This window comes from Streptomyces sp. SID10853, assembly GCF_010548145.1.
GTDB lineage: Bacteria > Actinomycetota > Actinomycetes > Streptomycetales > Streptomycetaceae > Streptomyces.
Map to the genome: position 1 here is coordinate 1 of NZ_JAAGLN010000006.1, position 56,696 is coordinate 56,696.

The window sequence follows — 56,696 nt, forward strand, 5'->3', positions numbered from 1 at the left end:
CCGCGTGCAGGCGGTCGTGGTCGCGGGTCATGCCGGCGACCACGCCGAGGCGGTGGACGAGCCGCTCACGGGCAGAGATGTAGCCCCACTCGAAGTCCTCGACGGGCACCCGGGCGAGCTGTCGGTGTCCTGGCAGGAGTCCGCCGCCGCCGCCCGCGCCGCGGCCGCCGAGCCACGGTTCGGCCCGGTCGCGGAGTGGGCCTCGATCGGCCCGTACCGCCTGCTGACCGCACTGCCCCCGGGGCGCGCGCACGACACGGTGCTACGGAATCTCCTGGCGCCGGTCCATGCCGAACTGGCCCACACCGCCGAGGTGTTCCTCGACTGCGCCGGCCAGGCAGGCCGTACGGCTTCGGCGCTCGGCATCCACCGGCAGACCCTCTACTACCGGCTCTCCCGTATCGAGCAGCTGACCGGCCTCGACCTGGACGAGGGCGAGGACCGGCTGCTGCTGCACATGGCTCTGAAGGGGGCCCGGCTGTAGCGCCGGCGCGGCCCGGCCGCCCGGCCGTCTGTCCGCCCGCCCGTCTGTCCACCCGTCCACCCACCGCCGGGGCGCTCGCGCGGCACCGTCAGGCGGGCGCGTAGCCGCGGGCCCTGAGCAGGTGCTGGACGACGTCCGTGAAGGCGCGGGACGCGGCGCTCCGGTAGGCGCTCTCACGCCGGAGAAGCGCGACGGTGCGCTGCGGAAGGGGCGGTTCCAGCGGGACGGGGTGCAGATGCGGATGGTCGTGCGTGATGGCGTCGGGCAGGACGGTGGCCAGCGGGGTACGCCGGACGATCTCGGTGAGCGCCTGGATGGAGTTGGCCTCCACCATGATGCGGGGGCTGACCCGCTGCTGGGTGAAGTAGGCGTCGATATGACCGCGGGTGGCGAAGTCATCGCTGAGCAGGGCGAGATGACGCTCGGCGAGGCCGCTCACGGGCAGTGGCGCCCCGAGGCCGGCGTCCGGCCGCCCGGCTCCGACGACGAGGCTGAGCGTTTCGGTGAACAGGGCGGTCGCGGCGATACCGGGCAGATGGGGGCCGTCGAAGGCGATCCCGAGGTCGAGGCCGTCGGCGAGCAGCGCCGACTCGATCCGGTCCTGCGTCATTTCCCTGACGTCCAGGGCGATACCGGGGTGACGGGTGTGCAGTTCGGCGATCAGCGGGCCGATCAGATACGCGGTGAAGGTCGGGGTCACCGCGAGGCGCAGGCTGCCCCGGGAGAGGTCCTGGACATCGGCGACGGCCCGTTCACCGGCCGCCAGGTCTCGCAGCGCGCGGCGGGCGTAGTGCACGTACGCCTCACCGGCATCGGTGAGGCGTACGGCGCGGCCGGTACGGTCCAGCAGCTGCACCCCGACCCCGCGCTCCAACTGCTTGATCTGCTGGGACAGCGTGGGCTGGGAGATCCGCAGGTCTTCGGCCGCGCGGGTGAAGCTGCCGTGCTCGGCCACGGCGAGCAGATAGCGCAGGTGACGCAGTTCCAGGGCCATGCCCACCACTATAGATGCGAGCAATAGGACTTATGGATATTACGTCTTGGACGCTATAGCACCAGGTCATGCACAGTGGATCCAGTCGGCCCACCGGCTCGGCATCCATCGAAGGGAGTGGCCATGGACGACCTCACCGAGGGAGTACGGCGCTTCAAGCAGCACCTCTTTCCACCGAGGGCGGAGCTCTTCGCCCGTCTCGCCGGCCACCACAGGCCGACGACGCTGTTCATCGGCTGCTCCGACGCGCGGGTCGTGCCGGAGCTGATCTGCGCCAGCGAACCGGGTGAACTGTTCGTGATCCGTACCGCGGGCAACTTCGTCCCGGCCCACTCCCCCGGCGCCGCTGCCGGCACCGACACGATCGCCGGCGCGGACGGAATCGCGGCGAGCGTCGAGTACGCCGTCGCCGTACTGGGCGTGTCCGCCGTCGTGGTGTGCGGGCACTCCGCCTGCGGTGCGATGACCGCCGTGGCCGACGGCCACGACCTGACCGGCGCCCCCGCGGTGGCCGGCTGGCTGCGGCACACGGACATCTCCCCGGACGCCGCGGCCGGGACGTACACCGTGGACGCGCTGATACGCCGGAACGTGCTCACGCAGTTGGCGAACCTGGCCGGACACCCCTCGGTGGCCCGCGCCCTCGCCGCGGGCACGATCACCCTGCACGGCTGGGTCTACGACATCGCCACGGGCACCGTCGAAGAGCTCGACCCCATGACCGGCCGCGGCACCGCCCTCGCGGCCTGACCCGCACCCCTGATCCCCGCCGAAGCAGCACCTGCCCAAGCGATACGCGAGGGATACGCGAGAGATACGCGGGAGATCACCACCCACCGGAGAACAACCCGAGAGGAACCCTGCTCATGCCGCACGCCCAGCTGGACCCCACCGCCCGTCAGGACCTGGCCGTCGCCGCTGTCGACGCCAAGACCCGCAAGGACCTGTCCTGGCAGCAGATCGCCGATGCCGCCGGACTGTCGACGGCCTTCACCACAGCCGCCGTTCTCGGCCAGCACGCCCTGCCGGCCGAGGCCGCGCGGGCCGTCGCCGCCCTGCTCGGCCTGGACGACGACGCCGTGATGCTCCTGCAGACCATCCCGACCCGGGGCTCGATCCCCGGCGGCATCCCGGCCGATCCGACCATCTACCGCTTCCACGAGATGCTCCAGGTCTACGGCACCACGCTCAAAGCCCTGGTCCACGAGCAGTTCGGCGACGGCATCATCAGCGCGATCAACTTCCGGCTCGATGTACGGAAGGTCGCCGACCCGGAGGGCGGCGAGCGGGCCGTCATCACCCTCGACGGCAAGTACCTCCCCACCAAGCCCTTCTGACCTGCCCGCAGCCCCCATTCCGTAACCCGTAACCGCGTTCCGTACCCCGGAGGATCCTCATGGACTTCGCACAGCGCACCATCGACATCGCCCGGCAGAACGTCGCCGAGGGCGGGCGGCCGTTCGCCACCGTCATCGTCAAGGACGGCGCGATCCTGGCCGAGAGCCCGAACAAGGTCGCCCAGACGAACGACCCCACAGCCCACGCGGAAGTCCTCGCCATCCGCGAGGCATGCGTGAAGCTGGGCACCGAGCATCTCTCGGGCACCACCATCTACGTCCTGGCCCACCCCTGCCCGATGTGTCTGGGGGCGCTGTACTACTGCTCCCCCGACGAGGTCGTCTTCCTCACCACCCGCGACGCCTACGAGCCGCACTACGTCGACGACCGCAAGTACTTCGAACTCGACACCTTCTACGCCGAGTTCGCGAAGGACTACACCGAGCGCCGGCTGCCGATGCGCCACGAGACGCATGACGGCGCGGTCGACGTCTACCGCTTCTGGCAGGAGCTGAACGGCGGCGAGCGGCGCGTGGCCGGCGCCCCCACCGCGGGCTGACGCACCGGCACAGCCCCGCCGGGCGGGCGCAGTTCAGCAGTTTTCCCCCGGACAGGGCTGTGCCCGTCAGTCCGGCCGGTCGTCCCCGAGGATCGCCCTCAGGCCGTCCGTGAGGTCCCGCGCGGAGGGCGCCGTGGCCGGGTCCACCAGCCACTGGACCATCACCCCGGCGAGGAGTGCCTGGTAGACGAGACCCGCCGTCCGCGCCTTCTCGGGTTCGGCCTTCTCGTCGATGCCCTGGAAGTTCTGGGCGAGCCCGGTTCGGCCCTCCTGCTGCGGCCCGGCGATCGCCTTGCGCAGCTCCGGCTCGTCGTCGATGCGCGAGATCACCTCGAGCTGCAGCTTCCACAGCGCCCGGCTGACGTCGTAGGAGTCGATCACCTTCCCCCATACCGCCTCGAAGCGCTCGTACGGATCGGTGAAGGCCGTGGGATCCACGCCCGACTCCTCGCCGACCGTGTCGCCCCACTCCTCGGTCACCTTGAGGAAGGCCAGGTTGAGCAGGGCCTCCTTGGAACCGTAGTGGTAGCCGATGGAGGCCAGATTCGTGCCGGAGGCGGCGACGATGTCGCGGGCCGTCGTCCGCGCGTACCCCTTCTCCAGCAGGCAGCGCTTGGCGCCTTCGAGCAGATCCTCACGATGTCCCATGACAGCAGCGTACCCGGCTCGCAGACGCCTGTGTAAGACGTGTGTCTACGAGCCGGGTACGGCGCTGACATGCGGAGATCAGCCGGTGATGAGTGAGCGGTCAGCGGCCGGTCGGGCGGCGGTCAGTCGGTCAGGTCGACCGAACGGGCCGAGGCCGCACCGATCTCCTCGGAGATCTCGGCCAGCACAACCGGCGGCACGTTGTCATCGACGGTCAGGACGACCAGCGCCTCGCCGCCCACGGCAGCCCGCGAGACCTGCATGCCCGCGATGTTCAGCCCGGCCTCGCCGAGGATCTTGCCGACGGCGCCGACCACACCGGGGCGGTCCGCGTAACGCAGCACGACCATGTGGTCGGAGAGCGCCACGTCCACGTCGTACCCACCGACGGCGACGATCTTCTGGAGGTTCTTCGGACCGGCCAGCGTGCCGGAGACCGAGACCTCCTCGCCGTCCGCGAGGGTTCCGCGGACGGTGACGACATTGCGGTGGTCGGGCGACTCCGAGCTGGTCGTCAGACGGACCTCGACGCCGCGCTCCTGCGCGAAGAGCGGAGCGTTGACGTAGCTGACCGTCTCGTCCACGACGTCCTCGAACACGCCCTTGAGCGCGGAGAGTTCGAGCACCTTGACGTCGTGCTGGGTGATCTCGCCGTACACCTCGACGTCGAGCCGGGCCGCGACCTCGCCCGCCAGCGCGGTGAAGATCCGGCCGAGCTTCTCCGCGAGCGGCAGCCCCGGGCGCACGTCCTCGGCGATCACACCGCCCTGGACGTTGACCGCGTCGGGGACGAGCTCACCGGCGAGCGCCAGGCGGACGGACTTGGCGACCGCGACGCCCGCCTTCTCCTGGGCCTCGTCCGTGGAGGCACCGAGGTGCGGGGTGCAGACGACCTGGTCGAACTGGAACAGCGGGGAGTCCGTGCAGGGCTCCTTCGAGTACACATCAAGACCGGCACCGGCGACGCGCCCCTCCTTGAGAGCCGAGGCGAGTGCCTCCTCGTCCACGATCCCGCCGCGCGCGGCGTTGACGATCCGGACGTGCGGCTGCACCTTGTGCAGCGCCTCGTCGCCGATCAGGCCGATCGTCTCGGGGGTCTTCGGGAGGTGGACCGTGATGAAGTCCGCGACCTCGAGCAGCTCGTCGAGCGAGAGCAGCTTGACGCCCATCTGGGCGGCACGCGCGGGCTGTACGTAGGGGTCGTAGGCGACGATCTTCATCCCGAAGGCCGACATGCGCTGCGCGACCAGGACGCCGATCCGGCCGAGGCCGACGACACCGAGGGTCTTCTCGCTCAGCTCGACGCCCGTGTACTTCGAGCGCTTCCACTCGCCGTTCTTGAGCGCGCTGTTGGCCTGCGGGATGTTGCGCGCGGTGGCGACCAGCAGACCGCAGGCGAGCTCGGCGGCGGTGACGATGTTGGAGGTCGGTGCGTTCACGACCATGACGCCGGCCTTGGTGGCGGCGGAGACGTCGACGTTGTCCAGGCCGACACCGGCGCGGGCGACGATCTTCAGCTTCTTGGCCGCGGCGACGGCCTCGGCGTCGACCTTGGTGGCCGAGCGCACCAGGATCGCGTCCACATCGGCGATGGCGGGCAACAGCTCCGCGCGGTCGGCGCCGTTGCAGTGCCGGACCTCGAAGTCGGGTCCCAGCGCGTCCACCGTGGCGGGCGACAGCTCTTCAGCGATGAGTACGACAGGTTTCGAGCTCACGTAGTCCTCACAAGTCCGTTGCGGAGGGCCGTCCCGACGGCCGCAGGCGGAGGGGCTGGGCGCGTGAAAGACGCACGACGCTGTGGGCCTGACGCGTATGTTCTGAGCAGTGTAGTGGCGTTGCGGCCCACATATTCCGCCAGTACGGAAGGATCACCCGTACGGGGTTGGCCACGGTGGACAGGGGGCCGTCCGTGCGGACGGCCCCCTGCCTCAAGGCTTACGCCTCGTCGTTGTCGACCCAGCTCATGAGCTTGCGGAGCTCCTTGCCCGTGGTCTCCAGGAGGTGGTTCTCGTCGGCCTTCTTGTACTCGTTGTACTTCTTCAGACCGCCGTGGTACTCGTCCATCCAGTTCTTGGCGAACGTACCGTCCTGGATCTCACCGAGGATCTTCTTCATCTCGACCTTGGTCTGGTCGGTGATGATGCGCGGCCCGCTGACGTAGTCGCCCCACTCAGCGGTCTCCGAGATCGACCAGCGCATCTTCTCCAGACCGCCCTCGTACATGAGGTCCACGATCAGCTTCAGCTCGTGGAGGCACTCGAAGTACGCGATCTCCGGCTGGTAACCGGCCTCGGTCAGCGTCTCGAAGCCCGCCTTGACCAGCGCAGCGGTACCACCGCAGAGCACAGCCTGCTCACCGAACAGGTCGGTCTCGGTCTCCTCGGTGAACGTCGTCTTGATGACGCCCGCGCGGGTGCCGCCGATGCCCTTCGCGTACGAGAGCGCCAGCGCCAGGCCCTTGCCCGAGGCGTCCTGCTCGACGGCCACGATGCACGGAACGCCGCGGCCCTCCTCGTACTGACGGCGGACCAGGTGGCCCGGGCCCTTCGGGGCGACCATGCAGACGTCGACACCGGCCGGCGGCTTGATGAAGTCGAAGCGGATGTTCAGGCCGTGGCCGAAGAACAGCGCGTCGCCGTCCTTCAGGTTGTCCTTGATGGACTCCTCGTAGACCTGGGCCTGGATCGGGTCCGGGACGAGGATCATGATGACGTCTGCCTCGGCGGACGCCTCGGCGGGGGTCACCACGCGCAGGCCCTGCTCCTCGGCCTTGGCCTTGGACTTGGAGCCCTCGTGCAGACCGACACGGACGTCGACACCCGAGTCACGCAGCGACAGCGCGTGGGCGTGGCCCTGGCTGCCGTATCCGATGACTGCGACCTTGCGGCCCTGGATGATCGACAGGTCGGCATCGTCGTCGTAGAAAAGCTCGGCCACTGGGATATCTCCTTGGTGTGCAGGTGTTACGGCCCACCGTACGGCGGGCGGGGGAGGGAAGGTTCACGGGTCTCGCCATACGAGCGGCCGGGCACCGCGTGATCCGCGGAACGCGCGGTGCCCACCGGCTCGGACGGCCGCCCGAAGACCGCTCAGGCGCTGCGTTCGAGCGCCCGCAGGCTGCGGTCGGTGATGGAGCGCGCGCCCCGGCCTATGGCGATGGACCCGGACTGGACGAGCTCCTTGATGCCGTACGGCTCCAGCATCTTCAGCATCGCGTCCAGCTTGTCGGTCCCGCCGGTGGCCTCGATGGTCACGGCCTCCGGTGAGACGTCCACGGTCTTGGCGCGGAACAGCTGGACGATCTCGACGATCTGGGAGCGGGTCTCGTTGTCGGCGCGGACCTTCACCAGGACGAGCTCGCGCTGGATCGCAGCGCCGGGCTCGAGTTCGACGATCTTCAGGACGTTGACCAGCTTGTTGAGCTGCTTCGTCACCTGCTCCAGCGGCAGGTCTTCGACACTCACCACAATGGTGATGCGGGAGATGTCGGGGTGTTCGGTGACGCCCACGGCGAGCGAGTCGATATTGAAGCCGCGGCGGGAGAACAGGGCGGCGATCCGGGCGAGGATGCCCGGCGTGTTCTCGACCAGGACGGAGAGCGTGTGCTTGGTGGACATGTCGTCGGTCTCTCTCTGTCTCAGTTCTCTTCGCTGTCGCCGAAGTCGGGGCGGACGCCGCGAGCGGCCATGACCTCGTCGTTGGAGGTACCGGCGGCCACCATCGGCCAGACCATCGCGTCCTCGTGGACGATGAAGTCGACCACGACCGGGCGGTCGTTGATCGCGTTCGCCTCGGCGATGACCTTGTCCAGGTCCTCCGGGCGCTCGCAGCGCAGCGCGACACAGCCCATGGCCTCGGACAGCTTCACGAAGTCCGGGATCCGGGTACCGCCGCTGGCCTTGCCGTCCGCCGCGATGCCGTCGGCCCCGGGGCCCGAGTGCAGCACCGTGTTGGAGTAGCGCTGGTTGTAGAAGAGGGTCTGCCACTGGCGGACCATCCCGAGCGCACCGTTGTTGATGATCGCGACCTTGATCGGGATGTTGTTGAGCGCGCAGGTGGTCAGTTCCTGATTGGTCATCTGGAAGCAGCCGTCACCGTCGATCGCCCAGACCATCCGGTCGGGCATGCCGGCCTTGGCGCCCATCGCGGCCGGAACCGCGTAGCCCATCGTGCCGGCGCCGCCCGAGTTCAGCCAGGTCGCCGGGTGCTCGTAGTTGATGAAGTGCGAGGCCCACATCTGGTGCTGGCCCACGCCCGCCGCGAAGATCGCGTCCCCTTCGGCGGCCCGGCCGATGCGCTCGATGACCTGCTGCGGCGAGAGGCTGCCGTCCGCCGGCAGGTCGTAGCCCAGCGGGTAGGTGTCGCGCCAGCGGTTCAGGTCCGTCCACCAGTCCGCGTACCGCTTCTGGGCGGCGGGGCCCATGGTGCCCTCGGTGTGCTCGGCCTGGACGGCCTGGACCAGATCGGCGATGACCTCGCGGGCGTCCCCCACGATCGGCACGTCCACCAGGCGGTTCTTGCCGATCTCCGCGGGGTCGACGTCCGCGTGGATGACCTTGGCGTCCGGGGCGAAGCTGTCCAGCTTGCCGGTGACCCGGTCGTCGAAGCGGGTGCCGAGCGCGATCAGCAGGTCGGACTTCTGCAGTGCGGTCACCGCGGTCACCGCACCGTGCATCCCGGGCATGCCCACGTGCTGCGGGTGGCTGTCGGGGAACGCGCCGAGCGCCATCAGCGTGGTGGTGACCGGCGCACCGGTCAGCTCGGCGAGCACCTTGAGCTCCGCGGTGGCGTGTGCCTTGATGACACCGCCGCCGACGTACAGCACCGGGCGCTTGGCCTGGGCGATCAGCCGGGCGGCCTCCCGGATCTGCTTGGCGTGCGGCTTGGTGACCGGCCGGTAGCCGGGCAGCTCCTGCTGCGGCGGCCAGGAGAACGTGGTCTGCGCCTGCAGCGCGTCCTTGGCGATGTCCACCAGCACCGGGCCGGGGCGCCCGGTCGAGGCCACGTGGAACGCCTCGGCGATCACCCGCGGGATGTCGGCCGCGTCGGTGACCAGCCAGTTGTGCTTGGTGATCGGCATCGTGATGCCGCAGATGTCCGCCTCCTGGAAGGCGTCCGTACCGATGGAGGCCGCAGCCACCTGGCCGGTGATCGCGACCAGCGGCACGGAGTCCATGTGCGCGTCGGCGATCGGCGTGACCAGGTTGGTGGCACCCGGCCCGGACGTCGCCATGCACACCCCGACCTTCCCGGTCGCCTGTGCGTAACCGGTGGCCGCGTGACCCGCGCCCTGCTCGTGCCGGACCAGAATGTGACGCACCCGGGTCGAGTCCATCATCGGGTCGTACGCCGGGAGGATGGCACCGCCAGGAATGCCGAATACCGTATCGGCCCCGACTTCCTCAAGAGAACGGATGAGGGACTGCGCGCCCGTGACGTGCTCGACGGTGGTGGACGACGGTCCGCCGTTACGGGCCCGCGGCTGCGGGTGGTGGGCCCCGGTGGCCTGCTCGGTCATCGGCATTCTCTTCTCGAAGCTGAGGGTTTTTGCGGGGATTTTCGCGGTTTTCGGGTGGTGCTGGTGCAACAAAAAACCCCCCGTGCCGTGAGGCAAGCGAGGGGAGCGCGTCGGGGCGTTGAGCGGAGCTGGTGAGGAGCTCTGCTTCAGCCGACGCGCTTTCCAAGTACGAGAATTCGGGTGGTCATGGCACTGACCTTCCTCCCGGCCCCCGGTGACTGTCAAGTGGGTGGGACTGACGTCTCATTATTTGAACCGGCGAAGGAGCGCGTACCGAGCAGTACGGGCCTGGCCGCACTCCCCGGCAGCGGGAAGCGGGAACGGCTCAGCGAGCGGCGCAGCCGGTATTCGTCCAGCGGCCCGGAGAACGCCATGCCCTGTCCGTGCGTACACCCCATCGCGCGCAGCGCGCTCACCTGTTCGGGTAAGTCGACCCCGTCCGCGACCGACTGCATACCCAGATCGCAGGCGATACGCAGCAGCCCGCTGGTGATTTTATGCAGCCGCGCCGATTCCACGACGCCCTCGACGAGTCCGCGGTCCAGTTTGAGTACGTCGACGGGCAGCCGCCGCAGGGCGTTTATCGCCGCATACCCCCGGCCGAACCCGTCCAGGGCGATCCGCACACCGTGCCGGCGCAGGACCATCAGCCGGCGCTCCAGCTCCTCGAAGGCGATCCGTGGGTCACTGTCGGCGATCTCGATGACCAGGGCGCCCGAGGGCAGCCCGTGCCGGCTGAGGAGCGCCTCGATGGAGCCGAGCGGCATGGACCTGTCCAGCAGCCTGCGGGCGGAGAGGCGCACGGCCACCGGCACCTGGTGTCCGGCGCCTCCACGGTCGGCGGCCTGCTCGACGGCCTCTTCGAGCAGCCAGCGGCCGAGCTCGCCGGTCCGGGCGCCCTCGGCCATGTCGCCGCTCTCCTGGACCTGGAGGAACTCGGCCGGGGTGAAGAGGATGCCCTGCGTGGAGCGCCAGCGGGCCTGCGCGGCGACCGCGGCGATCCGGCCGGTCGTGAGGTTCACCACCGGCTGGTGCAGCAGGGCGAACTCCCCGTCGTGCAGCGCGGTACGGAGCCGGGCGGTCAGCTCGGACCGGCGGACCACCTCGGCCTGCATCTGAGGCGCGTACAGCTCGACGCGGTTCTTGCCGCCGGCCTTGGCCCGGTACATGGCGAGGTCGGCGTTGCGCATCAGGTCGGTCGGGGTGATGGCCGACTCGGCGAAGGCGACCCCGATGGAGGCCGCGACCCGCACCTCGCTGCCCTCGATCCGGTACGGCTCGGAGAGCCGCAGCCGCAGCCGGTCGGCGATCTCGTGGACCTGGCACTCACGGGCGGGCTGGTCCTGGCCGCCGTTCCCGATGATCAGGGCCGCGAACTCGTCGCCACCGAGCCGGGCCGCCGTGTCCGCGGCCCGGACCGACTCCTGGAGGCGGCGGGCCGCCTGGACCAGCAGCTCGTCCCCGGCCTGGTGGCCGATGGTGTCGTTCACCGCCTTGAAGCCGTCCAGGTCGATGAAGAGCACCGCGGTGCCGTGGTCCGTCGCCCTGCGCCCGACCAGGGCCTTGCGGACCCGGTCGGTGAAGAGAGCGCGGTTGGGCAGGTCGGTGAGCGGGTCGTGCTCGGCGTTGTGCTGCAACTGGGCCTGGAGCCTGACCCGTTCGGTCACGTCCCTGCTGTTGAAGATCAGGCCGCCCTGGTGGCGGTTGACCGTGGACTCGACATTGAGCCAGTCACCCGTGCCGGATCTGAAGCGGCACTCGATCCGGGTGGTGGGTTCGGTGGCGGGTGAGGCGGCCAGGAACCGGCGTACCTCGTGGACGACGCGCCCCAGGTCCTCGGAGTGGATGAGGGAGGCGAGCTCCGAACCGATGAGCTCTTCGGCGTCCCGTCCGTAGACACCGGCGGCCGCGGGGCTGACGTAGCGCAGGATGCCGGTGGGTGCGGCGATCATGATGACATCGCTCGACCCCTGCACCAGGGACCGGAAGTGGTTCTCCTTCTGGGCCAGTTCATGGGTGAGCGCGATGTTGTCGACGAGCATGATGCCCTGCCGTACGACCAGGGCGAGCACGACCGTACAGCCCGTGAAGACGACCACCCGGTCCACTCTGCGGCCGTCGATCACGTTGTCGAGGATGCCGAGGGTGCAGACGGCGGCGGCGAGATACGGCGTGAGTGCGGCGAGCGAGCCCGCGATCGGGCGGCTCGGGCGGCCGGCGTGACGGATCCCGCGCGGCACGGGCAGCGGGTCGGCGCCGGTGAATCCGGTGGCCCCCAGCCGTGCGGCCCAGGGTGCGTAGGCCAGGAGCAGCGAGCCCGCGAACCAGCCCGCGTCGAGCAGCTGGCCCGAGTGGTAGCTCGCGCGCAGCAGGGGCGAGGTGAACAGGGCGTCGGACAGGACGGTCAGGGCGAGCCCGGCGATGGCGGTGTTGATCGCCGAACGGTTGGCGTTGGACCTGCGGAAGTGCAGGGCGAGCACCATGGACACCAGCACGATGTCGAGGAGCGGATAGGCGAGCGAGAGGGCCGCGTGGGCCACGCTCTCGTGTCTGCCTTCCAGCCGTGCGGTGTGTGCGAGGGCGAGGCTCCAGGAGAGCGTCAGCAGTGAGCCGCCGATGAGCCAGGCGTCCAGCGCCAGGCAGACCCAGCCGGCCCTGGTGACGGGCCGCTTGGCGAGCACCAGGAGTCCCACGATGGCGGGCGGTGCGAAGCAGAGGAAGAAGAGGTCGGCAAGGGACGGGTTGGGCACCGGGACCCGCAGCACGACCTCGTACCAGCCCCATACCGCGTTTCCGCAGGAGGCCATCGCGGAGGAGACCGAGAAGAGCAGCCAGGCGGGCCGAAACCTGATCTCCCTGGTACGCGCGTAGAAGAAGCAGGAGACGGCTGCCAGCGCCGCGGCGAAGCTGAGACCGAAGTCACCCATGACGAGTGCCAGTTGCTCCGAGCCCCAGTCGAAAGCCGAGCCGACCGCGTATCCCCCGCACACGACGGCGAGGAGGAGCTGGGAGAGCAGGCCCCCCGGTCCGCCGGAGACCGGCCGCCGGGCGAGCAGCGCTCCCGACACACTCACCGCTCCTCCCCCGGGGCCTCCGGCCGCGGCATCGCCCCGCGGGCACCGGATCTGCACACAGCGGGCCGCCGGAAACGCCGTCGATGGCCCCGCTGCGTCAGCTGGTTCGTCCATTGGCCGTGCATCGCCCGTCGCCCCCTCGGTTTCTGTACGCTCCCCCGCACCGTGACCTTGCACGGCGGAGCCCCCAACCGGACGATACACCAGTACCGTCACTCAGGGACATAGTATCTCTACGCTCCGTTACGAGCAGGAGAGTTGTGGACACACAGCGCATTCAAATGCGTACAGAACGTGCCTATTCGGTCGTCAGAACGACATTGTCGAGTGGCTCATCCGCGGCGAACCGGGTCAGCTGCGAGGCCAGCAGCCGCTTGGCGCGCGGCATGAACGCCGAGGTGGGGCCGCCTGCGTGGGGGCTGATGAGACAGCCGGGCGCATGCCACAGCGGGTGCCCGGTGGGCAGCGGTTCGGGGTCGGTGACGTCGAGGGCCGCGTGCAGCCGCTCCGACTCCAGCTCGGCGAGGAGCGCCTTGGTGTCGACGACAGGGCCCCGCGCCACGTTCACCAGCAGCGCACCGTCCTTCATCGACGCCAGGAACTCCGCGCCGGCCAGTCCCCTGGTCTGCTCGGTGAGCGGGGTGGAGAGGACGACGACGTCCGCTTCGGGGAGCAGTTCGGGCAGATCGGTGAATGCGTGCACTCGACCGCGCTCCGTAGTGCGAGAGGAGCGCGCGACGCGCGCCACCCGCGCACACTCGAAGGGAACGAGCCGGTCCTCGATGGCGGCGCCGATCGACCCGTAGCCGACGATCAGGACGGTCTTGTCGGCGAGCGCCGGGCGGAAACCGGACTGCCATTCCTCACGCTGCTGACCGCGCACGAACTCGGGTATGCCGCGCAGCGATGCCAGGATCAGGGTGAGGGTGAGTTCGGCGGTCGACGCCTCGTGCACACCGCGTGCGTTGCAGAGCCGGACGCCCGCGTGGAGTCCGTCAAGTCCCGGACGTACGTGGTCCACACCTGCCGAGAGGGTCTGCACGACGCGCAGATTCGTCATCGCGCCGAGGGGGCGCAGGGCGACGTCCATGCCCTGCATGTAGGGGACCACGTAGTAGGCGCAGTCCGCGGGGTCGGCGGGGTAGTCGGGGCCGCCGTTCCAGAAGCGGTAGCGGAGGCCGCCGGGCAGCCCGTCGATCTTGTCGGGCGGGAAGGGGAGCCACACATCAGCAGTCATGACCTGGAGGTTAGTTTGAGGGACGGAAGAGGGAGGACGCGGCCAAGTGGAGCGCAGGACAATCGGGGCGGCAGCGCTCGAAGTGGGCGCCATCGGGCTCGGCTGCATGCCGATGAGCTGGGCTTACACCGGATCTCAGCAGCGCGGGGACCGTTCGTTGCGTACCGTGCACGCCGCACTCGACGCCGGCTCGACCCTGCTCGACACGGCGGATATGTACGGTCCCTTCACCAATGAACTGCTGCTCGGGCGGATCCTGAAGGAGCGCAGGGCCGATGCCTTTCTCTCCACCAAGTGTGGCCTCCTGGCGGGCGAACAGCACATCGTGGCCAACGGCAGGCCGGGGTACATACGCCGGGCGTGCGACGCGTCACTGCGGCGGCTGCAGACCGATGTGATCGACCTCTACCAGCTGCACAGGGCCGACCCCGAGGTGCCGGTCGAGGAGACCTGGGGGGCGATGGCCGAGCTGGTCGCGGCGGGGAAGGTGCGGGCGCTCGGGTTCTGCGCGGTGGGCGCGCGCGCCTCCAGGCGCTCCGGCGCGCGCCTGCATGACGCGACGGTCGGGCAACTGGAGCGGGTGCAGCAGGTCTTCCCGGTGAGCGCGGTACAGGCCGAGCTCTCGGTCTGGTCCCGGGACGCCCTCGATTCGCTGCTGCCGTGGTGCGAGTCCCGCGGGGTCGGCTTTCTGGCCGCGATGCCGCTGGGGAACGGTTTCCTCACGGGCACGCTCACCCCGGGGCAGGGCTTCGAGCCCGACGATGTGCGGGCCAGGCATCCGCGGTTCACGGCCGAGATGATGGCGGCGAACCAGCCGGTGGTGGCGGGGCTGCGACGGGTCGCGGAACGGCACGGGGCGACGCCGGCCCAGGTGGCGCTGGCGTGGGTGCTGCGGCAGGGACCCCACGTGGTGCCGGTGCCGGGCACCAAACAGGAGCGGTGGGCGGTGGAGAACGCCCGCGCTGCGGAAGTGGTGCCGACGGCGGAGGACCTCGGGGAGATCGCGGGGCTGCCGCCCGCACGGGGTTCCTGGGACTGAGCCGTCCTGGATCGTGTACTGCCGGGCGTGAACGGGAACCGGCGGCGGACCTGCGGTGTATGAACAGTAGCTGTGCCGTCGTCGAAGGGATCGGAACCGTGCAACGTCCAACTGCGCAACGTCCTGCTGTGACAGCCGTGTTGGCCTCGGCGCTGTTGCTGTCGGCCGTGGGGTGCTCGTCCGGGGACGGCGGCAGCCCCCTCGGCACGGCTCGCGCCCCCGGGCCGCACACGGCCGCCGCGGCCTCGCCCTCTCCCTCCCGGTCCGTGCCACCGGCCAAGGGGGCGATGAAGGTCGTCTCGACGCTCACCACGGGCCTCGATTCGCCGTGGGGGGTGGCGGCGCTCCCGGAGGGAGACCTGCTGGTCTCCTCACGCGACCGGGGGACGATCACCAAGGTCGACGCTGATACCGGCCGGAAGACCGTGCTCGGGAAGGTCGCGGGGGTCGCGCCGGCCGGTGAGGGCGGGCTGCTGGGGATAGCCGTCTCCCCCACGTACGCCTCCGACCACCTGGTCTACGCGTACTTCAGCACCACGTCGGACAACCGCATCGCCCGCATGTTCTACGACGAGAAGCAGCCGTCCGGGCAGCAGCTGGGGGCGCCGGACACCGTGTTCAAGGGCATCCCGAAGGGGACCCTGCACAATGGCGGCCGGATCGCGTTCGGGCCGGACAAGATGCTCTACGCGGGCACGGGGGAAACGGGCGACCGGGGCCTGGCCCAGGACAAGAAGTCACTGGGCGGCAAGATCCTCCGGATGACACCGGACGGTCAGCCGGTGCACGGGGACCCCTGGGCGGACTCCGTCGTCTACTCCTACGGCCACCGCAATGTGCAGGGGCTGGCCTGGGACAAGGACGGGCGGCTGTGGGCCGGCGAATTCGGCCAGGACACCTGGGACGAGCTGAATCTGATCGGCCCCGGCAAGAACTACGGCTGGCCCGAGGTGGAGGGCAAGGCGAAGAAAGCGGGCTTCACCGACCCCGTGGAGCAGTGGAAGCCGGCGGATTCCTCACCCAGCGGGATCGCCTTTGCCGAGGGATCCCTATGGATGGCTTCCCTGCGGGGTGAGCGGCTGTGGCGGATTCCGCTCGACGGGGACAAGCCGTTCGCCCAGCCGCAAGCCTTCCTGCAGGGCAAGTACGGGCGGCTGCGCACAGTGGTCTCCGCGGGCGGGGACAGGCTGTGGCTGGTCACCAGCAACACGGATTCCCGGGGCAAGCCCAAGCCCGGGGACGACCGGATCCTTCAGCTGGAGGTGAAGTAGCGAGGGTTACGCTGGGGTGGGCTCACCGCACGGGAGCCGAGCCGGGGCTCGTCACAGGGGGTCTGATGTTCAACCTGATAGAGCAGCTCTTCGCACCCGGGCGCAAACACACCGAGGACGAGAACAAGCGGCTGGAACTGTCCCGGGTCGATCTCAACGACGGCGATCCGGGCCGCGGCCCGATAGATCTGGACTCGGGCACAGTCATCATCCGGTCCCAGGACCAGAGCCCGCACCAGAACCAGAAGGACCAAGGCCGGATGGACCAAGGCCGGATGGATCAAGGCCAAGAGGACCGGGACCAGGGCCAAGGCCGGGACCGGGGCCAGGGCCGGGACCAGAGCCAGGACCAGGGTCGGGCTCAGACAGCCTCCTGAACGGCGGCTTCGCGAGTCTCCGTGGCTCCGGAGACATACCCAGCCGCGTCCGTGAAGAGATGCAGCCGATGGGCCAGCGCGGCCGCCTCGCCCCGGCCGGTGACACCGAGCTTGGCCAGGATGTTGGAGACATGCACGCTCGCCGTCTTGGGGGCGATGAACAGCGTCTCGGCTATCTGGCGGTTGGTACGGCCCGCGGCGACCAGGCGCAGGACATCCTGCTCACGGCTGGTAAGGCCGAAGTCGTCGACCGGGCTGCGTACGTCTTCCGGTGCGACGGCGCGGCGGGGCCCCGTGGTTTCCGCGAGCGGGAGCCGGGCGCGCTGTGCGAGCAGCCGGATCTCCTCGGCGAGCGGCCGGGCGCCCAGCCGGTCGGCCGTGGCGAGAGCGGCGCGGAGCAGTTCGGCCGCGTGTTCCCGGTCCGCGCCGTGTGTGAGCAGGGCGGCCGCCCAGTGCCGGTGTATCTGCGCCAGCTCGTAGGGGCGTTCCAGCGGCGCCAGCGCGTCGGCGGCAGCGCTCCAGTGCTCGGGCAGATCGAGGCCGTCGGCTCGGGCCAGCTCGGCGCTGACGTGCAGGGCATAGGCATGCCAGAGCGGTACGGGGGTGGCCAGCCGCTTGGCCACCGAGCGGATGAGGGTCAGGGCCTGTGCGCGGCCCGGTTCGGCGGCCGGCAGGCCGCGCGTATCGGCCTCGCCTGTGGCGGCCGCCAGTATCAGGGGCCAGGCATAGCGCTGGGTACCGGGAGGGAACCCGGCTTCCACGGCGCCGGCGAGGACCTCACGGGCCTCGTCCAGTCTGCCCCGGGCGGCCAGGGTCGCCAGGCTGAGCCTGGCCAGGGGGATGGAGTGCTGGGGCATGGGGTCGTGGGTGCCGAAGTGGGCATGGGCGGAGGCGAGGTGTCCGGCCGCCTCGTCCTGTTCCCCGCGGAGCAGCGCCATATCGACCAGCCGCAGGCAGACGTTCCCCAGGGGCTTGGCGCTCTGCCCGCACCGGAGCACCCACTGGGCGCAGGCCGACGCCTCGTCCCAGCGGCCCAGGGCGAAGAGCGAGTCGGCCATATTGCCGCGGACCCACGCCTCGTGGTCCCGCAGGGCGTACTTGCCCGCGAGGGCGGTCCCGGCGGCCCCCACGTCGACCGCCTCGGCGGAGCGGCCGATGGCCTCCAGGTTCGACATCAGATTGGTGTACGCGCGGCAGGCGTCGGCGACCAGGCCGAGTTCGGCCGTGCGCTCAAGGGCTGCCCGCATGGTGGTCAGCCCGGTATCGATGTCGCCGGAGTCGATCAGGAGGCCGCCGAGGGTGAGGCGGGCGCTCAGCTCGATCTCCTCCGCGCCCACCAGCCGGGCGTAGTCCACGGCGCATTCGGCCGCCAGCAGGCTGTCGGGCCCCGGTTCATGGAGCATCGCCCAGCCCGCAGCGGTGGCGAGCACCTGGGCGTGGACGGCCGACGGCGGCAGCCCGCGTACCAGCTCCTGGGCGGTGGCGATCTCCCGCCAGCCGTTGCCCCGGGCCAGGCTCTGCTCCAGCTTGGCCCGCTCGGTCCAGAACCACGCGGCGCGCAGGGCGTCGTCGGCGCCACCGTCGATGAGGCGCAGGGCCTTCTTGGCGATCTTCAGCGACCGTTCGCGCTCCCCACAGCAGCGCGCCGCCACCACCGCTTCGGCGAGCAGGTCGAGATAGCACAGCGCCGGAGGCTCGGCCTGCCCTGTTTCACATCCGCAGGCCGGGTAGGCATAGGCGGAATCCGTTGGCCGCAGCACGTCACGCACCTCGGCCGGGGCGCTGTCCCAGACCTCCATCGCCCGCTCCAGGAGCCGCAGTTGCTCGGAGTAGGCGTGGCGCCGGCGTGCCTCGGCCGATGCCAGCAGCACGGCGGGCAGGGTCTTCGCCGCGTCATGCGCGTAGTACCAGTAGCCGGCGAGCCGCGTGGTGCGCGCGTCGGCCCGTACGAGCGAGGGGTCGGCCTCCAGGGCTTCCGCGCAGCGGCGGTTGATCCGGGAGCGCTCGCCCGGCAGCAGATCGTCGCTGACGGCTTCGCGCACCAGCGAGTGGCGGAAGCGGTAGCCGGCACCGTCCGGCGCCGCGATCAGGATGTTGGCCCCGACCGCGGTCCGCAGCGCCTCGATCAGGTCGTCCTCGGAGAGCCGGGTCACGGCGGCGAGAAGGGGGTACTCGACGGTCGATCCCCCCTCGGCCGCGAACCGGACGACGCGCTGGGCGTGGTCGGACAGTGCCTCGACCCTGACCAGCAGGAGATCGCGCAGTGAGTCGCTGATCCCCGAGACCGAACAGGTGCCGCTGCAGACGGCCAGCTCCTCGACGAAGAAGGCGTTGCCGTCGGAGCGCGCGAAGATCTCGTCGGCCAGGGCGGCCTCCGGCTCGGCGGCGAGGATACCGGCCAGCTGGAGGCGCACCTCGGACCGGGTGAAGCGGGCCAGCTCGATCCGGCGGACGGTGCGCAGCCGGTCCAGTTCGGCCAGGAGGGGCCGCAGCGGGTGGCGCCGGTGGATGTCGTCGGCGCGGTAGGTGGCGACGACCACGAGGCGGCCCCTGCTCAGAGTCCGGAAGAGATACGCGAGCAGATGGCGCGTCGACGCGTCGGCCCAGTGCAGATCCTCCAGGACCAGCACCACCGTACGGTCGGCGGCTATCCGCTCGAGGAGCCGGGACGTCAGCTCGAAGAGCCGTGCCGTGCCGTCCTCGTGGTGCGCCTGCCGGCTGGTGTCGCCCAGTTCGGGCAGCAGCCTGGCCAGTTCGCCCTCCTGGCCCTCGACCGCCGCGTCGATCTCGTCGGGAAGCTGACGGCGCAGTGCGCGCAGCGCGGTCGAGAACGGGGCGTACGGCAGGCCGTCGGCGCCGATCTCGACACAGCCGCCGACGGTGACGACGGCCCCCGCGCGGCCGGCCGTCTCGATGAACTCCTCCACGAGCCGGGTCTTGCCGACGCCGGCCTCCCCGCCGATGAGCAGCGCCTGCGGCTCCCCTCCGGTCGCACGGGAGAGGGCTTCTCCGAGGGCGGCCAGCTCATCGGCTCGGCCGACGAACACGGGGCTGACTGAGGTGGACTCCACAGCGCCGAGCATCGCACAGGGGTCCGACAGCACGGCACCCGATTTACGGGCGCCGTCTGCCTCTGCCGCTTCCCGCACCCCGCCGCCTGTCCCTGCCCGTCCCCCGCCGCCTGCCGCTCTCCCTGCCCCGTTGCCTGTGCGCGACTGTGCGCCGGTCATCAGGCAGCGCGGACGAACCGGTCGCGGAGCGATCTCACCGCCCCCCGCGTATCGTGCCGCCCGGAACGGCGGGCGGCCCTGCGGACCCTGCGGGCCTGGCCGACGAGCCGCCCGGCCTCGGCTCTGCGGGCGAGTTCGGCCGCGTGGGCCTTCTGGAGATCGAGCTGGATCATCGTGTTCTCCCCTGTGACGGAAGCCGGTCGCGGCCTCCTGCGATCCCTTCACCTTGGTCTCCCAGGGGGGTCCGCCACATGGGGCGAGTGCCATATCCTCATGGCTGAGAGGGACTTAGCCCACGGCCAAGACGCCTTATCCGGAGCCGGCGGACAGTTGGTCACGTCGATTCCGTACTCACTTCACTGCCGCGCTACTTCACTGCCGCGCCCGCTTCGCTGCTGCCGCGCGCGCTTCGGTTCCCCTCACAGCAGACCGACGGCGGTGTCCACCGCGCCGGCCACGTCGTCGCCGGGCGGATACAGCAGGGCCCGGCCCGCCACCAGCCCCCGTACCGTGGGCAGTCGCAGTGCCTCCTGCCAGGCGGCGTAGGTCTCCTGCGGGGTTCCGGCCGGATCGCCGCCCAGCAGCAGCGCGGGAAGAGTGGACGCCTCCATGACCCGCTGCATGTCGGGCACGACCGGTACCTTCAGCCAGGAGTAGGCGGAGGTGCGGCCGAGGCCCTGCGCGACCGCCATCGCCCGGATCATCGCCTCCGGCCGCAGATCGTTGACGGTTCTGCCGTCGGAGAGGCGGCGCACCCAGAACGGCTCGATCATCGCCATCAGCCGGCGGGACGCCAGTTCCGACACGGCTTCGGCGCAGCCGCTCAGCGTGCTGACCGAGGCGGGGTCGGTGGGGTCGATGCGCAGGAGCATCTTGCCGGCGTTGAAGCCCATCGTGTCGATTGCCTGGGCGTCGTAGGCGGTGAACCGGTCGTCGATCTCGAACGCGGTGCCCGGAATGCCACCGCGGTTCATCGAACCGATGACGACCTTCTTTTCCAGGGCGCCGAGCAGCAGCAGGTCCTCCAGTACATCCGGGGTTCCGAGCACACCGTCCACGCCGGGCCGGTCCAGGGCCGTCATCAGCCGGTCCAGCAGATCCGCCCGGTTGGCCATGGCGTCCGCCCGGCCGCCGACGCTCAGCCCACCGCGCGCGGGGTGGTCCGCGGCGACCAGCATCAGCCGGCCGCGGTCGCCGAGGAGCGAGCGGCGCTGCCTGCCTCGTGCGGCGTCGAGCACCGCCTCGGGGTGGCGCGCCCTGGTCTCCACGAGGGATCGCAGGGCCGCGTCACGCATGCTGGACCGCCCCGGCCGGGTGGTGCTCGCCCACGCCGGTCATCGGGCGACCCGGGACAGATAGTCCAGACTGGTCCGCACATCGGTCAACGGACCCTGGCCCGCGGGTGGTTCCCCGTCCAGTACGGTGTCCTGCTCCAGCACGTACCAGCCCGCGTAGCCGGACGTGCTCAGGGCGTCCACGATGCCTTCGATGTCCACGTCGCCCGCCCCGAGAGGGCGGTACATCCCCTCGCGCACCGCGTCGGTGTAGGCCGTCCGCCCGGACCGTACCCGCCGGGCCAGACCGGCGTCCACGTCCTTGAGGTGTACGTGCGCGACCCGCTCAGGCGCCCGGCGGGCGATCCCGGCGGGATCTGCGCCGCCGACGAGCATGTGTCCGGTGTCCAGACAGAGCGGGACCTCGCACCCGTCCAGCACCCGGTCGATCTCGTCGGGGCCCTCCACCATGGTGCCGACGTGCGAGTGCAGCACCGTTTCCACCCCGGCCCGCGCGGCACGGGCGACGATCCGGTCGAGATTGGTCAGCAGGGTGTGCCAGCCGTCGCCGTCCAGGTGCGGCTTCGAGTCGTATCCGTCCGCGCCGGTGGCCGCGGCGATGACCAGGGTGCGGGCGTCCCCGAATCCGTTCAGCGCCCGCTCCACCCCGGGCAGCGGGTCGTGGCCGCTCTCGTGCAGTACGGCGGGTACGAAGCCGCCGACCGCGGAGAGCTGATGCCCCGCCAGCAGTGCGGCACGCTCCACGGGGTCGGCCGGGAGGAAGCCTTCCGGCCCGAACTCCGTTGCTGTCAGGCCCGCTTCCCGCATCTCGTCCAGCACCCGGGAGGCGGACATCTGGTGTCCCCAGCCCGGCACTTCGCACACACCCCACGAGATGGGCGCGCCGGCCACCCGCATCGTGCGGCCACCTCGTCTCATGCGGCCACCTCATCGGTACGCACGACGGCACTGGTCAGGGTGGGAAGACCGGCGAGCGGACCGGCGCGAAACGCGCCGGTCCGGCCGGTACCGATAACTGCGATTCGCATGTGCGGCACACCTTCCGTGCTGGAGTCAGGGTGGCCCGTGAGTTCACTCCTGCTTCTGTGGCCCGGTCAAGAGTCTGTGCTGACACAGAGTCTGTGCTGACATCACGGGGTAGGCCCGCTGCCATCACGGGGTACGCCCGCTGCGTGGCACGTCATGTGGTGCGTCATATTACGAGGAAGTACTGCCCCAGGGTGCTCTCCGCCACCTGCCGCAGCGGCCGGGCCGAACCTGCGGGGAACCGGCCGAGCCCCCACAACGACCAGATGCCCGACGGGCGGCGGCCTGCACACCGGCAGGTCCACCGTCCATCGGGCACCAGGTCGTTCAGTCCTACTGGGTCGGGGCGGGCGCGGTGGCCGGAGCGGTCGGCAGCGCGGCGAACAGGTCGAAGTACATACCGACGGCGACGATCAGGCCGATGACGGCGACACCGACGGCGCCCCAGGCCACGGCACGGACCCAGACCGCCTGCGGGCGGACGGGCGAGCTGAAGAAGGGGCGGGCCAGTACGAGGGCGCCGACGACCAGCGCCAGCAGCGCGAATACGCCGTTGACCAGGGCGGTGGTGTGCCAGGAGTCGGCGTAGACCTCGTGGATCTGCTGGGAGGCGCTGGCGCTCTGGGAGAGCTTCAGCTGGCCGGTCAGGGTCTCGCGCTCGGAGAGCACCTTGCCCATCCAGGTGCCGGAGAGCCCGACGAAGCCCAGCGCGGCGGCGACGACGGCCGCCGCGCCCGCGCCGATCCCGGAGCGGGCTGCAGCGGGGCTGCCGCCGGCCAGTTCGGCCTCCTCGGCTTCTTCCTCGGCTGCGGCTTCCGCCGTGGCGTCGTCCGCGTCGATGTCGGTGTCCTCAGCGGTCGCCTCCGCCGCGGCCTCATCGGCCTCGGCGTCCTGCACCTTGGCGGCGGAGTCGTCGGTCGTGTCGGTCTTGGTGGTGGCGTTCATACGGCGCACGCTAGGGGGGCTTTCTGAGAGTCGGCTTAATGCTCTCTGTGCGCCTTCCACTCGTCGGCCAGGACCGACCAGACCTCGGTGTCGTGCCGGGTCCCGCGATGGGGGTGGTTCTGCCGCAGGACGCCTTCGCGCACCATTCCCAGCCGCTTCGCGACGTTGATGCTGCCGGTGTTCTCCGGGTCGACATGCCACTCGACGCGGTGCATGCCGCGCTCGTCCACGGCCCAGTCGATCAGCAGCCCTGCGGCGCGTGTGACCAGCCCACGGCCCGCCGCTGCGGGCTCCAGCCAGCAGCCGACCTCGCAGCAGCCGGTCGCGGCGTTGAAGTGCGGGAACAGCACCCCGCCGACCAGCGTGCCGTCCAGCCGGATGCCGAAGATCCGGCCGCTGTCCGCCGCCTGCTTGTCCGCGTACGACTGGAGGAACGCACGCGCCTCAGCGAGATCCTCGGCTGCGTCGGCGAGCCCGATGTACTGGCCGATGAACTCGCGCCCCCGGTCGATGTGGGCCAGATAGTCCCCGGCCTGCCAAGGCTCCAGCGGTCCCAGCTCCGCTCCGTCACCGAGCGATATCGCGAACATGCTCCTCCTCAAGATGCTTCATCTGCTCAAACTGCTTCATCTGCTTCATCTGCTTCATCACGGGTGTGCGCCCCGGCTCCACCACGGATGTGCGCTCCGGAGGGATTTTCGCACGGGCTCCCGGGGCGGGCGCCTCGATGCTGATGCGGGGCAGCCGCCGGTCCAGCCAGCCGGGCAGCCACCAGTTCGCCCGGCCCAGCAGGTGCATCAGTGCGGGGACCAGGAGCGTGCGGAGCACGAAGGCGTCGAGCGCGACAGCCGCGGCGAGCGCGATCCCGAACATCGCGATGACCCGGTCGCCGCTGAGGACGAAGGCGAGGAAGACCGAGATCATGATGACGGCGGCGGAGTTGATCACACGGCTGGTCTCGGCGAGGCCCACCCGGACGGCACGCCGGTTGTCGCCGGTCTCGCGCCACTCCTCGTACATCCGGCTGACCAGGAAGACCTGGTAGTCCATGGAGAGGCCGAAGAGCACCGAGACCATGATCACCGGCAGGAAGGGCTCGATCGGCCCCGCGCTGCCGAGCCCGAGCAGCTCGCTCCCCCAGCCCCACTGGAAGACCGCGACGACGACGCCGAAGGCGGACGCCACCGCGGCCACGTTCATCACCGCGGCCTTCAGCGGAATGCCGATCGAGCGGAACGCCAGCAGCAGGAGCAGACAGCCCAGTGCGATGACCACGCCGACGAACAGGGGGAGTTTGCCGATGATCACCTCCGCGAAGTCGTCGTAGCTCGCGGTGACACCGCCGACCTCGACGGCGAGCGAGGTCCGGCTCTCGGCCCGGGGCAGGACGTCCGTACGCAGCCGGTCGACGAGGTCGCTGGTCTTCTGCGACTGCGGGGCCGAGTCGGGGACGACCGTCACGAAGGCCGTGTCGCCGCTGCCGTTGTAGCTGACCGGACTCACGGACGCGACACCCGCGGTCGTACGCAGCCGGGCCGGCAGTTCGTCCAGCGCCACCCGGTCTCCCGCCCCGTCCAGCTTCGCGACCAGGGTGAGCGGGCCGTTGGCGCCCGGCCCGAACCCCTCGCCGATCAGGTCGTACGCCTTGCGGGTGGTCGAGCCCGCCGGGCTGTTGCCCTGGTCGGATGTGCCCAGGTGGAGGCCGAGGGTCGGCAGCGCGAGGACCAGCATCACCGCGGCGGCGAGTGAGCCGAGCGCTCTGGGGTGCCGCTCCACGAAGGCCGACCAGCGGGCGGCGAAGCCGGTGGGCGGGTCGGGCTGCGGCCCGCGCTCGGCGAGCCGTCGCCGTTCCCGGCCGCTCAGCGCCCGCATGCCGATGTACGAGAGGAGCGCCGGCAGCAGCGTCACCGAGGCGACCACGGTCAGGACGACCGTGAGGGAGGCCGCGATGGCGACGCCGTTGAGGAAGTCCAGCCGCAGGATGAGCATGCCGAGCAGGGCGATACAGACCGTCGCCCCGGCGAAGACGACCGCGCGGCCTGTCGTGCTCACCGCGTGGGTCACCGCGTCCGCGACGGGCAGGCCGCGGCGCAACGCCTTGCGGTGTCTGGTCACGATGAACAGCGCGTAGTCGATACCGACGCCGAGCCCTATCAGCATCCCGAGCATCGGCGCGAAGTCGGCGACGGTCATCACATGGCCGAGCAGTTCGATGCCCGCGTACGCGGTGCCGACGCTGACGAGGGCGGTGGCGATGGGCAGCAGGCTCGCGGCGAAGGCGCCGAAGGCGAGGAAGAGCACCAGCGCGGCGACGGCGACCCCGATGGCCTCGCTGAGATGCACGCCGGTGGTCTGCGTGAGCGCGATGGCGCTGCCGCCCAGCTCCACCTGGAGCCCGTCGGCCTCGGCCGCCTTCGCGGTGTCGACCACGGTCCTGACCTGCGGCTCGGGGATCTCGTCGGACTGCGCGGCGAAGGTGAACTCGGCGTAGGCGGTGTGTCCGTCGGCGCTGGTGCGCGGCGCCCCGACGGAGGAGATCCCGGGGAGGTCGTCGATCTTGTTGAGGGTCTGCGACATCCGCTGCTCGACGCCCGACGCGCGGACGCTGCCGTGCCCGGTGTGCCAGACGATGGTGTCGCTGTCGCCGCCCTGGCCGTGGAACCCCTGGTCGAGCAGGGCGGTGGCCCGCCCGGACTCCGTACCCGGCACTTCGTAGTCGTTGGAGTACGCGGACCCGGCGAAGCCCGCGGCCGCTGCGGTCCCGCCGAGGGCCAGGAGCCAGAGCAGAACAGTCGGAAGGCGGTGCCTGATGCACCATCGCGCGATGGCTGCCAACGGACTGCTCCCTCGGGGTCGACCTGCGTGGTTCATCAGTCTTTATCCGGAATAGACCGTAAAGAGCGCAGCCCTTTGGCGCATCACTCTGGCATCGAAACGTGATCTTTTGACTGTTTCGTGGGGTTAGTCACAGGGGTGCGCGCCGCCGTAAAGTCGGGGTATGGCTGCTGAACAGGGGACCGTACGGCTCGACACCTGGATCTGGTCGGTTCGGCTCACCAAGACACGTGCGCAGGCGGCCGCCGCCTGCCGCGCCGGTCATGCCCGCCTCAACGGCGAGCGCGTCAAGCCGGCCCACGCCGTGCAGGCGGGCGACGAGGTGCGGCTGTTCCACGCGGGACGCGAGCGGATCGTCGAGGTGTCACGGCTGGTGCGCAAGCGGGTGGGGCCGCCGGTCGCGGCCGAGTGCTATGTGGACAACAGCCCGCCGCCCCCGCCCCGGGAGGCCGTGCTCGACATCCCGGTCCGCGACCGCGGCACGGGGCGGCCGACGAAGCGGGACCGGCGGGAACTGGAGCAGCTGCGCGGCGACATCGGGCTGCGCTGACCGGCGCCGGCCCGTCTGTCCGGAGGCGGCACCTCCGCACCAGGCGGGCGGCGCCGACTCACGCTCCGACGACCCGCAGGGCCCCCCACAGCGCGACGGTCGACACGGCCAGCGTCGCCGGTACGGTCAGCAGGCCGAGCCGGGAGAAGGTGCCGAGCCTGGGGTCCTGCCCGTAGTCGTTCATGATGCGGCGCCACAGCAGGGTCGCCAGCGAGCCGACGTATGTCAGGTTCGGGCCGAGGTTCACACCGATCAGTGCGGCGAGTACCGGCCCGGGTCCCGCGGGGCCGACGACCGGCAGCAGCGCCAGGATCGCCGGCAGGTTGTTGATGGCGTTGGACAGGACCGCGGCGACCCCGGCCACCGCCAGGAGCGCGGGCAGTCCGGCGCCGCCGGGCAGCAACTGCCCGATCCCGTCGCCGAGTCCGTTGTCGACGACCGCCCGCACGACGACCCCGAGGGCGAGCACGAACAGGCAGAAGAACGGGTTGGCGTCACGCACCAGACCCATGGCGGTGGTCCGCCTGCGGCGCAGCGCGCGTACGCCGAGCACCAGGACACCGGCGAGCGCGGCCCAGACCGGTTCGGCGCCCGCGAAGGACGTGACCACGAAGCCGACAAGTGTCAGAGCGACCACCACCACCGTGAACAGCGGCATCTCGGCCTGCTCCGCCTCGTCGGGCATGTGCGCGGGCGCGGCCAGGTCGGCGGCGAAGAACCTGCGGAAGACGGCGTATTCGACCGCGACGGCCGCCAGCCACGGCACGGCCATCAGGCCGGCGAACCGGGTGAAGGTCAGACCGCTCGCGGAGAACGCCAGCAGATTGGTCAGATTGGAGACAGGCAGCAGCAGGGACCCCGAGTTGGCGAGGTGCGCGCAGGCGTAGAGGTGCGGCCGGGGCCTGGCGCCGACCCGGGCGGCCGTCGCGAAGACCACCGGGGTGAGCAGGACGACGGTGGCGTCCAGGCTGAGCACGGCGGTCACCACGGCGGCGACCACGAAGACCCCGCCGAGCAGCCGCACCGGCCGTCCGCCGCAGACCCGCGCCACCCAGTCGCCCGCGGCGTCGAACAGTCCGTCGTCGGCGCAGAGCTGGGAGAGGACGAGCACGGCGGCGAGGAAGGCCACCACGGGCAGCAGGGTGCGCGTCTGGTCCCATGCCTCGGACGGCGAGACCGCGCCAAGCAGCACCACAAGTGCCGCCGCGGGCACGGCGGCTGCCGCTTCCGGCCGGCCCTGCGGACGGGTGACGGCGAAGGCGAGTACGCCGAGGAGCAGCGCTACGGAGAGGATCTCGGCGGGGACGGTGTTCAGGGCGTGCTCCGTGGGGGAAGCGGGCCGGGGCCGCGCCCCGGAACACCGTGTCCTGCGGCGCCGGGGAGAAGTGAGCGCAGGCCGGGCCCGCGGTCACTTTTCTCCCCGGCGCCCGTGGAACCGGTTCCGGTGCGCGGCCCCGTGCGGCCGTGCGTGGGCGCGTCAGCCTTCGACGCCGAGCTTCTCCAGGATCAGCTCGCGGACGCGCGCCGCGTCCGCCTGGCCCCGGGTGGCCTTCATGACCGCGCCGACGAGCGCACCGGCGGCCGCGACCTTGCCGCTGCGGATCTTGTCCGCGATGGCGGCGTTCCCCGCGATCGCCTCGTCAACGGCGGCGCCGAGCGCGCCGTCGTCGGAGACGACCTTCAGACCGCGCTTCTCGACGACCTCGTCGGGGCCGCCCTCACCGGCGAGTACCCCGTCGATGACCTGGCGGGCCAGCTTGTCGTTGAGGTCACCGGCCGCGACGAGCTCCGCGACCCGGGCGACCTGCCCGGGCGTGATGGGCAGCGCGGCGAGATCGCGGCCGGTCTCGTTGGCGTTACGGGCCAGCTCGCCCATCCACCACTTGCGGGCCTGGTCGGACGGGGCACCCGCGTCGATGGTGGCCAGGATCGGGCCGAGCGCACCGGCGTTGAGGATCGACTGCATGTCGAACTCGGTGACGCCCCACTCCTCGCGCAGCCGGTTGCGGCGCACGCGCGGCAGCTCGGGCAGTGCGGAGCGCAGCTCCTCGACCCAGTCGCGCGCGGGCGCGACCGGGACCAGGTCGGGCTCCGGGAAGTACCGGTAGTCCTCGGCGTTGTCCTTGATGCGGCCGGCCGTGGTGGAGCCGTCCTCCTCGTGGAAGTGCCGGGTCTCCTGCACGATCGACCCGCCGGAGGTGAGCACCGCGGCGTGCCGCTGGATCTCGTAACGCGCGGCGCGTTCGACCGAGCGCAGCGAGTTGACGTTCTTGGTCTCGGAGCGCGTCCCGAGCTTCTCGACGCCGTGCAGCCGCAGCGACAGGTTGACGTCGCAGCGCATCTGGCCCATCTCCATCCGGGCCTCGGAGACGCCCAGCGCCTTGATCAGCTCGCGCAGCTCGGCGACGTACGCCTTGGCGACCTCGGGGGCACGCTCGCCCGCTCCCTCGATCGGCTTGGTGACGATCTCGATGAGCGGGATGCCCGCGCGGTTGTAGTCGAGCAGCGAGTGCGACGCGCCGTGGATCCGGCCGGTGGCACCGCCGACGTGCAGCGACTTGCCGGTGTCCTCCTCCATGTGGGCGCGCTCGATCTGCACCCGGAAGGTCTCGCCGTCCTCCAGCTGGACGTCCAGATAGCCGTCGAAGGCGATCGGCTCGTCGTACTGCGAGGTCTGGAAGTTCTTCGGCATGTCCGGATAGAAGTAGTTCTTCCGGGCGAAACGGCACCACTCGGCGATCTCGCAGTTCAGCGCGAGACCGATCTTGATGGCCGACTCGACACCGATCGCGTTGACGACCGGGAGCGAGCCGGGCAGGCCCAGGCAGGTGGGGCAGGTCTGCGAGTTGGGCTCGGCCCCCAGCTCGGTGGAGCAGCCGCAGAACATCTTGGTCCTGGTGCCGAGCTCGACATGGACCTCCAGGCCCATGACGGGGTCGTACGTCGCGAGGGCTTCCTCGTACGACGCAAGTTCAGTGACGGTCACGATGAGACTTTCCCTCTCAGCCCAGCAGTACGTCGTCGTCGCCGAGGCGCTTCAGTTCGCGGTAGAGGATCGCCAGTCCGGTGACGATCGCCGCAGCCGAGATGGCGGCGTCCACGAGCCTGAGCGTGTCGTTCTCCTGGCGGGCCAGCTTGGCCTGCTTGGCGACGCTGAGCGCACCGAACGCGGTGGAACCCAGGGACACGTAGACGCCGGTCTTGGACTTCTTGAAGTTCTTGGCCTTCTTGGTCATGGCACTCACAACGACGGAGCCTCCTCAAGCAGCGGGTGTCCCCACCTTTCCACGAAGGCGGCCTCGACGGCAGCTCCGACCTTGTACAGCCGGTCGTCCTTCATGGCGGGGGCGATGATCTGCAGGCCGACCGGCAGACCGTCCTCGGGCGCCAGGCCGCAGGGCAGCGACATGGCGGAGTTGCCGGCCAGGTTGGTCGGAATGGTGCACAGGTCCGCCAGGTACATCGCCATCGGGTCGTCGGCGCGCTCGCCGATCGGGAAGGCGGTGGTGGGCGTGGTCGGCGAGACGATGACGTCCACCTGCTCGAACGCCTTCTCGAAGTCCCGCGTGATCAGTGTGCGGACCTTCTGGGCACTGCCGTAGTACGCGTCGTAGTAGCCGGAGCTGAGCGCGTACGTACCGAGGATGATGCGGCGCTTGACCTCGTCGCCGAATCCGGCCTCGCGGGAGAGCGCGGTGACGTCCTCGGCGGACTTCGTACCGTCGTCGCCGACCCGCAGGCCGTACCGCATGGCGTCGAAGCGGGCCAGGTTGGAGCTGCACTCCGAGGGGGCGATCAGGTAGTACGCGGAGAGCGCCAGGTCGAAGGAGGGGCAGTCCAGCTCCACGATGTCGGCGCCGAGGCCCTTGAGGAGCTCGACCGACTCGTCGAAACGCTGGATGACCCCGGCCTGGTAGCCCTCGCCGCGGAACTGCTTGACGACGCCGACGCGCAGCCCGGCGACCGAGCCGTTGCGGGCGGCCTCGACGACCGGCGGGACCGGGGCGTCGATGGAGGTCGAGTCGAGGGGGTCGTGCCCGGCGATGGCCTCGTGCAGCAGGGCCGTGTCCAGGACCGTACGGGCGCAGGGGCCGCCCTGGTCGAGGGAGGACGAGAACGCCACCATGCCGTAGCGGGACACCCCGCCGTAGGTCGGCTTGACGCCGACGGTGCCGGTGACGGCCGCGGGCTGACGGATGGAGCCGCCGGTGTCCGTACCGATGGCCAGCGGAGCCTCGTAGGCCGCCAGCGCCGCGGACGAACCGCCGCCGGAACCGCCGGGGATCCGGGAGAGGTCCCAGGGGTTGCCGGTGGGGCCGTAGGCGCTGTTCTCGGTCGATGACCCCATGGCGAACTCGTCCATGTTGGTCTTGCCGAGAATGACGACGTCAGCGGCCTTGAGGCGCTTGGTGACGGTCGCGTCGTACGGCGGGAGCCAGCCTTCGAGGATCTTGGAGCCCACGGTGGTCGGGACGCCCTCGGTGGTGAAGATGTCCTTCAGCGCCAGGGGCACACCCGCCAGCGGTCCGAGCTTCTCGCCGTTGGCCCGCTTGGCGTCGACGGCGCGGGCCTGGGCGAGCGCGCCCTCACGGTCGACGTGCAGGAAGGCGTTGACCTTCTCGTCGACGGCCGCGATCCGGGCCAGATGCGCCTCGGTGACCTCGACGGCCGTGAGCTCGCCGGAAGCGATCTTCCCGGCGATCTCGGCCGCGGTGAGCTTGATGATGTTGATGTCCGTCATGGCTTAGTCCTCCCCCAGGATCTGCGGCACCTTGAAACGCCGCTGCTCCTGGGCCGGTGCACCGGAGAGGGCCTGCTCCGGGGTGAGCGACGGACGGACCTCGTCCGCGCGCATGACATTCGTCAGCGGCAGCGGGTGGGAGGTCGGCGGTACGTCTTGGTCGGCGACCTCGGAGACGCGGGCGACCGCGCCGAGAATGTCGTCGAGCTGTCCGGCGAAGTGCTCGAGCTCTTCGTCCTTCAGCTCCAGACGTGCCAGCCGTGCGAGGTGGGCGACCTCCTCGCGCGTGATGCCAGGCATGCAGCGATCCTCAGGGGTGAGTGTGTGGATTTTGGCCCAATCCTATGGGGCGGGGGGCCGTGGCCACTAAACGGTTTCACCGGGGAGGGCAGCGGAGGGGTTTCAGCCCCCGTTTTCCGCCGTCGCGGAAGCCGCTCAGCGGGGTGGCCAAGACCCGGCTTCACCCGCCGCGGGCCCGCCGCTGACCGCCCGCTGACCGCCGCTGATCCACATCGGCGGGCGGGGATCGGGAGGCGGGCGGGATCGGGAGGTACGAGGATCGGGAGGTACGGGGATCCGGGGGCTCGGTGTGACGCCGTCACGCCGTCACGCCGTGCTCATGGGCGAACCCCGCGGGCGGACCCCCTGGGTTACGCGCGCGGTTCCTGCCGCGGCCCCGGCCGGCTGTGCAGCACCACCTGGCCGGACGGCAGCTTCTCCTTCTCCGCGGCTGCCGCGGCGGCGGCCAGCTCCGCGGGCCGTTGCCAGCCGCGGGACCCCCGGGCCAGCAGCCATGCCGTCGCCTCGTGCGGCGGCATCGCGGCCGCCACCAGCCAGCCCTGGACGGCGTCGCAGCCCAGATCGCGGAGCCGCTCCCAGGTCTCGTCGTCCTCGACGCCCTCGGCCACGACGATCAGGCCGAGCGAGTGGGCCAGGTCGACCGTGCAGCGGACGATCTCCGCGTCCTCGTTGTCCACCGCGAGCCGGGCCACGAACGACCGGTCGATCTTCAGCTCGCTCACCGGGAGCCGCCGCAGATGGACCAGCGAGGAGTACCCGGTGCCGAAGTCGTCCAAGGACATCTTCACACCGTGCGCGGTCAGCCCGGCGAGGGTGTCGGCGGCCCGCTGCGGGTCCTCCAGCAGGACGTGCTCGGTTATCTCCAGTTGGAGGGCGCCCGGCGGCACCCCGTGCCTGGCCAGCCGCGCCGCCACCGCGCCGGCGAAGCCGGGGGTGTGCACGTCGCGCGGTGAGACGTTGACCGCCACCGGGACCTTCAGCCCCTGGAGGCGCCACTTGGCGACCTGGGCCAGGGCCGTTTCCAGGACGTACTCGGTGAGGTGCGGCATCAGCCCCGACGACTCGGCGATGGCGATGAACTCGTCCGGAGGGACCCTGCCGCGCTCCGGGTGCACCCAGCGGACCAGCGCCTCGAGACCGGCCACCTGTCCGTCGAAGCGGACCTTCGGCTGGTAGTGCAGCTCCACATCGCCCGCGTCCAGCGCGCGCCGCAGATCGCCGAGCAGACCGAGCCGGTCGGGGGTGTTGGAGTCCCGTTTGGACTCGTACACCTCCACACCCGTGCGGTCCCGCTTGGCCTGGTACATCGCCACGTCGGCGCGCTGGAGCAGCCCCTCGGCGTCCAGCGCGTGGTCGGGAAAGACCGAGACGCCGGCGCTCGCCTCGAGTACCAGCGTCAGTCCGTCGAGATCGAGCGGAGAGCTCAGCTCGGCCACCAGGAACCGGGCGATGCGCATCACGCTCGTCGCCGAGTCGGCAGCGGGGAGCAGCACGGCGAACTCGTCGCCGCCGAGGCGGGCGACCTCCGCGCCGCGCGGCAGCGCGAACCGCAGCCGTTCCGCTATCTGCAACAGCAGCCGGTCGCCCGCCAGATGCCCGAGCGTGTCATTGACCGAACGGAACCGGTCGAGGTCGATCAGCACCAGCGAGGACCTGAATCCGCCGTTCTCCGCCTCCGCCAGTGCGGCCCAGGTCCGCTCCAGCAGCCACTGGCGGTTGGGCAGCCCGGTCAGCGGGTCGCGCAGCTGCTCCTCCGCACGGGCCCTGGCGATCCACAGCGTGGAGTCCAGGGCGACCAGCGGCACCGCGAAGAGCGGCAGCAGCAGCGGCAGGGACATCGCGACCACGCAGATCAGCGGGGCGATGCCGAGCAGCGCGACGCCCACGAGCCCTTGCCTGACCAGTGCTGTACGGGCGACGGTCGGCAGCCCGCGACTGGGCGGCCCCGCCGCGGACCAGAGCAGCACCCGCGCCACGACCAGATAGGCGACGGCCGCCAGTACGATCTCCGCCGCGGAGCCGATCCCCCAGTCGGGTGGCTGCCAGGGGTGTTCGACGGACGGGGTCTCGCCGAACGCGGCGAGGACGAGGGCGGCGGCGCCGATACCCAGGATGTCGGACGCGCCGTGCAGCAGCCCCTGCCGCCAGCGGTGGCTGCGGGCAGCCCCCACGAGGACGACGACGGCCAGGCTGACGAGTGCCGCGGGCAGCCAGCCGTACAGCAGCAGCACGGCGAGCGTGAGGGCGGCGCCGGAACCGGTGCCGCCCCACCATCGGTCGCGGCCGAGCGCGACCAGATGCCCCACGATGATGCCGGTGAGAACGGCGAGCGCCCAGCCCGCCGTACCGTCGGGAAACAGCGCGCGGCCGTCTCCGACCGCCTCTAACAATCCGGTCACCAGGACGACTGCGGCCAGTCCCACGACGAACGGGAAAGCGGGCAGCCGCGCCACGGAGTGAGCGAGCTGCGCGAAACCGCGCACCCGCGACCCCGGATCGGCGCTCTCGGTCGGTTTCATGCCCGTCCCTCTCACAGCCGGCAGTGCCCATGCACGTGATGGCCCGCTGTCATGCCGTCACGGCTCATATCTTGTCCCGGACTCGGGAAGAAACTCCAGAGGAAGGATCTCCAGAAGAGCAGGGCAGGCCCATTGCAGCCGTGCGGGACGGGCGCACTCTTCAACAGTAGGCCGCAGAAGGGTCCGACGGGCAGCGCTCTGCAGGTCTTGCCCGAATGCGACCCGACCGTCCCGAACCATCTGCTATGGGCCGAACGGGTGAGCTTGGCCCCACCGGCCGCCCCCGCTCCTCCGCTACTCCTCCACCGGTACCGCTGCCTCCCTGGCCGCGTCAGGACCCTGTTCGAGCAGTACAGCGAAGCCCTGCTCGTCCAGAACCGGAACCTTCAGCTGCATCGCTTTGTCGTACTTCGAGCCCGGGCTGTCCCCGACCACGACGAACGCCGTCTTCTTGGAAACGGAACCGGTCACCTTCGCCCCGAGGTTCTGGAGGGCCTCTTTCGCGCCATCCCGAGTGTGGTGTTCCAGCGTTCCCGTGACCACCACCGTCAGCCCGTCCAGCGGTCGCGGGCCCTGGTCCTCACCGGCCTCGTCCTCCATCCGGACCCCGGCCGCCCGCCACTTGCGGAGGATCTCGCGGTGCCAGTCCTCTTCGAACCACTGCTTGAGCGACGCGGCGATGGTCGGGCCGACGCCCTCCACGGCGGCCAGCTCCTCCTCCGTGGCCTGCTCGATCCGCTCCACCGAACGGAACTCACGCGCCAGGGCCTCAGCGGCCACCGGGCCCACATGGCGGATCGAGAGGCCGGTGATCACCCGCGCGAGCGGGCGCTCCTTCGCCGCCGCGATGTTCTCCAGCATGGCAAGGGCGTTCTTCCTGGGCTCGCCCTGCTGGTTGGCGAAGACCGTGGCGATCTTCTCCTCGCCCGTCTTCGGGTCCCTCTTGGGAAGTCCGCTGTCCTGATCGAGGACATACGCCTTGATCGGCAGCAGTTGCTCGATCGTGAGGTCGAAGAGGTCGCTCTCGTCCTTCAGGGGTGGCTCGGCCGGCTCCAGCGGCTGGGTGAGCGCAGCCGCGGCGACATAGCCGAAGTTCTCGATGTCCAGGGACTTGCGGCCCGCGAGGTAGAAGAGCCGTTCGCGCAACTGGGCAGGGCAGGAGCGGGCGTTGGGGCAGCGGAGATCGATGTCCGCTTCTTTCATGGCCCGCAGGGCCGTCCCGCACTCGGGGCATTCGGCCGGCATCACGAACTCCCGCTCGCTGCCGTCCCGCAGATCCACCACGGGGCCCAGGATCTCGGGGATGACATCGCCGGCCTTGCGCAGCACGACAGTGTCCCCGATGAGCACGCCCTTGGCCTTCACCACGTCCTGGTTGTGGAGCGTCGCGAACTCGACCTCGGAGCCGGCCACCGTGACCGGCTCGACCTGTGCGTACGGCGTGACTCTGCCCGTACGACCCACGCCGACCCGGATGTTGACGAGCTTGGTGTTGACTTCCTCCGGCGCGTACTTCCAGGCGATGGCCCAGCGCGGCGCCCGTGAGGTGGAGCCGAGCCGGCCCTGGAGCGGGATCTCGTCCAGCTTGATGACGACCCCGTCGATCTCGTGCTCCACGGAGTGCCGGTTCTCGCCGAAGTGGGCGATGAAGTCGCGGGCGCCCGCCAGGTCGTCCACCACCTTGTTGTGCTTGGCGGTCGGCAGTCCCCACTCGTGCAGCAGCTCATAGGCGTGCGACAGGCAGTCGATGTCGAAGCCCTCGCGGGCACCGATGCCGTGGACGACCATGTGCAGCGGGCGGGTCGCGGTGATCTTCGGGTCCTTCTGGCGCAGCGAACCGGCCGCGGCGTTGCGCGGGTTGGCGAAGGGTTTGTCCCCGGCCTCCACCAAGCGGGCGTTGAGCCCTTCGAAGGCTTCCATCGGGAAGTACACCTCGCCGCGGATCTCCACGAGTTCGGGAATGCGCTCCCCGTGCAGCCGGTGCGGGATGTCGGCGATGGTCAGGACGTTGGGGGTGATGTCCTCGCCGGTGCGGCCGTCGCCGCGGGTGGCGGCGCGGACCAGCCTGCCGTGCTCGTACGTGAGGTTGACCGCGAGGCCGTCGACCTTGAGCTCGCACAGGAAGTGATAGCCCGGAGAGCCGACCTCGCGCGCCACCCGCTCGGCCCAGGCGGCCAGCTCCTCGTCGTCGAAGGCGTTGTCCAGCGACTGCATGCGGTCGCGGTGCTGTACGGAGGTGAACTCCGTCTCATACGCCCCGGCGACCTTCTGGGTCGGTGAGTCCGGGGTGCGCAGCTCCGGGTACTGCTCCTCCAGGGCCTCCAGCGCACGCAGCTGCGTGTCGAACTCGGCGTCGCTGACGACGGGCTGGTCCCTCACGTAGTACCGGAAGCGGTGCTCCTCGATCTGCTCGGCCAGCTGGGCGTGGCTCTCCCGTGCCTCCGCAGGCACCGCACCTTGCTGTTCGACAGCCACCGTCTCGTCCTCCCGTTGATGAAACCGATCCCGCTACTCAGGGTTGTCGGCGAGTGACCTCGCCGCGCGGGCGCAGTGGGCAAGTGCCGTACGGGCGTACTCGGGTGAAGCGCCCGCGAGCCCGCACGCCGGGGTGAGCACCAGCGACTCGGCGAGAGTCCCCGGATTCAGCCCCAGCCTGCGCCACAGCGTCCTGACACCCATGACGCTACCGGCAGGGTCCGACAATGCGGTGTCAGTGCCGGGCACCACACCGGCGAAGAGCTGGATACCGTCCTCCACAGCCTCCCCCACCGCCTCCTCATCACGCTCGGTGAGGAGGCTGAAATCGAACGAGATACCGGAAGCGCCGGCCCGCCGCAGCAGGGCGACCGGCACGTCGGGTGCGCAGGTGTGCACGATCGCCGGTCCGTCACCGACGGCCATCACGTCCCGCAGCGCGCCTTCCACCACCTGCCGGTCCACGGCCCGGTGCGTCCGGTATCCGCTGGCGGTCCTGACCCCGCCGCGCAGTACGGAGACGAGCGACGGTTCGTCGAGCTGGAGCACCACCTGGGCGCCGGGCACCCGCCGCCGCACCTCCGCGAGGTGGGCACGCAGTCCCTCGGCCAACGAAGCGGCGAGGTCCCGGCAGGCTCCGGGGTCCCCGAGCACGGCCTCGCCGCCCCGCAGTTCGAGTCCGGCGGCCAGCGTCCAGGGGCCGACCGCCTGGACCTTGAGCGGTCCCTGGTACCCCTGGGTGAACTCCTCCAGCGCGTCGAGGTCCTCACCGAGCCAGGAGCGCGCCCGCCTGGTGTCGCGTCCGGGCCGGTCGCTCACCCGCCAGCCGCTCGGCTCGACGTGCGCGTACATCTCGACGAGCATCCCGATGCTGCGCCCCAGCATGTCGGCGCCGGGGCCCCGCGCGGGCAGCTCCGGCAGACAGGGGAAGCTCTCGAAGGACCCGATGACGGTTTTCGCGCTCTCCCGTGCGTCGATGCCCGGCATGGACCCGATCCCGGTGGCAGGACCCCAACTGAACTTGCTCTTCTCGCTCACCCCCGAAGGGTACGAGAGTGCCCGGGTGGAACCGGGACGGGCCGGGCGGTGTATGTATCGATGAGCACCATCGCGGACGGAGTTCGAGGGGGAGACCGATGAAGGACCAGTTGGACGGCTGGACATGGAAATCCGGCGACAGCGACACGGAGGCGGAGCCGGAGCCCGCGGGCAGGGGCCGGTATGCCGTTCCGCGGATACGGCGGACGCCCGCCCAGTCGGCGCGGGCCGCTGCTGCCTGGATCCGCGCCCGCTGGATCAGGCTGACGGTCTCCGTGACGGTGCTGGTCCTGGCGGTGGGCGGCTGGCAGACGTACGACTACGTCACCCGCTTCCACGAGCAGATGAGCGGACCGCACGGCGCCTTTCCCGCAGCCCTCGGCACCACCGCGCCGAAGCGGCCCAGCCGGGTGCTGACCAGTGGGGACAGCACTCCTGCGGGGATAGTCGGCGGGCTGGTGCTGAACGAGCAGTCCGACGGCACCGTGGCCACGAATGTCCGCACCGGCAGGAGCTACTGGCATTACGGGCGGGAGAAGGCCGCTCTGCTGGCTGAGTCGCTGGTCAGCGACGCTGTCGTCCTCTGGTACGACGACGGGCTCGTGGTCTCGGTGGACCTGCGGAGCGGGAAGCCCCGCTGGCACACGAAGGTGGCCCGAACGGGCCGTGCGGATTCCGGCGGCCGGGTCTGGCACGCCGGGGACACCGTGATCATCAGCCGGGAGGAAAGGCTGACCGGCCTGTCGGCGCGCAGCGGGAAGCAGCTCTGGTCCATCGCTCCGCCCGCGGGGTGCAAGGGGTGGGACAACCGGGCGCCGGTCGACCTGTCGGGAAGCGAGGCGTTCGACGCCACGGGGTGCTCAAGAACGGAGGCGTACGCCAAGGAGCTGTACGGAGTCGATCCGGCGAGCGGCAGGACCCGCTGGCACCTGAAGGACGAGTCCATCGGCTACGGCCGTCTCGGGGACCACACCTTGGTCTCCCTGACACTGTCCGGCTCGCTGGTCACGGCGGATGTGTCGGGCACCCGGCCCCGGATACACACGACGGCCCTGTCGCACGATGCCCATCTGCGCGGCATCAGTGACGGCAAGGTCCTCATCGGCTCCAAGGACGACACATCGCTCACCGCACGGCAGGTGAGTAACGACAGCAGCAAGGTCCTCTGGACCGTGCAGGCGGGCAAGGGGTTCGAGCTGGGCCTTCCGCGGACTGCCGACGGCCGGGTGTACATACCTCGCTACGAGAGGCTGACGGCGCCGCCGACGCACAAGGACCCCGGGACGGCCCAACTGCTCGTGCTGGACGCCCGGACCGGTCACGAACTGCACCGGACCGTGCTGCCCGCTTCCCTCTACGAGGACACGGACGACGTCGGTACGGGCACGATGGCGGTGCTCGGCGCGGGCTATGGCGTGGTCAGGGTCGGCTGGACCGGTTTCGTGGCCTCCGCGGCGCAGGTCAGCCTGGCCGACTAGCGTCCGGCCGGGCAGGGCAGGGCCACCCGCCCGGCCCGAGCTGTCAGCGCCCTGCCCGCACGGTCACATCGTTGATCTCCGCGTCGCGCGGGAGGTCCAGGGCCGCCAGGATGGTCGTGGCGACCGACTCGGGGTCGATCAGACCCTCCGGGACGTACTCCTTGCCCTCCTGCGAGTGGATCTTGGCCTGCATGGGGCTCGCGGTGCGGCCCGGGTAAACGGACGTGACCCGGACGCCGTTGGCGTGCTCCTCCTGGCGCAGGGCGTCGGCCAGGGCCTTCAGACCGTGCTTGGCGGCGGCGTAAGCGGCCCACTCGGCATGGGCGTTGAGGCCGGCGCCCGAGTTGACGAAGACGACCTGGCCACGGACGGTCCGCAGCTGCGGCAGCATCAGCCGGGTCAGCTCGGCCGGAGCGATGAGGTTGGTGTTGAGCTGCTGGTGCCAGGTCGGGGGACGCAGTTCCGCGACGGGAGAGAGGTCGACGATGCCCGCGATGTGCAGCAGCGAGTCGACCTGCTCCGGCATCGTCTGCTTGTCGAGCGCCCAGGAGATGCGGTCAGGGTTCGCCAGGTCGGCGACGAGCGTCTCGGCGCCGGGGAAGCGTTCCACGAGTTCCTTGGCGCGCCCCGCGTCGCGCGCCACGATGACGAGGTGGTCGCCGCGCTCATGAAGGCGGCGCGCGACAGCCGCGCCGATGCCGGAACCAGCACCAGTGATCACATGTGTAGCCATGGGCCCCATCGTCGCACTACTGGACGCCCTGCGACTCCTCGAGGTACGCCAGCGCGGCCACCCCGTCCTCGGCGAAGAAGACCAGGTCAGTGAGGGGAATGGGAAGGAACCCCTCGTCCTCCATCCGCTGGAACTGCTGCTTGAGGCCGTCGTAGAAGCCGTCCGCGTTGAGCAGGACCACTGGCTTGGTGGTCTTCCCGTGCTTCTTCAGCTCCAGGATCTCGGTGGCCTCGTCGAGGGTGCCGGTACCGCCCACCATGATCACCACCGCGTCGGCCTTGGCGAGCAGCAGCGCCTTGCGCTCCGCCAGATCGGAGGCAATCACCATTTCGTCCGCGTTGGTACGGGCCTTGGCCGCGAGGAAGTCCACCGATACCCCGACGAGCCGTCCGCCGGTCTCCTGGACGCCGTCGGCAACCACCTTCATCAGACCGCTCTCCGAGCCGCCCCAGACCAGGGTGTGGCCGCCCCGGCCGAGCAGTTCGGCGAATTCACGGGCGGGGCGGGTGTAGCGCTCGTCGAGATCGGCGGCAGAGAGGAAGACACAGATGTTCATGCGTCCACGGTAGAGGCAGCCTGCGGGGAAGAAGTTCCGGGCCTGATGCGCTGAATCCGGTATGACGACTGGACATCGCATCACCATCGAGCAAGGTACCGAGCACGTACGGGTGGTCCGCGACGGGCGCATTCTGGCTGAGAGCCGCCGCCCCCTGCTGCTGCACGAGACAGGGCTCCCGGTGCGCTACTACCTCCCGCCGGAGGACGTGCACACCGAGTTGCTGACCCCTTCGGACACGCACACCCACTGTCCGTTCAAGGGCGACGCGTCCTACTGGTCACTGCCCGGGGCCGCCGACCTCGTCTGGGCGTACCCGGAGCCACTGGCCCAAGTCGCGCAGATCAAGGACCACTTCTGCTTCTACGACACCGAAGTGGTCTGAGCCTCGACGATCTGAGGATCGGCCGTCTGCGGCGCGACGGCCTGAGACGCGACGGCCTGAGACGCGACGGCCTGAGACGCGACGGGCCTGAGACGCGGACCGTCTAAGACGCGGCCGTCTGCGCCACTTCCGCCCGGGGCGTGCCGGCCCGGTCGGTCGTGGCGATCGTCGCCGAGCCGACGACGCGGGTGCCGTCGTAGAGCACGATCGCCTGGCCGGGCGCCACGCCCCGTACCGGCTCGTCGAACGTGACGTGGAGGGCGCCGTCCACCAGCTCCGCGGTCACCGGTGTCTCGCCGCCGTGCGCGCGCAGCTGGGCGGTGTACGTGCCGGCTCCGGCCGGGGCGTCGCCGCACCAGCGGGGCTTGATCGCGGTGAGCGCGGTGACGTCCAGGGCCTCGGCGGGTCCCACCGTGACGGTGTTGTCCACCGGGGAGATGTCGAGGACGTACCGCGGCTTGCCGTCGGGGGCGGGGTGACCGATGCGCAGGCCCTTGCGCTGCCCGATGGTGAAGCCGAAAGCGCCCTCGTGGCTGCCGATCTTCGTCCCCGCCTCGTCGACGATGTCGCCGTCCGCGGTGCCGAGCCGGGACGCGAGGAAGCCCTGGGTGTCACCGTCAGCGATGAAGCAGATGTCGTGGCTGTCGGGCTTCTTGGCGACGGCCAGACCCCGTCGCTCGGCCTCGGCCCTGATCTCGTCCTTGGTGGTGAGGGTGTCACCGAGCGGGAACATGGCGTGCGCGAGCTGGCGCTCGTCCAGTACCCCGAGGACGTACGACTGGTCCTTGGCCATGTCCGAGGCCCGGTGCATCTCGCGTGAGCCGTCCTCGGTGGTCACGACCGTGGCGTAGTGGCCGGTGCAGACCGCGTCGAAGCCGAGCGCGAGGGCCTTGTCGAGCAGCGCCGCGAACTTGATCTTCTCGTTGCAGCGCAGACACGGGTTGGGGGTGCGGCCGGCCTCGTACTCGGCGACGAAGTCGTCGACGACATCCTCGCGGAACCGCTCGGCCAGATCCCAGATGTAGAAGGGGATGCCGATGACGTCCGCCGCGCGACGGGCGTCGCGGGAGTCCTCGATGGTGCAGCAGCCCCGCGCACCGGTGCGGAACGACTGGGGATTGGCGGAGAGGGCCAGGTGCACACCGGTCACGTCGTGTCCGGCCTCGGCGGCGCGGGCGGCGGCCACGGCGGAGTCCACACCGCCGGACATCGCGGCCAGTACCCGGAGGGGTCGGGGGCGGGGGCTCTGGGGTGTCTGAGTCATAGCCGTACCAGGGTACGGCTACGGGGGAATCCCGCGCTCGCACGGATGCGTTGAGGCACATATGGAAGGTATGGGCGGCGACAGGGACCGGCACCTGGGGCGGCGGGGCCTGCTGATCGGCGGGCTCGGCGCCGCCGCGGGTGCAGCGGCGCTGGGCAGGGGCATCTGGGACCACCTGTCCGGCGGCGGGACGCCGCACGAGAAAGGCGCGGTGGACGGGGCGGTGGATTTCGCCGGAGCCCAGTGGGCTGCGGCCTCCCCGGCCAATTACCGGCCGGCCGACCGGCCCCATGACTATGCGATCGACCGGGTCGTCATCCATACCGTCCAGGGCAGTTACGCGATGGCGCTCAGGGTCTTCGCCGATCCGGCCCACGCGGCCGCCGCGCACTATGTCGTACGCCGGGACGGAAAGGTGGCGCAGACGGTACGGGAGCTGGACGTGGCGTTCCACGCCGGCAACCGCGTCTACAACGAACACAGCATCGGGATAGAGCACGAAGGGTTCGTGGACCGGGCGTCGTCGTTCACGGACGCCATGTACCGGTCGTCGGCCCGGCTGACCGCGGACATCTGCGCGCGGTACGAGATCCCCGTCGACCGTCAGCACATCATCGGGCATGTGGAGGTCCCGGGGGCCGACCACACGGACCCGGGTCCCTACTGGGACTGGGCCTGGTACGTACGGCTGGTGCGCAAGGCCCGGGAGGGGTCAGGGCCCTCCACACCGGCCCCGTGACACCGGCCCCGTGATGCCGGGCCCGTGACGCCAGCCCCTGACGACGGGCCCGTGACGGCCCGGAGTGGACCGCACCCGGCCCGGATCAGGCACCGCACGGCCCGCACCGCACGGCCCCCGCCGCTCACCCGGCACAGCCTGGACCGCTCAGCCCCCGCCGAGCAGCCTCAGCTCAGCCCGCCCCGCCGAGCAGCCTCGGCTCAGTCCGCCCCGCCGTGTCCGCCTGAGCCCGCCCCCGCGCCCCGCCCCGGCCCGCCCCACCGAACCGTCTCAGCTCAGCCCCGCTGACCTGGCTCGTTCCACCGCCGGGCCGATCGCGGCCGCCACCGCCGCCACGTCCGCCTCGGTCGAGGTGTGTCCGAGGGAGAAGCGGAGGGTGCCGCGGGCCAGGTCCGGGTCGGTGCCCGTGGCCAGGAGCACATGGCTGGGCTGTGCCACCCCCGCCGTGCAGGCGGAGCCGGTGGAGCAGGCGATGCCCTGGGCGTCCAGGAGGAGCAGCAGGGAGTCGCCCTCGCAGCCGGGGAAGGTGAAGTGCGCGTTGGCGGGGAGGCGGTCGGCCGGGTCGCCGCCCAGGATGGCCGTGGGGACCGCGGACCGTACCGCCGCGATCAGCCCGTCGCGCAGTGCGCCGATCTCCCGGGCGAAGACCTCGCGCCGCTCGGCGGCCAGCGTTCCCGCCACGGCGAAGGAGGCTATGGCGGGGGCGTCCAGCGTCCCGGAGCGTACGTGGCGCTCCTGGCCACCCCCGTGCAGGACGGGGACCGGGGTGTGCTCACGGCCGAGCAGCAGCGCGCCGATGCCGTAGGGGCCGCCGATCTTGTGGCCCGACACCGTCATCGCGGCCAGCCCCGAAGCGGCGAAGTCCAGGGGAAGCTGGCCGTACGCCTGGACCGCGTCGGCGTGCAGCGGGATCCCGAACCCGGCCGCGACATCAGCCAGTTCACGGACCGGCATGACCGTGCCGATCTCGTTGTTGGCCCACATCACGGTGGCCAGCGCGACATCGGACGGGTCCCGTTCGATCGCCTCGCGGAGGGATTCCGGGTGCACCCGGCCGTAACTGTCGACCGGCAGGTACTCGACGGTCGCGCCCTCGTGCTCGCCCAGCCAGTCGACGGCGTCCAGGACGGCGTGGTGCTCGACCGGGCTGACCAGCACCCGGTTCCGGCGCGGGTCGGCGTCACGGCGGGCCCAGAAGAGGCCCTTGACCGCGAGGTTGTCGGCCTCGGTGCCGCCCGCGGTGAAGACCACCTCGCTGGGGCGTGCGCCGAGTGAATCCGCGAGAGCCTCCCGGGCTTCCTCGACGGTACGCCGGGCCCGTCGCCCGGCGGCGTGCAGCGATGAGGCGTTGCCGGTGACGGTGAGCTGGGCGGTCATCGCCTCGACCGCCTCCGGAAGCATGGGAGTGGTCGCAGCGTGGTCGAGGTATGCCATGGTGCCGACGATTCTACGAGTCCTGGGGCGGGCTCCCCGCCGCGCGTCCCCGGTCGGCGGCCGTGGGCCGGTCAGCCGCCGAAGTTCCAGATCACGCCGCCGCTCGACGTGAAGACGGTGGCCAGGACCACGAGGTCGGCCACACCGAGGGCGAGGCCGAGCAGGGCGCGGCCACGGCGGGCGGTGCCGCGCCAGAGGGCGAGAGCGGCCAACACGATGGCCGTGGGGCCGAGAACGATGTTCAGTACGAGCAGACCCAGCAGGCCGAGCACGAACGCGGCGACAGCCATGCCGTCGGCGTCGCGGGTGCCGGTCCTGGTGCGGGCGGATGCGGTGAGTTCCATGATGCAGCTCCCTTGACGTGGTGAGGCGCTCGGTTACTTGTTCAGGCGCTCGGCGACGCGCCCGCGGCCGAGGCGCTCGCGCACGGCGAACACGGCGAGCCAGCAGCCGATGACCGCTGCGGCGATCAGGGAGACGGAGAGCGGGAAGTGGGCCACGGCACCCAGCACGACTCCGAAGACGAGGAGAAGCGCGACGAGGGCAATCATCACTGTCCTTTCGGTGCGCCCGGTGCGGCGCACGACGGATCGGGTTGAGTGAACAATTGTGAGTACGACTGTTCACTGACCACTGAGTCTACTCTTCCCTTCGGCGGAGAACGGTTGTTTACTGAATGGCATGAGTCACACCGTGGGCATCCGTCAGGCCCAGAAGCAGAAGACCCGCCAGGCCCTCCTGGACGCGGCGCTCGGCCTGCTGGAGGAGCAGAGCCTGTCCAGCCTCGGCCTGCGCGAGGTGACCCGCGCCGTGGGCGTCGCACCGACCGCCTTCTACCGGCACTTCCGGGACACCGCCGACCTGGGCGTGGCACTCGTCGAGGAGACCCTGGGCTCGCTGCACGGGCTGATCGCCGCCACTCTCGCGGAGACCGGCGACAGCGAGGTGCGGATCGGTACCACTGTCGACCTGATCGCCGCCCTGGTCCGCACCCACCCCGCGCACGTCCGGTTCATCGCCCGCGAACGGCATGGCGGCGTCCAGCCGGTGCGCGCGGCGATAGCGGCGCAACTACGGCTGTTCACCACGGAGGTGGCGGCGGCGTTCGCAGCCGAACCAGGGGCCGGCCGGTGGAGCGAGGACGACCTGCTGATGCTGGCGGGCCTCTATGTGGACCACATGGTGATGACCGCGTCAGTCCTGCTGGAGGCGGCGGAGGAGGGTCCCGAGGCTTCGGAGCGGGCACAGGGGACGGCCCGGCGGCAGATGCGGCTGGTCAGCCTGGGGCGGCGCCACTGGCTCGACTGAGCCAGTGGCGCGACAGGACTCCCGAGGGCCGCGCGGCTGGCACCCCTGTGCCGCACCCCGCCCGCGCCCTCTATCCCCGCGGGGCCAGGGCCAGTTGCCGGGACTGGGCCACCAGGCGGTCGGCGCTGTCCCACACCTCCGCGTCCTCCTCGAGGAAGCCGCCGGCGAGGTTGCGCGTGACGATCGACACGCGCAGCGGGCCGGGCGCGGGGCGGCACCGGATGTGCGTGGTCAGTTCGACTGTGGGCACCCAGCCCTTGAGCCCCAGTTCGAAAGCGGTCGGCGGCAGCGCGTCCACCGTCAGCAGCAGCGAGAGCGGATCCGCGTCGCGGCCGTCGGAGAGACCGAACCACGCCCGCATCTCACCCTTGCCGGACGGTGCGCCCACCGCCCAGCCACAGGTGGCCGGGTCCAGCTTCAGCATCAGGCGGTCCGTGATCGCGGACGAGCCGGGGATGGGCGCCGGGCCGTCGTCCGAGCCCAGGCAGTGCTCGATGGGCGGTATCGACGGCGGCTCGGCCGTGGTGCGCACATCGTCGGAGAGCGCGTCCAGATCACCGTACGAGGCGAGCACCCGGATCCGCTCCACCTCGGTGCCGTCCTCCGCGTACTGGAAGAGCGACGCCTGGCCGGTGGAGAGTGTGCGGCCGCTGCGGACGGTCTGCGTGCGGATCACGGCGGGCCCCGGGCGGGAGGCGGTCACATAGTGCGCGGAGACCGAGAACGGGTCGGAGTGCGGGAGGGCGTCACCGAGCGCGCGGCCGATCAGAGCCAGCAGATAGCCGCCGTTGACCGCCTGGATGATGGTCCAGCCCGCGGAGAGCTCCGCGTCGTAGACGCCTTCTTCACGTCGGGTGACTGCGGTGTCGCGGTCGAACTCGCTGTCCCCGATGGATACCTGTGCCATAACCTGCACCGTACACCGCAAGGTTACTCGTCGGTAGACACAGCGGACGAGCGCCTGTTCCAGGCCCGCGAGGCCCGCCAGTGGAAGCGCAGCGCGAGCAGCCGCAGCACGAAACAGGTGAGCGCGGCGACGCAGCCCGTGGTGGTGCTCAGCAGGTCGAACCGGATGAAGAGGGCCACCATCGTCGCCCCCACCACGGCCGGCACCGCGTACAGATCGCGGTCCCAGCGCACCAGCGAGGGCGTCTCGTTGGCCAGGACGTCACGGAGCACACCGCCGCCGACCGCGGTGGCGAGTCCCATGACGGCGGATGCGGTGAGGCCGAGCCCGTAGTCGTACGCCTTGGTGGTGCCGGTCACACAGAAGAGCCCGAGTCCGGCCGCGTCGAAGACGTTCACGCCGGCCTGGATGCGTTCGACCTCCGGGTGGAGGAAGAAGACCAGCGCGGCCGCGATGAGCGGGGTGATGAAGTACCCGAGGTCGGTGAAGGCGGCGGGCGGCACCGCGCCGATCACGATGTCGCGGAACAGCCCGCCGCCCAGCGCCGTGACCTCGGCGAACACCGCGATCCCGAAGACGTCGAAGTTCTTCCGGACGGCGAGGAGCGCGCCGGAGATCGCGAACACGAAGATCCCGACGAGATCGAGCGCGTGCTGGACGGAGGTGTTGAACAGATCATGGAGCACTCGACAGTTCTACCCCCGCCGCACGTACACCAGCGGCACTGCGCCCCTACAGCGCCGGTTTGTCCGAGGTGCGCAGCCACGCGTCGAAGAAGGCGCCGAGCCGCTGCCCGGAGATCTTCTCGGCGAGCGCGGTGAACTGTCCGGTGTCGGCGTTGCCGTAGCGGTGCGCCTTCGTCCAGGCCGGGAGCAGCCGGAAGAACGCCTTGTCCCCGATCCGCTCGCGCAGCGCCTGCAGCGTCATCGCGCCCCGGTCGTAGACCGCTGATGCGAACATCGTGTCGCGCTGCGGGTCGGCGACCTTCGTCCGCCAGAAATCGGAGCTCGCGGGCGTGGCGTTGTACTCGGCGATGAAGGTGTCGTGGGCCGAGCGCTTGCCCTGGTGTTCGTCCCAGAGCCACTGGGCGTAGGTCGCGAAGCCCTCGTTCAGCCAGATGTCCTTCCACTGCTTCACCGAGACCGAGTCGCCGAACCACTGGTGGGCCAGCTCGTGCACGATCGTCGACTCGTTGCGTACGGCGGAGTAGCTCGGCTTGGACTGCGTCTCCAGCGAGAAGCCTGCCTGCGGCATGTCGTCGACCACCGCGCCCGTCTCCTCGAACGGATAGGGGCCGAAGAGCTTCGACCAGTAGTCGGTGGCCTCGGCCGTCACGGCGTACACATCAACGGCGTTGCTGTGGGCGAGCACCGGGTCGATGGCCACATAGATCGGCGTTCCGGCGGGCGTACGGCCGGTCCTGACGTCGAACTTGCCGATGGAGGCGGTGGCCAGATAGGTGGCCATCTGCCGGGACTCGCGCCAGTGCGAGACGGTGGACGCGCCCTGCGTACGGGTGGAGAGCAGCCGCCCGTTGGAGACCCCGGTCAGCCCCTTGGGCGCCTTGATGGTGATGTCGAAGGCCGCCTTGTCCGAGGGGTGGTCGCTCGAAGGGAACCAGGTGGAGGCGGCGTTGGGCTCGCAGGCGACGAAGACCCCGTCCTTGGTCTTCATCCAGCCGTAGTCGGACCCGAAGACGATCGGGCCGCTGAGCGCCTGTGGCACCCCGCCGTAGACGACCCGCACGGTGAAGGTACGGCCCTTGCGCAGCGGGCCTGCCGGGGTGATGCGTATCTCGTCGCCGGAGCGGGTGAAGCGCGCGTGTCCGCCGTTCACCTCGACCGATGCGACCGTCAGTTTCTGGAGGTCCAGATCGAAGGAGGAGAGGTTCTGGGTGGCTCGCGCCGTGACCGTCGTACGGCCGTCGAGCCGGCCGGTGTCCGGGTTGTACGCGACGTCCAGGCCGTAGTGCAGGGCGTCGAAGCCGCCGTTGCCCAGCTGCGGGAAGTAGGGATCGCCGATTCCGGCCGAACCTGGTGAGGGTGCCGGAGCGGCAGCGATGACACAGAGGGCGGCCGTCGCGGTGGCGAGGGCGGCCAGACGTGCCGAACGGGAGAGCGCCAAGAGTCTGCCCTTCGTGCGTGCGCCGTTGTTACGGACACGCTGACTCTGCACTCTCCCGTTTAGGCATGTACATGACTTTGCCAACTCGTCATGACCGACCTGTACTACTTCTTGTCCTTGCCCGACTGCTTCTTGGCCGACTGCTTCTCGGCCGACTGCTGCTTCTCGGGCTGCTTCTTTCCGGGCTGCTCGGGCTCAGCCTGCTCGGGCTTAGCATCCGCCTCGGGCTCCACCGCCGCCTCAGGCTCCACGGCCGGCTCGGGCTCCACCGCCGCCTCGGGCTCCGCGACCGCATCGGGCTTCGCGACCGAGACCAGTTCGGCCGCCTCGCGCGCCTGCGGCAGCCGTTCCTCACCGGGCGCCTGGTCGGGCGCGTTCTCCGGGTGGTGGCAGGCCACCTGGTGTCCGGTCCGCAGCTGCAGCAGCGGCGGCTCCTGCACCCCGCAGATCTCCGTCGCCTTCCAGCACCGGGTGTGGAACCGGCAGCCGGCCGGCGGCGAGATCGGCGACGGGACGTCGCCCTCCAGCCTGATCCGGTCGCTCCTGACCCCCTTGCGCCGGGGGTCGGGCACCGGCACCGCCGAGAGCAGCGCCTTGGTGTACGGGTGCATCGGCGACTCGTACAGCGACTTGCGGTCCGCCAGCTCGACGATCTTCCCGAGGTACATCACCGCGATCCGGTCCGAGACATGGCGGATGACCGAGAGGTCGTGCGCGATGATCACGTAGGTCAGGCCGAGTTCGCTCTGGAGGTCGTCCAGCAGGTTGACCACCTGCGCCTGGATCGATACGTCCAGCGCCGAGACCGGCTCGTCCGCGACGACGAGCTTGGGCCGCAGCGCGAGCGCGCGGGCGATACCGATGCGCTGGCGCTGGCCGCCAGAGAACTCGTGCGGGTACCGGTTGTAGTGCTCGGGGCTGAGGCCCACCAGCTCCAGCAGGCCCTGGACCTCCTTCTTCACGCCGCCGTCGGGCTCGACGCCCTGGAGCCTGAAGGGGGTGCCGACGATCCCGCCGATGGTGTGCCGGGGGTTCAGCGAGCCGTACGGGTCCTGGAAGATCATCTGGACGTCGCGGCGCATCGGCCGCATCTGCCCGGCGGACAGATGCGTGATGTCCCTGCCCTCGAACTCGACCTTGCCGCCGGTCGGTTCGAGCAGCCGTGTGATCAGCCGGCCCATGGTCGACTTGCCGCAGCCCGACTCACCGACGACGCCCAGGGTCTCCCCCGGGTACACGTCGAACGACAGACCGTCCACGGCCTGGACCGCGCCCACCTTGCGCTTGAGCACGCCCTTGGTGATCGGGAAGTGCTTGACCAGGTCGGTGACCTTGAGCAGCGGCTCAGCCCCGGCGTCCTTGGCGGGGGCCGCGGCGACCTCCTCGGACTTGGACGTCTGCTGCGGGACCTTCGGAGCCTCGGGAGCCTGCGGAGCCTTCTTGTTCTGATCAGTCACAGCTTCGGCGCAATCTCTTCGGTCCAGATCTTTTCCCGCTGGGCCTTCGTCATGTGGCACGCGGAGAAGTGCCCCTCCGTGCTCTCCCGCAGCTCCGGACGCTCGGTGCGGGTGAGGTCGTCCTTGGGCACGTCGGCGTACGGGCAGCGCGGGTGGAAGGCGCAGCCGGACGGCACGTTGATCAGGCTGGGCGGGGAGCCCTTGACGGGCACCAGGCGCTCGGTCTGCTCACGGTCGATGCGCGGCATGGAGCCCAGCAGCCCCCAGGTGTAAGGGTGCTGGGGCTCGTAGAAGACCTTCTCGGCCGTGCCGCGCTCGATGCAGCGGCCCGCGTACATCACCAGGAGCTCGTCCGCGATCTCGGCGACGACGCCGAGGTCGTGGGTGATGATGACGACCGCCGAGCCGAACTCCTTCTGCAGATCGCGGATGAGGTCGAGGATCTGCGCCTGGACGGTCACGTCAAGGGCGGTCGTCGGCTCGTCGGCGATGAGCAGTTCGGGGTTGTTGACCAGGGACATCGCGATCATCGCGCGCTGGCGCATACCGCCGGAGAACTGGTGCGGATAGTCCTCGAAGCGCCGGTGCGGCTCAGGGATGCCGACCCGGTCCAGCATCTCGACCGCACGCGAGCGCGCGGTCTTCTTGTCGACCTTGTTGTGGACGCGGTACGCCTCCACGATCTGCGCGCCGATGCTGTAGTACGGGTGCAGCGCCGACAGCGGGTCCTGGAAGATCATGGCCATCTTCTGGCCGCGGAGGTTACGGACCCGCTCGGGCCCTGCTCCGATCAGCTCCTCGCCGTCGAGCCAGATCTCACCGGAGATCCGCGCGCGGTCCGAGTTGTGCAGGCCCATGATCCCCAGTGAGGTCACGGACTTGCCCGAGCCGGACTCGCCGACGATGCCGAGCGTCTGACCGGCCTTCAGGTCGAAGCTGACGCCGTCGACGGACTTGACCAGGCCGTCGTCGGTGTCGAAGTGGATCCGCAGGTCACGGACCGACAGGAAGCTCGTGCCGTCCGCGGACGGCGCTCCCGCCGGGGCGCTCTTCGCGGGCTCGCCCTTCGCGGGCTCGTCGGAACCCTTCTTGCGCACGTCGCTCATGAGAGCCTCACCCGGGGGTCGATCGCGGCGTACACAAGGTCCACCAGCAGGTTGCAGATAACGATGAAGAAGGCGGCCACCAGCGTCACGCCCATGACGATCGGAAGGTCGCTGCGGGTCACGCCCTGGATGGCGTAGGCCCCCATCCCCTGGAAGGAGAAGACGGTCTCCGTGATGACCGCGCCGCCGATGAGCAGCGCGAAGTCCATGCCGAAGATGGTGACGAGCGGGGTGAGCGCGGCGCGCAGGCCGTGCTTGACGACCACGTTCCGCTCCCGCAGCCCCTTGGCCCGCGCGGTTCTGATGTAGTCCTCGCCCATGGTCTCCAGCATTCCGGCCCGGGTGAGCCGGGCATAGAGCGCCGAGTACAGGAAGGCGAGAGTGCACCAGGGGAGGATCAGGTTCCAGGCCCACTCGGCCGGATTGTCCGAGAGCGGGACGAACCGCAGATCCCCCCAGATCGTCCAGTGGAAGCTGAACAGGGCGAGCGAGGCCAGACCGGTGAAGAACATCGGCAGCGAGACGCCGGCCAGGGCCACGCCCATCGCCAGCCGGTCGATGATGGTGCCCCGCTTGAGCGCGGAGACCACACCGGTCGCGACACCGGTGACGACCCAGATGACCGCCGCACCGACCGCGAGTGACAGCGTCACCGGGACACGCTGCTCGATCTCGGGCCAGACAGCGGAGTGGGTCTTGAAGGAGTAGCCGAAGCACGGCGCGTGGCACACCGCGGGGTCGGGCCCGAAGTGGTAGTTCGCGCCGACGACGATGCCCTTGATGAAGTGCCAGTACTGCTCGTAGAGGGGCAGATCGAGCCCCAGGTTCTTCTTGACCGCTTCGAGCGTCGCGGGGTCGGGGCTCTTGCCCACGAACTGGGCGGCCATGGAGTCGGTCGTCTGCCCGCCGAGACGGGGGACGAGGAAGAAAATCGCGAAGGTGACTGCGCTGACCACCAGCAGCAGCAACACCGCGGCGAATACGCGTCGGATGATGTACGCAGCCACAGCCGTGCGGCGCCGGGTCGGACGGACGGGGTAGGCCCGTCCGTCCCGGCGCCTTCACCTGCCTTTCAGGGGGTGCTGTCGATGAACAGGTGTTGTTACTTGGTCGAGGACATCAGCGCGTAGTCGTACATGCCGAGGTACGCCTGACTGACCGTTACGTTCGCCGCCGAGTCCGGGCGGTAGAGCAGGTTCTTGCGGTAGAACAGCGGCACGAGCGACGCGTTCTCCATCACCATCTGGTCGACCTTGCTCCAGGTGGCGAGGCGCTTCGCGTTGTCCAGCGTCCCGATGCCCTTGACGATCTCCGCGTTGATCTTCGGGTCGTCGAGCTCCATCAGGTTGGTGCCGCCGGACGCCTTGATGGCCTTGCCGTCGACGATCTGGTCGATGTAGCCGAAGCCGGCCGGCCAGTCGGCGCCCCACGCCATCATCATCATTCCGGCGTTGTTCTTGTGGACCCAGTCCGGGACGCCCGCGAAGTCGGTGAAGTACTTGTCCGCCGGGAACGTCTTGATGTCGGCGACGATGCCGATCTTCTTCAGGCTCTGCTGCAGCTGGGTGGCGCTGGTGACCTCGTCGGGACGGTCGGAGCGCGCGGTCAGCGTCGTCTTGAAGCCGTTGGGCTTACCGCACTTGGCCAGGTACTGCTTGGCCTTGGCAACGTTTCCCTTGTTGCCGGCGGTCGGGTACAGGTCGAACTTCTTGTAGCCCGAGATCCCCGGCGGAATGACGGTCGTCGCAGGGTCGCCACGTACCTCACCGCCGATGGCGTCGACCATGTCGGCCTTGTCCGTGACGTACTGCACGGCCTTGCGGCAGTCGGCGTTGTCGAACGGCTTCACATGCACGTTCAGCGCGAGGTACTGCAGCGCGCCGGCGTACGGGTCGTCCGTCTTCGCCTTCTCGGAGGCCTTGGTGATGACCTTCGGCTGGGTCTTGGACTGCAGACCCGTACCGGCGATGTCCGCGGTGCTGGTGTCGTTGAGCAGGTGCTCGTCGACGGTCGTCGGCTGGACGTTGAAGTTCAGCTTGATCTTGTCCGGCAGCGCCTTGCGGATCGGGTCCGTCTTCGGGTCCCACTGCGGGTTGCGGACCAGCGTCGCGCCACGGCTCTCGCTGTACGAGGAGATCTCGTACGGGCCGGATGACACGATGTGCTGGACGTACGAGGCGCCCTTGTCCGCCTTCTGCGGCACCGGAGCCGACTGCGGGAGAGACGCCAGGTAGTCCATGTCCGCGAACGGCTTGCTCAGGTGGAAGACGATCGTGGAGTCGTCCGGCGTCTCGATGGACTTGAGACCGTCGGCCGACTTGTCCTTGTAGGGACCCTTGTACTTGTCGCCGCCCTTGAGGTACGTGCTGAAGTACGTCGGACCGTTGGACAGCGCCTCACGGGCGAAGGTCCGCTCGACGGCGTACTTGACGTCCTTCGAGGTGATCACGGAGCCGTCCTGGAACTTCACGCCCTTGCGGATGTGGTACGTCCAGGTCTTGGCGTCCGGCGTGGCCTTGCCGAGGCTCGTCGCCAGGTCGGGCACGATCTTGAGCCCTTCCTTGCCGGGAGCCGGCTTGAAGGTCACCAGCGCACGCGCGTAGAGCCGGGAGAAGTTCTGCACCCAGCCGTAGTACGTGTTGCCGGGGTCCAGGGAGTCCGGGCCACTGGCGTGCTCGTAAGTGACCGTTCCTCCCTTCTTGTCGGTCTTGTTGACGATGCTGGTCAGAGCTGCGTCTGCCTTGCCGTGGCTGCCCCCGCTGCCACTGTCACTGCTCCCGCAAGCGGTGGCAGCGAGCCCCAGCGCTACCGTCGCGGCTATTGCCGCTGCCGTCTTTCTGCTCTTCATGCTGAGGAAAGCCCCCTCGGTTGTCCGGTGTGCGGCACGGCCGCGATTACTTGCCACGGGGGTCGAGTGCGTCGCGCAGCCCGTCCCCCAGCAGATTGAAGGCCAGCACGGTGATGAAGATCGCCACGCCGGGGATGACCATGAACATCGGGTCGACCTGGTAGAGGTCGACCGCGGTGGACAACATGCCGCCCCAGGAGGCCTGCGGCGGCTGGATGCCCACGCCGAGGAAGCTCAGGGACGCCTCGAAGAGGATGTTGGTGGGGATCAGGAGCGTCGCGTAGACGAGGATCGGCGCGATCAGGTTGGGGAGCAGTTCGCGGAAGACGATGAAGGGGCCGCGTGCGCCCAGTGAGCGGGCGGCCTCGACGAACTCGCGTTCACGCAGGCTGAGCGTCTGCGCGCGAACAATACGGCCCATGTAGGGCCAGTTGAAGAAGCCGATCACGAAGATCAGGACGCAGATACGGAGTGTCAGACCGTTCAGGCCGAACGCGTTGCCCTGCAGCGAGGCCGAGATGGAGATCGCGAACAGCAGCAGCGGGAACGCCAGGAAGGTGTCCATCAGGCGGCTGATGCCGCTGTCCACCCAGCCGCCGTAGAAGCCGGCCACGACGCCCATCACCACGCCGATGACGACCGAGAGGAGCGTCGACCCCGCGGCTACCACCAGAGAGACCCAGGAGCCCTCGATGATGCGCGCGAGGATGTCCCGGCCGGTCTGCGGTTCCACACCCAGCGGGTGACTCCAACTCATCCCGCCGAAGCTGCCCTTGGGCGCCAGCAGAGCCGGGTCGACCAGGTTCTGGTGGAAGTCGTTGGGGTCCAGCCCGAACATCGCCTGGATCGGCTTGGACAGGATGGCGACCAGCACCAGCAGGATCACGACGATCCCGCCGGCCATGGCGACCTTGTCCCGCTTGAAACGCGTCCAGGCGATCCGGCCGAGCGAACGGCCCTCGATCTGGCTCTGCGTGGCCCCCGTGAGTACTGCCTCCGGCTGCGCTTCGGCAGTCGATCCGGTGGTCTCGATCGGTGCGGTCACAGTGCCTTTGACCCCTCCCGGCCGGCGGTGGCCGGCCCGTACCTGCCGCGGTGGCGGCTGCTGTGCATCAAGCGCATCGGGTGATGCCACTGTGCTGAAGTGACGGAATGTACTCATCGCACGTCGCACAAGGACACGACGATGCTCGTAGCGGGGAGTCTTCATTGCGGTTGCGATCACCCGCCAGACCTGAAGGTGAATGTTTGCGCAACCGTGATGCGGTTAATGAGCTTCCGTTATCCGGACGCCGGGACCGGCTGAGCGGAAAACTTCCTCACTAATGCGCTAGTTCGGACATCACGCCCAACAGCCGCTATTGACGGCTTAATTGGTGCACTCAGCCTACCGGCGGGTAGCCGTATCCCGCCGCGGGATGGGGGGCCGCGTGGGCCTCACGGTCGTAGAAGGGCCGGGAGTTGGCCCGCAGCCACATGCCGACCGGGTCGTACGCGTCCGACAGCGCCACCGTCGAGACGGGCAGCCCCTCGGGCACCGCTGCGATCGACTGCTGCATCATCGCCCGCACCGAATCCACGGACTGCTGGCTCGTGTCGTACAGATCGAGCCCGATGGCCAGGTACGGGGTGCCGAGCGCGGGCTGCACCCAGGCCCGGCTCAACGACCGGACGGCCGGGGTGTGGTGGGCGCTCTGCGTGAGCAGCGCGTAGAACTGCGGGATCTCGATGGCCGGCTCGGACAGCCGCAGCGGTCCGGCCGGCATCCGGTCGAGGCCGGTGGCGATACGCCGCAGATCGGTCCAGGGGATGCCGACGCCACCGCCGGGGGCATGCGGATTGAGCCAGATTCCCCAGTGGTCGGGGTAGAGGGAGCGGGCGATGTCACGGCCTGTGACCACTTCGTGCGAACGGTTCCAGCCGGAGACGGCCAGTTCCTGTGCGGACGTCACACACGGGGCGTAACCGAGACCCTCGATCTCCATGTTCCCGTACTGGGCGTCAGGTGACCCGGCCTGGCCGTGCCAGAGCAGCATCCAGACCTGGCTGTCGCCGAGTGCCTGCAGCAGTGCCTCGTAGGCGTCGTACCGCCCGGGGGTCACCTGGAGCAGCATCTGCTCGACCTGCCCGGCCGCCGTGCCCGACGCGCTCACCCTGGTTTCCGCCCCTCTTCGATCCACCCGTTTTGACGTTCCACGCACCGGCACCCGGCTCGCGGTGTCCGGTCCGCCCGGTCAGTCCGGTCCGCTCCGTGCGATTTTGGCCAATCCGCTTACTGGCCCCCGTGCATCAGACCAGCTTAGGGCGCCGCTGGTTCCCGGCGCCCGAACGGCACCGGGCTCCGGTTCCCCGCGCGGGCGGCGTCCTACAGCACCGGTCCCGCGGCTTCGGTCCTGACGTAGAACGGCCTGACCTTGTCCAGCATCCAGTCCGCGACCGGGTCCTGGGCCACGTCCAGCAGGACGAGATTGACCGGCCAGGGCACCTCGACCCGGTGCAGGGCGCGCCCGAGCGCGTCCATCGGGGCGTTGCGGCCCGCGCCGTCCCACGTCGCGAACTCGACCCCGACGAAGAGGACCGGGTCGCCGCCCTCGATGGAGGCGAGGGCCCGGCGGGCCGAGCGGACCACACCCGACTCCTCGAACTCGCCCGCGGCAGCGGCGAGGAAGTCCACCGGCTCCTCCTGCCAGTCCGGCTCGAAGAGCCGCACCCGGCCGCCGGTCGCGGGCCCGTCGAGCGACGTACGGCCACTGCGGCAGAGTTCCGCCACGGCGGGCGGCGGCAGCGGCATACCGACCGCACCGCCCGGGTTCACCGCGACGCCGAGCTGCGGCGGCAGCCCCCGGGCGAACTCCACCGCCGGG

The 56,696-nt window shown here is 70.2% G+C and carries 51 protein-coding genes (1 of these 51 running past the window's edge); 12 read left to right on the top strand and 39 right to left on the bottom strand.

The features are described from left to right. On the top strand, positions 1-484 hold a 484-nt coding region (locus tag G3I19_RS02925), incomplete at its 5' end, for a helix-turn-helix domain-containing protein (protein WP_239073928.1). An 88-nt stretch (positions 485-572) separates the two neighbouring features. Here the strand turns inward: G3I19_RS02925 and cynR are convergent. Then, positions 573-1,478, bottom strand: a complete 906-nt coding sequence (cynR, locus tag G3I19_RS02930) for a transcriptional regulator CynR (protein WP_164259126.1) — start codon at positions 1,476-1,478, stop codon at positions 573-575. Between the two features lie 123 nt (positions 1,479-1,601). On the opposite strand from cynR, the gene G3I19_RS02935 reads away from it, so the two are divergent. From G3I19_RS02935 to G3I19_RS02945, 3 genes are all read left to right on the top strand, one after another. Further along, the gene (locus G3I19_RS02935; RefSeq protein ID WP_164259128.1) at positions 1,602-2,228 is read left to right on the top strand and encodes a carbonic anhydrase; all 627 of its coding nucleotides are present in this window, start codon (positions 1,602-1,604) and stop codon (positions 2,226-2,228) included. Between the two features lie 116 nt (positions 2,229-2,344). Continuing rightward, positions 2,345-2,815, top strand: coding sequence for a cyanase (cynS, locus tag G3I19_RS02940; protein WP_164259130.1), 471 nt, complete (start codon positions 2,345-2,347; stop codon positions 2,813-2,815). Between the two features lie 59 nt (positions 2,816-2,874). Then, positions 2,875-3,375 (top strand): nucleoside deaminase, encoded by a 501-nt coding sequence (locus G3I19_RS02945; RefSeq protein WP_164259132.1) that lies wholly within the window; start codon positions 2,875-2,877, stop codon positions 3,373-3,375. Between the two features lie 66 nt (positions 3,376-3,441). On the opposite strand, the gene G3I19_RS02950 is transcribed toward G3I19_RS02945, so the two are convergent. The 7 genes from G3I19_RS02950 to G3I19_RS02980 form a co-directional block, all read right to left on the bottom strand. Then, on the bottom strand, positions 3,442-4,023 hold the full coding sequence (locus tag G3I19_RS02950; protein ID WP_164259134.1) for a TetR/AcrR family transcriptional regulator: 582 nt from the start codon (positions 4,021-4,023) through the stop codon (positions 3,442-3,444). A 122-nt stretch (positions 4,024-4,145) separates the two neighbouring features. After that, entirely contained in the window at positions 4,146-5,738 is a 1,593-nt protein-coding gene (gene serA / locus G3I19_RS02955) for a phosphoglycerate dehydrogenase (RefSeq protein WP_164259136.1), read from the bottom strand. Between the two features lie 220 nt (positions 5,739-5,958). Further along, positions 5,959-6,960 (bottom strand): ketol-acid reductoisomerase, encoded by a 1,002-nt coding sequence (ilvC, locus tag G3I19_RS02960; RefSeq protein ID WP_164259138.1) that lies wholly within the window; start codon positions 6,958-6,960, stop codon positions 5,959-5,961. A gap of 152 nt (positions 6,961-7,112) precedes the next feature. After that, positions 7,113-7,640 carry an acetolactate synthase small subunit gene (ilvN, locus tag G3I19_RS02965; RefSeq protein ID WP_164259146.1) on the bottom strand — a complete coding sequence of 176 codons (528 nt, stop codon included), beginning with the start codon at positions 7,638-7,640 and terminating at the stop codon, positions 7,113-7,115. Positions 7,641-7,660: 20 nt separating this feature from the next. After that, on the bottom strand, positions 7,661-9,547 hold the full coding sequence (locus tag G3I19_RS02970) for an acetolactate synthase large subunit (protein ID WP_203599077.1): 1,887 nt from the start codon (positions 9,545-9,547) through the stop codon (positions 7,661-7,663). A gap of 215 nt (positions 9,548-9,762) precedes the next feature. After that, entirely contained in the window at positions 9,763-12,615 is a 2,853-nt protein-coding gene (locus G3I19_RS02975; RefSeq protein ID WP_164259150.1) for an EAL domain-containing protein, read from the bottom strand. 298 nt (positions 12,616-12,913) lie between these two features. Further along, positions 12,914-13,852, bottom strand: coding sequence for a 2-hydroxyacid dehydrogenase (locus G3I19_RS02980; RefSeq protein WP_164259152.1), 939 nt, complete (start codon positions 13,850-13,852; stop codon positions 12,914-12,916). Between the two features lie 46 nt (positions 13,853-13,898). Here G3I19_RS02980 and G3I19_RS02985 point away from each other — a divergent pair, with 46 nt between their 5' ends. The 3 genes from G3I19_RS02985 to G3I19_RS02995 all read left to right on the top strand — a co-directional run bounded on the left by G3I19_RS02985 (position 13,899) and on the right by G3I19_RS02995 (position 16,539). After that, a complete protein-coding gene (locus tag G3I19_RS02985) occupies positions 13,899-14,891 on the top strand; it encodes an aldo/keto reductase (RefSeq protein ID WP_164259153.1) in 993 nt (330 codons plus the stop codon). Between the two features lie 59 nt (positions 14,892-14,950). After that, complete coding sequence (locus tag G3I19_RS02990) at positions 14,951-16,162, top strand: PQQ-dependent sugar dehydrogenase (protein ID WP_164259154.1); 1,212 nt, start codon at positions 14,951-14,953, stop codon at positions 16,160-16,162. Positions 16,163-16,227: 65 nt separating this feature from the next. Further along, entirely contained in the window at positions 16,228-16,539 is a 312-nt protein-coding gene (locus G3I19_RS02995; protein ID WP_164259124.1) for a DUF6191 domain-containing protein, read from the top strand. On the opposite strand, the gene G3I19_RS03000 is transcribed toward G3I19_RS02995, so the two are convergent. The 7 genes from G3I19_RS03000 to G3I19_RS03025 all read right to left on the bottom strand — a co-directional run bounded on the left by G3I19_RS03000 (position 16,524) and on the right by G3I19_RS03025 (position 25,870). Further along, positions 16,524-19,622: a helix-turn-helix transcriptional regulator gene (locus tag G3I19_RS03000; protein ID WP_164259253.1), complete on the bottom strand. Its 3,099-nt coding sequence runs from the start codon at positions 19,620-19,622 to the stop codon at positions 16,524-16,526. The genes G3I19_RS02995 and G3I19_RS03000 overlap by 16 nt on opposite strands. Before the next feature lie 146 nt (positions 19,623-19,768). Then, positions 19,769-19,942 carry a hypothetical protein gene (locus G3I19_RS36765; protein ID WP_203599079.1) on the bottom strand — a complete coding sequence of 58 codons (174 nt, stop codon included), beginning with the start codon at positions 19,940-19,942 and terminating at the stop codon, positions 19,769-19,771. 246 nt (positions 19,943-20,188) lie between these two features. Then, on the bottom strand, positions 20,189-21,064 hold the full coding sequence (locus G3I19_RS03005) for a deoxyribose-phosphate aldolase (protein ID WP_203599080.1): 876 nt from the start codon (positions 21,062-21,064) through the stop codon (positions 20,189-20,191). Between the two features lie 39 nt (positions 21,065-21,103). Next, the gene (locus tag G3I19_RS03010) at positions 21,104-21,982 is read right to left on the bottom strand and encodes a TIM barrel protein (RefSeq protein ID WP_203599081.1); all 879 of its coding nucleotides are present in this window, start codon (positions 21,980-21,982) and stop codon (positions 21,104-21,106) included. Positions 21,983-22,423: 441 nt separating this feature from the next. Beyond that, a complete protein-coding gene (locus tag G3I19_RS03015) occupies positions 22,424-23,035 on the bottom strand; it encodes a hypothetical protein (protein ID WP_203599082.1) in 612 nt (203 codons plus the stop codon). A gap of 35 nt (positions 23,036-23,070) precedes the next feature. Beyond that, positions 23,071-23,625 (bottom strand): GNAT family protein, encoded by a 555-nt coding sequence (locus G3I19_RS03020; protein ID WP_164259158.1) that lies wholly within the window; start codon positions 23,623-23,625, stop codon positions 23,071-23,073. Next, positions 23,603-25,870 (bottom strand): MMPL family transporter, encoded by a 2,268-nt coding sequence (locus tag G3I19_RS03025; protein WP_164259160.1) that lies wholly within the window; start codon positions 25,868-25,870, stop codon positions 23,603-23,605. Before G3I19_RS03025 ends, G3I19_RS03020 begins: the two co-directional genes overlap by 23 nt. Positions 25,871-26,033: 163 nt before the next feature. Between G3I19_RS03025 and G3I19_RS03030 the strand changes: the two genes are divergently transcribed. Beyond that, a complete protein-coding gene (locus G3I19_RS03030; RefSeq protein ID WP_164259162.1) occupies positions 26,034-26,420 on the top strand; it encodes a S4 domain-containing protein in 387 nt (128 codons plus the stop codon). 58 nt (positions 26,421-26,478) lie between these two features. Here G3I19_RS03030 and G3I19_RS03035 read toward each other — a convergent pair whose 3' ends face one another. The 8 genes from G3I19_RS03035 to G3I19_RS03070 all read right to left on the bottom strand — a co-directional run bounded on the left by G3I19_RS03035 (position 26,479) and on the right by G3I19_RS03070 (position 37,493). After that, positions 26,479-27,735 carry an SLC13 family permease gene (locus G3I19_RS03035; RefSeq protein WP_164259259.1) on the bottom strand — a complete coding sequence of 419 codons (1,257 nt, stop codon included), beginning with the start codon at positions 27,733-27,735 and terminating at the stop codon, positions 26,479-26,481. A 162-nt stretch (positions 27,736-27,897) separates the two neighbouring features. Next, positions 27,898-29,406 carry an Asp-tRNA(Asn)/Glu-tRNA(Gln) amidotransferase subunit GatB gene (gene gatB / locus G3I19_RS03040; protein WP_164259164.1) on the bottom strand — a complete coding sequence of 503 codons (1,509 nt, stop codon included), beginning with the start codon at positions 29,404-29,406 and terminating at the stop codon, positions 27,898-27,900. 16 nt (positions 29,407-29,422) lie between these two features. Then, positions 29,423-29,656 carry a hypothetical protein gene (locus G3I19_RS03045; RefSeq protein ID WP_164259261.1) on the bottom strand — a complete coding sequence of 78 codons (234 nt, stop codon included), beginning with the start codon at positions 29,654-29,656 and terminating at the stop codon, positions 29,423-29,425. 5 nt (positions 29,657-29,661) lie between these two features. Further along, on the bottom strand, positions 29,662-31,161 hold the full coding sequence (gatA, locus tag G3I19_RS03050) for an Asp-tRNA(Asn)/Glu-tRNA(Gln) amidotransferase subunit GatA (RefSeq protein ID WP_164259166.1): 1,500 nt from the start codon (positions 31,159-31,161) through the stop codon (positions 29,662-29,664). Between the two features lie 3 nt (positions 31,162-31,164). After that, the gene (gene gatC / locus G3I19_RS03055) at positions 31,165-31,461 is read right to left on the bottom strand and encodes an Asp-tRNA(Asn)/Glu-tRNA(Gln) amidotransferase subunit GatC (protein WP_164259168.1); all 297 of its coding nucleotides are present in this window, start codon (positions 31,459-31,461) and stop codon (positions 31,165-31,167) included. A 350-nt stretch (positions 31,462-31,811) separates the two neighbouring features. Continuing rightward, a complete protein-coding gene (locus G3I19_RS03060) occupies positions 31,812-33,980 on the bottom strand; it encodes a bifunctional diguanylate cyclase/phosphodiesterase (RefSeq protein WP_164259170.1) in 2,169 nt (722 codons plus the stop codon). Between the two features lie 294 nt (positions 33,981-34,274). Continuing rightward, the gene (gene ligA, locus G3I19_RS03065) at positions 34,275-36,455 is read right to left on the bottom strand and encodes an NAD-dependent DNA ligase LigA (protein ID WP_164259173.1); all 2,181 of its coding nucleotides are present in this window, start codon (positions 36,453-36,455) and stop codon (positions 34,275-34,277) included. Positions 36,456-36,488: 33 nt separating this feature from the next. After that, on the bottom strand, positions 36,489-37,493 hold the full coding sequence (locus G3I19_RS03070) for a methionine synthase (RefSeq protein WP_164259175.1): 1,005 nt from the start codon (positions 37,491-37,493) through the stop codon (positions 36,489-36,491). A gap of 98 nt (positions 37,494-37,591) precedes the next feature. Between G3I19_RS03070 and G3I19_RS03075 the strand changes: the two genes are divergently transcribed. Continuing rightward, complete coding sequence (locus tag G3I19_RS03075; RefSeq protein WP_164259177.1) at positions 37,592-38,971, top strand: PQQ-binding-like beta-propeller repeat protein; 1,380 nt, start codon at positions 37,592-37,594, stop codon at positions 38,969-38,971. Between the two features lie 43 nt (positions 38,972-39,014). Here G3I19_RS03075 and G3I19_RS03080 read toward each other — a convergent pair whose 3' ends face one another. Continuing rightward, positions 39,015-39,713 carry an SDR family oxidoreductase gene (locus G3I19_RS03080; RefSeq protein WP_164259179.1) on the bottom strand — a complete coding sequence of 233 codons (699 nt, stop codon included), beginning with the start codon at positions 39,711-39,713 and terminating at the stop codon, positions 39,015-39,017. 7 nt (positions 39,714-39,720) lie between these two features. Next, entirely contained in the window at positions 39,721-40,260 is a 540-nt protein-coding gene (locus tag G3I19_RS03085; RefSeq protein ID WP_164259181.1) for a TIGR00730 family Rossman fold protein, read from the bottom strand. 61 nt (positions 40,261-40,321) lie between these two features. On the opposite strand from G3I19_RS03085, the gene G3I19_RS03090 reads away from it, so the two are divergent. Further along, entirely contained in the window at positions 40,322-40,645 is a 324-nt protein-coding gene (locus G3I19_RS03090; protein ID WP_164259183.1) for a DUF427 domain-containing protein, read from the top strand. 103 nt (positions 40,646-40,748) lie between these two features. Here the strand turns inward: G3I19_RS03090 and mnmA are convergent, their stop codons facing one another. Beyond that, positions 40,749-41,909: a tRNA 2-thiouridine(34) synthase MnmA gene (gene mnmA, locus G3I19_RS03095; RefSeq protein ID WP_164259185.1), complete on the bottom strand. Its 1,161-nt coding sequence runs from the start codon at positions 41,907-41,909 to the stop codon at positions 40,749-40,751. Positions 41,910-41,979: 70 nt separating this feature from the next. Here mnmA and G3I19_RS03100 point away from each other — a divergent pair, with 70 nt between their 5' ends. Beyond that, positions 41,980-42,648: an N-acetylmuramoyl-L-alanine amidase gene (locus G3I19_RS03100; protein WP_239073929.1), complete on the top strand. Its 669-nt coding sequence runs from the start codon at positions 41,980-41,982 to the stop codon at positions 42,646-42,648. A 270-nt stretch (positions 42,649-42,918) separates the two neighbouring features. On the opposite strand, the gene G3I19_RS03105 is transcribed toward G3I19_RS03100, so the two are convergent. The 3 genes from G3I19_RS03105 to G3I19_RS36770 all read right to left on the bottom strand — a co-directional run bounded on the left by G3I19_RS03105 (position 42,919) and on the right by G3I19_RS36770 (position 44,633). Next, positions 42,919-44,082 (bottom strand): cysteine desulfurase family protein, encoded by a 1,164-nt coding sequence (locus G3I19_RS03105; protein ID WP_164259189.1) that lies wholly within the window; start codon positions 44,080-44,082, stop codon positions 42,919-42,921. 71 nt (positions 44,083-44,153) lie between these two features. After that, positions 44,154-44,426: a DUF4190 domain-containing protein gene (locus G3I19_RS03110; protein WP_164259190.1), complete on the bottom strand. Its 273-nt coding sequence runs from the start codon at positions 44,424-44,426 to the stop codon at positions 44,154-44,156. Positions 44,427-44,459: 33 nt separating this feature from the next. After that, complete coding sequence (locus tag G3I19_RS36770; RefSeq protein ID WP_203599084.1) at positions 44,460-44,633, bottom strand: hypothetical protein; 174 nt, start codon at positions 44,631-44,633, stop codon at positions 44,460-44,462. Between the two features lie 130 nt (positions 44,634-44,763). Between G3I19_RS36770 and G3I19_RS03115 the strand changes: the two genes are divergently transcribed. Further along, complete coding sequence (locus G3I19_RS03115) at positions 44,764-45,390, top strand: TetR family transcriptional regulator (protein ID WP_164259192.1); 627 nt, start codon at positions 44,764-44,766, stop codon at positions 45,388-45,390. 70 nt (positions 45,391-45,460) lie between these two features. Here G3I19_RS03115 and G3I19_RS03120 read toward each other — a convergent pair whose 3' ends face one another. From G3I19_RS03120 to G3I19_RS03165, 10 genes are all read right to left on the bottom strand, one after another. Then, positions 45,461-46,297, bottom strand: coding sequence for a thioesterase family protein (locus G3I19_RS03120; RefSeq protein WP_164259194.1), 837 nt, complete (start codon positions 46,295-46,297; stop codon positions 45,461-45,463). Between the two features lie 23 nt (positions 46,298-46,320). Then, positions 46,321-46,983: a trimeric intracellular cation channel family protein gene (locus tag G3I19_RS03125; protein ID WP_164259196.1), complete on the bottom strand. Its 663-nt coding sequence runs from the start codon at positions 46,981-46,983 to the stop codon at positions 46,321-46,323. A gap of 46 nt (positions 46,984-47,029) precedes the next feature. Further along, entirely contained in the window at positions 47,030-48,421 is a 1,392-nt protein-coding gene (locus G3I19_RS03130) for a M1 family metallopeptidase (RefSeq protein WP_164259198.1), read from the bottom strand. 104 nt (positions 48,422-48,525) lie between these two features. Further along, entirely contained in the window at positions 48,526-49,761 is a 1,236-nt protein-coding gene (locus tag G3I19_RS03135) for a dipeptide ABC transporter ATP-binding protein (RefSeq protein ID WP_239073933.1), read from the bottom strand. A 113-nt stretch (positions 49,762-49,874) separates the two neighbouring features. After that, positions 49,875-50,984 (bottom strand): ABC transporter ATP-binding protein, encoded by a 1,110-nt coding sequence (locus tag G3I19_RS03140; RefSeq protein WP_164259202.1) that lies wholly within the window; start codon positions 50,982-50,984, stop codon positions 49,875-49,877. Further along, entirely contained in the window at positions 50,981-51,991 is a 1,011-nt protein-coding gene (locus G3I19_RS03145) for an ABC transporter permease (RefSeq protein WP_164259204.1), read from the bottom strand. Before G3I19_RS03145 ends, G3I19_RS03140 begins: the two co-directional genes overlap by 4 nt. 95 nt (positions 51,992-52,086) lie before the next feature. Then, a complete protein-coding gene (locus tag G3I19_RS03150) occupies positions 52,087-53,832 on the bottom strand; it encodes an ABC transporter substrate-binding protein (protein WP_164259206.1) in 1,746 nt (581 codons plus the stop codon). 46 nt (positions 53,833-53,878) lie between these two features. Then, positions 53,879-54,877 (bottom strand): ABC transporter permease, encoded by a 999-nt coding sequence (locus tag G3I19_RS03155; protein ID WP_164259208.1) that lies wholly within the window; start codon positions 54,875-54,877, stop codon positions 53,879-53,881. Between the two features lie 337 nt (positions 54,878-55,214). Beyond that, on the bottom strand, positions 55,215-55,985 hold the full coding sequence (locus G3I19_RS03160) for an enhanced serine sensitivity protein SseB C-terminal domain-containing protein (RefSeq protein WP_164259210.1): 771 nt from the start codon (positions 55,983-55,985) through the stop codon (positions 55,215-55,217). A 212-nt stretch (positions 55,986-56,197) separates the two neighbouring features. Continuing rightward, positions 56,198-56,696 carry the 3' portion of an enhanced serine sensitivity protein SseB gene (locus G3I19_RS03165; protein WP_164259212.1) on the bottom strand. 251 nt of this gene lie beyond the right edge of the window, so 499 of the gene's 750 nt are visible here — the last part of the coding sequence; its start codon lies off the right edge, out of view; it ends in the stop codon at positions 56,198-56,200.

What these genes read in the sequence shown, in the direction of transcription:
- cynR (WP_164259126.1), bottom strand. Translation starts at nt 1,478, where the DNA reads ATGGCCCTGGAACTGCGTCACCTGCGCTATCTGCTCGCCGTGGCCGAG.
- G3I19_RS02935 (WP_164259128.1), top strand. Translation starts at nt 1,602, where the DNA reads ATGGACGACCTCACCGAGGGAGTACGGCGCTTCAAGCAGCACCTCTTT.
- cynS (WP_164259130.1), top strand. Translation starts at nt 2,345, where the DNA reads ATGCCGCACGCCCAGCTGGACCCCACCGCCCGTCAGGACCTGGCCGTC.
- G3I19_RS02945 (WP_164259132.1), top strand. Translation starts at nt 2,875, where the DNA reads ATGGACTTCGCACAGCGCACCATCGACATCGCCCGGCAGAACGTCGCC.
- G3I19_RS02950 (WP_164259134.1), bottom strand. Translation starts at nt 4,023, where the DNA reads ATGGGACATCGTGAGGATCTGCTCGAAGGCGCCAAGCGCTGCCTGCTG.
- ilvN (WP_164259146.1), bottom strand. Translation starts at nt 7,640, where the DNA reads ATGTCCACCAAGCACACGCTCTCCGTCCTGGTCGAGAACACGCCGGGC.
- G3I19_RS02970 (WP_203599077.1), bottom strand. Translation starts at nt 9,547, where the DNA reads ATGCCGATGACCGAGCAGGCCACCGGGGCCCACCACCCGCAGCCGCGG.
- G3I19_RS02980 (WP_164259152.1), bottom strand. Translation starts at nt 13,852, where the DNA reads ATGACTGCTGATGTGTGGCTCCCCTTCCCGCCCGACAAGATCGACGGG.
- G3I19_RS02990 (WP_164259154.1), top strand. Translation starts at nt 14,951, where the DNA reads ATGAACAGTAGCTGTGCCGTCGTCGAAGGGATCGGAACCGTGCAACGT.
- G3I19_RS02995 (WP_164259124.1), top strand. Translation starts at nt 16,228, where the DNA reads ATGTTCAACCTGATAGAGCAGCTCTTCGCACCCGGGCGCAAACACACC.
- G3I19_RS03000 (WP_164259253.1), bottom strand. Translation starts at nt 19,622, where the DNA reads ATGCTCGGCGCTGTGGAGTCCACCTCAGTCAGCCCCGTGTTCGTCGGC.
- G3I19_RS36765 (WP_203599079.1), bottom strand. Translation starts at nt 19,942, where the DNA reads ATGATCCAGCTCGATCTCCAGAAGGCCCACGCGGCCGAACTCGCCCGC.
- G3I19_RS03005 (WP_203599080.1), bottom strand. Translation starts at nt 21,064, where the DNA reads ATGCGTGACGCGGCCCTGCGATCCCTCGTGGAGACCAGGGCGCGCCAC.
- G3I19_RS03010 (WP_203599081.1), bottom strand. Translation starts at nt 21,982, where the DNA reads ATGAGACGAGGTGGCCGCACGATGCGGGTGGCCGGCGCGCCCATCTCG.
- G3I19_RS03015 (WP_203599082.1), bottom strand. Translation starts at nt 23,035, where the DNA reads ATGAACGCCACCACCAAGACCGACACGACCGACGACTCCGCCGCCAAG.
- G3I19_RS03020 (WP_164259158.1), bottom strand. Translation starts at nt 23,625, where the DNA reads ATGTTCGCGATATCGCTCGGTGACGGAGCGGAGCTGGGACCGCTGGAG.
- G3I19_RS03030 (WP_164259162.1), top strand. Translation starts at nt 26,034, where the DNA reads ATGGCTGCTGAACAGGGGACCGTACGGCTCGACACCTGGATCTGGTCG.
- G3I19_RS03045 (WP_164259261.1), bottom strand. Translation starts at nt 29,656, where the DNA reads ATGACCAAGAAGGCCAAGAACTTCAAGAAGTCCAAGACCGGCGTCTAC.
- gatA (WP_164259166.1), bottom strand. Translation starts at nt 31,161, where the DNA reads ATGACGGACATCAACATCATCAAGCTCACCGCGGCCGAGATCGCCGGG.
- gatC (WP_164259168.1), bottom strand. Translation starts at nt 31,461, where the DNA reads ATGCCTGGCATCACGCGCGAGGAGGTCGCCCACCTCGCACGGCTGGCA.
- G3I19_RS03060 (WP_164259170.1), bottom strand. Translation starts at nt 33,980, where the DNA reads ATGAAACCGACCGAGAGCGCCGATCCGGGGTCGCGGGTGCGCGGTTTC.
- G3I19_RS03075 (WP_164259177.1), top strand. Translation starts at nt 37,592, where the DNA reads ATGAAGGACCAGTTGGACGGCTGGACATGGAAATCCGGCGACAGCGAC.
- G3I19_RS03080 (WP_164259179.1), bottom strand. Translation starts at nt 39,713, where the DNA reads ATGGGGCCCATGGCTACACATGTGATCACTGGTGCTGGTTCCGGCATC.
- G3I19_RS03085 (WP_164259181.1), bottom strand. Translation starts at nt 40,260, where the DNA reads ATGAACATCTGTGTCTTCCTCTCTGCCGCCGATCTCGACGAGCGCTAC.
- G3I19_RS03090 (WP_164259183.1), top strand. Translation starts at nt 40,322, where the DNA reads ATGACGACTGGACATCGCATCACCATCGAGCAAGGTACCGAGCACGTA.
- mnmA (WP_164259185.1), bottom strand. Translation starts at nt 41,909, where the DNA reads ATGACTCAGACACCCCAGAGCCCCCGCCCCCGACCCCTCCGGGTACTG.
- G3I19_RS03100 (WP_239073929.1), top strand. Translation starts at nt 41,980, where the DNA reads ATGGGCGGCGACAGGGACCGGCACCTGGGGCGGCGGGGCCTGCTGATC.
- G3I19_RS03105 (WP_164259189.1), bottom strand. Translation starts at nt 44,082, where the DNA reads ATGGCATACCTCGACCACGCTGCGACCACTCCCATGCTTCCGGAGGCG.
- G3I19_RS03110 (WP_164259190.1), bottom strand. Translation starts at nt 44,426, where the DNA reads ATGGAACTCACCGCATCCGCCCGCACCAGGACCGGCACCCGCGACGCC.
- G3I19_RS36770 (WP_203599084.1), bottom strand. Translation starts at nt 44,633, where the DNA reads ATGATTGCCCTCGTCGCGCTTCTCCTCGTCTTCGGAGTCGTGCTGGGT.
- G3I19_RS03115 (WP_164259192.1), top strand. Translation starts at nt 44,764, where the DNA reads ATGAGTCACACCGTGGGCATCCGTCAGGCCCAGAAGCAGAAGACCCGC.
- G3I19_RS03120 (WP_164259194.1), bottom strand. Translation starts at nt 46,297, where the DNA reads ATGGCACAGGTATCCATCGGGGACAGCGAGTTCGACCGCGACACCGCA.
- G3I19_RS03140 (WP_164259202.1), bottom strand. Translation starts at nt 50,984, where the DNA reads ATGAGCGACGTGCGCAAGAAGGGTTCCGACGAGCCCGCGAAGGGCGAG.
- G3I19_RS03150 (WP_164259206.1), bottom strand. Translation starts at nt 53,832, where the DNA reads ATGAAGAGCAGAAAGACGGCAGCGGCAATAGCCGCGACGGTAGCGCTG.